This window comes from Streptomyces avidinii (assembly GCF_045161815.1).
GTDB classification, from domain to species: domain Bacteria; phylum Actinomycetota; class Actinomycetes; order Streptomycetales; family Streptomycetaceae; genus Streptomyces; species Streptomyces avidinii.
The window spans coordinates 2,180,109-2,237,779 of record NZ_CP108863.1 but is presented as its reverse complement, the minus strand read 5'-3'; the positions used below and the strand labels follow the sequence as shown (position 1 = coordinate 2,237,779).

41 protein-coding genes and 1 riboswitch (2 of these 42 cut by a window edge) are annotated in these 57,671 nt (G+C 72.8%); of the genes, 26 read left to right on the top strand and 15 right to left on the bottom strand.

The genetic code is table 11. The features are described from left to right. Both OG373_RS09920 and OG373_RS09915 read left to right on the top strand, forming a co-directional pair. Positions 1-5,085, top strand: partial view of a polymorphic toxin-type HINT domain-containing protein gene (locus tag OG373_RS09920; protein ID WP_405437557.1) — the 3' portion only. Its footprint begins 2,115 nt before the window's first position; only the last 5,085 of its 7,200 coding nucleotides appear in the window; its start codon lies off the left edge, out of view; it ends in the stop codon at positions 5,083-5,085. Positions 5,086-5,105: 20 nt separating this feature from the next. Then, entirely contained in the window at positions 5,106-5,537 is a 432-nt protein-coding gene (locus OG373_RS09915; RefSeq protein ID WP_405437555.1) for an SUKH-3 domain-containing protein, read from the top strand. 856 nt (positions 5,538-6,393) lie between these two features. Here the strand turns inward: OG373_RS09915 and OG373_RS09910 are convergent. Continuing rightward, positions 6,394-7,163 (bottom strand): IS5 family transposase gene (locus tag OG373_RS09910; protein ID WP_405444004.1). Its coding sequence is split into 2 segments (ribosomal slippage): positions 6,394-6,869 and positions 6,869-7,163, totalling 771 coding nucleotides; the frame shifts between segments, so codons are not numbered across the junction. A gap of 220 nt (positions 7,164-7,383) precedes the next feature. Between OG373_RS09910 and OG373_RS09905 the strand changes: the two genes are divergently transcribed. From OG373_RS09905 to OG373_RS09895, 3 genes are all read left to right on the top strand, one after another. Continuing rightward, positions 7,384-8,121, top strand: a complete 738-nt coding sequence (locus OG373_RS09905; RefSeq protein WP_405437554.1) for a hypothetical protein — start codon at positions 7,384-7,386, stop codon at positions 8,119-8,121. A 639-nt stretch (positions 8,122-8,760) separates the two neighbouring features. After that, a complete protein-coding gene (locus tag OG373_RS09900) occupies positions 8,761-9,216 on the top strand; it encodes a hypothetical protein (RefSeq protein WP_405437552.1) in 456 nt (151 codons plus the stop codon). 398 nt (positions 9,217-9,614) lie between these two features. Further along, the gene (locus tag OG373_RS09895; protein ID WP_405437550.1) at positions 9,615-9,836 is read left to right on the top strand and encodes a hypothetical protein; all 222 of its coding nucleotides are present in this window, start codon (positions 9,615-9,617) and stop codon (positions 9,834-9,836) included. 115 nt (positions 9,837-9,951) lie between these two features. Here the strand turns inward: OG373_RS09895 and cobN are convergent, their stop codons facing one another. Then, positions 9,952-13,569 carry a cobaltochelatase subunit CobN gene (cobN, locus tag OG373_RS09890; RefSeq protein WP_405437548.1) on the bottom strand — a complete coding sequence of 1,206 codons (3,618 nt, stop codon included), beginning with the start codon at positions 13,567-13,569 and terminating at the stop codon, positions 9,952-9,954. A gap of 55 nt (positions 13,570-13,624) precedes the next feature. Next, positions 13,625-13,708, bottom strand: a riboswitch (cobalamin riboswitch). A 312-nt stretch (positions 13,709-14,020) separates the two neighbouring features. Here cobN and OG373_RS09885 point away from each other — a divergent pair. Genes OG373_RS09885 through OG373_RS09875 form a run of 3 tightly spaced genes read left to right on the top strand, consistent with a single transcriptional unit; the run spans position 14,021 to position 17,507 of the window. Continuing rightward, positions 14,021-15,367 (top strand): cobalamin biosynthesis protein CobG, encoded by a 1,347-nt coding sequence (locus tag OG373_RS09885; RefSeq protein WP_405437547.1) that lies wholly within the window; start codon positions 14,021-14,023, stop codon positions 15,365-15,367. After that, positions 15,364-16,011: a precorrin-8X methylmutase gene (locus OG373_RS09880; RefSeq protein WP_030011057.1), complete on the top strand. Its 648-nt coding sequence runs from the start codon at positions 15,364-15,366 to the stop codon at positions 16,009-16,011. The genes OG373_RS09885 and OG373_RS09880 overlap by 4 nt, the downstream gene beginning before the upstream one ends. Further along, a complete protein-coding gene (locus OG373_RS09875) occupies positions 16,008-17,507 on the top strand; it encodes a precorrin-2 C(20)-methyltransferase (protein WP_405437545.1) in 1,500 nt (499 codons plus the stop codon). Before OG373_RS09880 ends, OG373_RS09875 begins: the two co-directional genes overlap by 4 nt. A gap of 94 nt (positions 17,508-17,601) precedes the next feature. On the opposite strand, the gene OG373_RS09870 is transcribed toward OG373_RS09875, so the two are convergent. From OG373_RS09870 to cbiE, 4 genes are all read right to left on the bottom strand, one after another. Further along, positions 17,602-18,165 carry a GNAT family N-acetyltransferase gene (locus tag OG373_RS09870; protein WP_405437543.1) on the bottom strand — a complete coding sequence of 188 codons (564 nt, stop codon included), beginning with the start codon at positions 18,163-18,165 and terminating at the stop codon, positions 17,602-17,604. Positions 18,166-18,279: 114 nt separating this feature from the next. Further along, on the bottom strand, positions 18,280-19,041 hold the full coding sequence (locus OG373_RS09865; protein ID WP_405437541.1) for a cobalt-precorrin-6A reductase: 762 nt from the start codon (positions 19,039-19,041) through the stop codon (positions 18,280-18,282). Further along, positions 19,031-19,780, bottom strand: coding sequence for a precorrin-4 C(11)-methyltransferase (gene cobM, locus OG373_RS09860; protein WP_405437539.1), 750 nt, complete (start codon positions 19,778-19,780; stop codon positions 19,031-19,033). Before cobM ends, OG373_RS09865 begins: the two co-directional genes overlap by 11 nt. Continuing rightward, entirely contained in the window at positions 19,777-21,033 is a 1,257-nt protein-coding gene (cbiE, locus tag OG373_RS09855) for a precorrin-6y C5,15-methyltransferase (decarboxylating) subunit CbiE (RefSeq protein WP_405444003.1), read from the bottom strand. The genes cobM and cbiE overlap by 4 nt, the downstream gene beginning before the upstream one ends. A gap of 236 nt (positions 21,034-21,269) precedes the next feature. Between cbiE and OG373_RS09850 the strand changes: the two genes are divergently transcribed. Then, positions 21,270-22,217, top strand: a complete 948-nt coding sequence (locus OG373_RS09850; protein ID WP_405437537.1) for an oxidoreductase — start codon at positions 21,270-21,272, stop codon at positions 22,215-22,217. 170 nt (positions 22,218-22,387) lie between these two features. Here OG373_RS09850 and OG373_RS09845 read toward each other — a convergent pair whose 3' ends face one another. Both OG373_RS09845 and OG373_RS09840 read right to left on the bottom strand, forming a co-directional pair. Beyond that, the gene (locus OG373_RS09845) at positions 22,388-22,990 is read right to left on the bottom strand and encodes a TetR/AcrR family transcriptional regulator (RefSeq protein ID WP_405437535.1); all 603 of its coding nucleotides are present in this window, start codon (positions 22,988-22,990) and stop codon (positions 22,388-22,390) included. A 129-nt stretch (positions 22,991-23,119) separates the two neighbouring features. Further along, a complete protein-coding gene (locus tag OG373_RS09840) occupies positions 23,120-24,037 on the bottom strand; it encodes a trypsin-like serine peptidase (RefSeq protein ID WP_405437534.1) in 918 nt (305 codons plus the stop codon). A gap of 283 nt (positions 24,038-24,320) precedes the next feature. Here OG373_RS09840 and OG373_RS09835 point away from each other — a divergent pair, with 283 nt between their 5' ends. From OG373_RS09835 to OG373_RS09815, 5 genes are all read left to right on the top strand, one after another. After that, on the top strand, positions 24,321-25,379 hold the full coding sequence (locus tag OG373_RS09835) for a phosphatidylinositol-specific phospholipase C domain-containing protein (protein ID WP_405444002.1): 1,059 nt from the start codon (positions 24,321-24,323) through the stop codon (positions 25,377-25,379). Positions 25,380-25,659: 280 nt separating this feature from the next. Continuing rightward, positions 25,660-26,907, top strand: coding sequence for a hypothetical protein (locus OG373_RS09830; RefSeq protein WP_405437532.1), 1,248 nt, complete (start codon positions 25,660-25,662; stop codon positions 26,905-26,907). Then, complete coding sequence (locus OG373_RS09825; RefSeq protein ID WP_405437530.1) at positions 26,904-28,967, top strand: hypothetical protein; 2,064 nt, start codon at positions 26,904-26,906, stop codon at positions 28,965-28,967. The genes OG373_RS09830 and OG373_RS09825 overlap by 4 nt, the downstream gene beginning before the upstream one ends. A gap of 38 nt (positions 28,968-29,005) precedes the next feature. Beyond that, positions 29,006-30,112 carry an AAA family ATPase gene (locus tag OG373_RS09820; RefSeq protein ID WP_405437528.1) on the top strand — a complete coding sequence of 369 codons (1,107 nt, stop codon included), beginning with the start codon at positions 29,006-29,008 and terminating at the stop codon, positions 30,110-30,112. After that, on the top strand, positions 30,109-33,675 hold the full coding sequence (locus OG373_RS09815) for an SAV_2336 N-terminal domain-related protein (protein WP_405437526.1): 3,567 nt from the start codon (positions 30,109-30,111) through the stop codon (positions 33,673-33,675). Before OG373_RS09820 ends, OG373_RS09815 begins: the two co-directional genes overlap by 4 nt. A 19-nt stretch (positions 33,676-33,694) precedes the next feature. Here the strand turns inward: OG373_RS09815 and OG373_RS09810 are convergent, their stop codons facing one another. The 4 genes from OG373_RS09810 to OG373_RS09795 all read right to left on the bottom strand — a co-directional run bounded on the left by OG373_RS09810 (position 33,695) and on the right by OG373_RS09795 (position 37,371). Then, the gene (locus tag OG373_RS09810) at positions 33,695-34,549 is read right to left on the bottom strand and encodes an ion transporter (protein WP_405437524.1); all 855 of its coding nucleotides are present in this window, start codon (positions 34,547-34,549) and stop codon (positions 33,695-33,697) included. A gap of 217 nt (positions 34,550-34,766) precedes the next feature. Beyond that, the gene (locus tag OG373_RS09805) at positions 34,767-35,537 is read right to left on the bottom strand and encodes a thioesterase II family protein (protein ID WP_405437522.1); all 771 of its coding nucleotides are present in this window, start codon (positions 35,535-35,537) and stop codon (positions 34,767-34,769) included. Further along, positions 35,534-35,812 (bottom strand): acyl-CoA carboxylase subunit epsilon, encoded by a 279-nt coding sequence (locus OG373_RS09800; protein ID WP_405437520.1) that lies wholly within the window; start codon positions 35,810-35,812, stop codon positions 35,534-35,536. Before OG373_RS09800 ends, OG373_RS09805 begins: the two co-directional genes overlap by 4 nt. Then, complete coding sequence (locus OG373_RS09795) at positions 35,812-37,371, bottom strand: acyl-CoA carboxylase subunit beta (protein ID WP_405437519.1); 1,560 nt, start codon at positions 37,369-37,371, stop codon at positions 35,812-35,814. Before OG373_RS09795 ends, OG373_RS09800 begins: the two co-directional genes overlap by 1 nt. 230 nt (positions 37,372-37,601) lie before the next feature. On the opposite strand from OG373_RS09795, the gene OG373_RS09790 reads away from it, so the two are divergent. The 8 genes from OG373_RS09790 to OG373_RS09755 are packed head-to-tail and all read left to right on the top strand — an operon-like array spanning position 37,602 to position 48,514. Continuing rightward, entirely contained in the window at positions 37,602-39,413 is a 1,812-nt protein-coding gene (locus tag OG373_RS09790) for a fatty acyl-AMP ligase (RefSeq protein WP_405437517.1), read from the top strand. Next, positions 39,407-41,164, top strand: coding sequence for an acyl-CoA dehydrogenase (locus OG373_RS09785; protein ID WP_405437515.1), 1,758 nt, complete (start codon positions 39,407-39,409; stop codon positions 41,162-41,164). The genes OG373_RS09790 and OG373_RS09785 overlap by 7 nt, the downstream gene beginning before the upstream one ends. Positions 41,165-41,218: 54 nt before the next feature. Then, positions 41,219-41,521 carry an acyl carrier protein gene (locus OG373_RS09780; RefSeq protein ID WP_397729825.1) on the top strand — a complete coding sequence of 101 codons (303 nt, stop codon included), beginning with the start codon at positions 41,219-41,221 and terminating at the stop codon, positions 41,519-41,521. After that, positions 41,521-44,466: a beta-ketoacyl synthase N-terminal-like domain-containing protein gene (locus OG373_RS09775; RefSeq protein ID WP_405437513.1), complete on the top strand. Its 2,946-nt coding sequence runs from the start codon at positions 41,521-41,523 to the stop codon at positions 44,464-44,466. Before OG373_RS09780 ends, OG373_RS09775 begins: the two co-directional genes overlap by 1 nt. Continuing rightward, positions 44,463-45,503, top strand: a complete 1,041-nt coding sequence (locus OG373_RS09770) for a 3-oxoacyl-ACP synthase III family protein (RefSeq protein ID WP_397729823.1) — start codon at positions 44,463-44,465, stop codon at positions 45,501-45,503. Before OG373_RS09775 ends, OG373_RS09770 begins: the two co-directional genes overlap by 4 nt. A gap of 8 nt (positions 45,504-45,511) precedes the next feature. Beyond that, the gene (locus tag OG373_RS09765; protein WP_405437510.1) at positions 45,512-47,440 is read left to right on the top strand and encodes an HAD-IIIC family phosphatase; all 1,929 of its coding nucleotides are present in this window, start codon (positions 45,512-45,514) and stop codon (positions 47,438-47,440) included. Further along, a complete protein-coding gene (locus tag OG373_RS09760; protein WP_405437509.1) occupies positions 47,427-47,663 on the top strand; it encodes a phosphopantetheine-binding protein in 237 nt (78 codons plus the stop codon). Before OG373_RS09765 ends, OG373_RS09760 begins: the two co-directional genes overlap by 14 nt. Continuing rightward, positions 47,660-48,514, top strand: coding sequence for a 4'-phosphopantetheinyl transferase superfamily protein (locus tag OG373_RS09755; protein WP_052871917.1), 855 nt, complete (start codon positions 47,660-47,662; stop codon positions 48,512-48,514). Before OG373_RS09760 ends, OG373_RS09755 begins: the two co-directional genes overlap by 4 nt. Positions 48,515-48,529: 15 nt before the next feature. On the opposite strand, the gene OG373_RS09750 is transcribed toward OG373_RS09755, so the two are convergent. Beyond that, a complete protein-coding gene (locus OG373_RS09750) occupies positions 48,530-49,567 on the bottom strand; it encodes a LuxR C-terminal-related transcriptional regulator (RefSeq protein ID WP_030389782.1) in 1,038 nt (345 codons plus the stop codon). Positions 49,568-49,803: 236 nt separating this feature from the next. On the opposite strand from OG373_RS09750, the gene OG373_RS09745 reads away from it, so the two are divergent. Further along, positions 49,804-49,929: a hypothetical protein gene (locus tag OG373_RS09745; protein ID WP_405437506.1), complete on the top strand. Its 126-nt coding sequence runs from the start codon at positions 49,804-49,806 to the stop codon at positions 49,927-49,929. Between the two features lie 24 nt (positions 49,930-49,953). Here OG373_RS09745 and OG373_RS09740 read toward each other — a convergent pair whose 3' ends face one another. After that, positions 49,954-50,682, bottom strand: a complete 729-nt coding sequence (locus OG373_RS09740; protein WP_397729818.1) for a 4'-phosphopantetheinyl transferase — start codon at positions 50,680-50,682, stop codon at positions 49,954-49,956. A 307-nt stretch (positions 50,683-50,989) separates the two neighbouring features. Here OG373_RS09740 and OG373_RS09735 point away from each other — a divergent pair, with 307 nt between their 5' ends. The 3 genes from OG373_RS09735 to OG373_RS09725 all read left to right on the top strand — a co-directional run bounded on the left by OG373_RS09735 (position 50,990) and on the right by OG373_RS09725 (position 55,907). After that, entirely contained in the window at positions 50,990-51,817 is an 828-nt protein-coding gene (locus OG373_RS09735) for a metallophosphoesterase family protein (RefSeq protein WP_405437504.1), read from the top strand. 169 nt (positions 51,818-51,986) lie between these two features. Next, positions 51,987-54,734, top strand: a complete 2,748-nt coding sequence (locus OG373_RS09730; RefSeq protein WP_405437502.1) for a LuxR C-terminal-related transcriptional regulator — start codon at positions 51,987-51,989, stop codon at positions 54,732-54,734. Between the two features lie 222 nt (positions 54,735-54,956). Then, positions 54,957-55,907 (top strand): polyprenyl synthetase family protein, encoded by a 951-nt coding sequence (locus OG373_RS09725; RefSeq protein ID WP_405437500.1) that lies wholly within the window; start codon positions 54,957-54,959, stop codon positions 55,905-55,907. A gap of 137 nt (positions 55,908-56,044) precedes the next feature. On the opposite strand, the gene OG373_RS09720 is transcribed toward OG373_RS09725, so the two are convergent. After that, a protein-coding gene (locus OG373_RS09720) for an AMP-binding protein (RefSeq protein ID WP_405437498.1) crosses the window boundary here: on the bottom strand, positions 56,045-57,671 show its 3' portion. 98 nt of this gene lie beyond the right edge of the window; the window shows 1,627 of its 1,725 coding nt (coding positions 99-1,725); the start codon falls outside the window, past its right edge — the gene reads right to left on this strand; it ends in the stop codon at positions 56,045-56,047.

The window sequence follows — 57,671 nt, the reverse complement described above, 5'->3', positions numbered from 1 at the left end:
GTCAAGTGGTACCTGCCCGGCCAGTCCTACCCGGACCCGGTCAACGACTGGTTCCACAAGGTCGTCGTCGAGTCCGTCACCCAGCAGGACATGGTCGCCGGCCAGGTCAGCACGGTGACCAACTACGAGTACGGCGGAGGTATCGCCTGGCACCGCAACGACTCCGAGTTCGCCGACCCCAAGACCCGTACGTGGGACCAGTTCCGCGGCTACGCCACGGTCACCACCCGTACCGGCGGCAGCAACGCGTCCGAGGCTCCGCGCACCAAGTCGGTGGCCACCTTCCTGCGCGGCATGGACGGCGACGTCCTCGCCAACGGCAGCAAGCGCAGCGTGAACGTCCTCGACGCGCACGGCGGCACCATCAAGGACGAGGACGTACTGTCGGGCTTCGTCCGCCAGACCGAGACCTACGACCGCGACGGCGGCACCGTCGTCGGCGACGAGGTCTCCACCCCCTGGCTCGGCGCCGTCACCGCCACCCGCGCCCAGTCCGGCGGCATGCCCGCCATCACGGCCCGCGCGCTGAACACCGGCAAGGTCGTCGGCCGCGCCAAGCTCGCCAACGGCACATGGCGCACGACCGAGCGCACCTCGACGTACGACGACACCCTCTTCTCGCGACCGCTCCAGGTCGACGACAAGGGCGATGTCTCCCGCACGGACCAGCGCATGTGCACCACCTTCGAGTACGCCACCGGCCCCGGGGGCGCACTCACCCAGCTCGCCTCCCGCACCCTGCTCGTATCGGGTGTGTGCGGTCAGACGCCGAACGCTGCCAACACGGTCGGTGACACGCGCACCTACTACGACGACAAGGCGCACGGCCAGACCGGCGCGACCGCCGACCAGACCGGCACGGAGGTGCTGGAGAAGTACGACGGCGCGGGCAAGCCGGTCTACCGGCTCAACATGACGGCCTCGTACGACCTGTACGGCCGTCTCACCACCAGCACGAACAAGCTGCGCAAGGACGCCGCACACACGGGCGGCGCGGTCACCAAGACCGAATACAGGGCACTGCCCAACGCGCTGCCCTACGAGGTCACCCACACCAACCCGCTGGGCTGGAAGACCACCACCACCCTCGACACCGGCCGCTCGCTGCCGATGAAGACGACCGACGAGAACGGCCACGTGGCCGAGCGCGGCTACGACGCCCTCGGACGCGTCACCACCATCTGGCAGCCCGGCCAGGACCGGACCGTCGACCCACCGGTCCGCAAGTTCTCCTACAGCATGAACGGCGCCAACGCGCCGACCACCGTTCTGAGCCAGGCGCTCATGAACGACGACTCGTACATTTCCAGCTACACGATCTATGACGGTCTCGGCCGTGTCCGCCAGACCCAGGCACACACCCCGTCCGGCGCCAACGGGCGCATGATCACCGACGCCCTGTTCGACTCGCACGGTCGGCAGGTCAAGACCAGCGCGCCGTACTACAACGACGAGAAGGCACCCGGCGGGGCGCTGTTCCTGCCCAACGGCGGAGTCCAACCCGACACCAAGGTTCCCGCCCAGACCATCTCCGTCTTCGACGGACTGGGCCGGATCACTGCCTCCGTCTTCCAGTCCTTCGGCGTTGAACAGTGGCGCTCGAAGACCGAGTACCCGGGTGCTGACGAGGTCCGGAACATCCCGCCGACCGGTGGATACGCCACGGCGTCCATCACCAGCGGCCTGACCTCGGTGGTGCGCCAGTACAAGGGCAACACGCCCGTGGGTGACTACGACGCGACCACGTACGTCAGCAACACCCAGGGCAAGGAGGTGTCCCGCAAGGACTCCGCCGGCAACGAATGGACCTTCGCCTACGACCTCCTGGGCCGCACGGTGAAGACCACCGACCCGGACTCGGGCACGGCGGAGACCGTCTACGACGACAGCAAGAACCTCGTCACGGTCAAGGACGCCCGCGGCAAGCAGGCCACGACCGTCAGCGACCTTCTCGGCCGCACGATCGCGTCCTACGAGGGGCCGGCAGTCGACCCGTCGAAGCAGGTCGGCGCCTTCACCTACGACACCAAAGCGCGTGGCAAGCCGTCGACCAGCACACGATTCGTCGGCGGAGAATCGGGCAGTGCCTACGCCACGGAGGTCACTGGCTACGACAGCGGCTACCGCCCCCTCGGCACCAAGGTCACCATCCCCGCAGTCGAAAAGGAACTGCAGGGCACCTACGAGACGAAGAACACCTACGACAAGTACGGCCAGCTCAAGACCACGGCCCTGCCGGCCATCAGTGCCGCAGGCCTGGAGGTCGAGAAACTGACCTACGGCATCAACACCGTGGGCAGCTTCACCTCGCTCGGCAGCGTGATGGGGCCGCAGGAGACCCGTACGCCGTACGTCGTGGACATGCGCTACCACCCCTCTGGTCGGGCCATCCGCACCACCATCGGCGCCAACGGCGCACAGGTGGTGTCCACGGTTCTGTACGACGAGGCCACGGGGCGGCCGATCCAGTCCACGTTGGACAAGCAGACGGCCGCAACGGCGAATGTCGATGTCATCGACTACACCTACAACCAGGTCGGCCAACTGACGTCGATCAGCAATACGCAGGACGGCTCCGCCCGCGATCTGCAGTGCTTCACCACGGACTACCTCGGCCGACTGACCCAGGCCTGGACCGACACCGGCACCACCACCACGGCTCCTCAGCCGAGCGTGCGCGGCATCGGCGGCTGCTCCAACGCCACGGGGCCGAAGGCCGACGGGACAGGCAAGCCGAGCGTGGGCGGGCCGGCCCCGTACTGGCAGCAGTACGAGTACGACAAGATCGGCAACCGCACCAAGCTGGTGAAGAAGGACGTCACCGGTAACGCGGCCAAGGACACGACGGTCACCCAGACCTTCGGATCCGGCCCCAACACCCCGTCCACCGACCCGAAGACGGGCGGCGGCACGGGCGGCCCGCACGCGCTGATGGCCTCCACGGAGACCAGCAGCACAGGCGCCAAGGTCACCTCGTACACGTACGACGCGACCGGCAACACCGCGTCGATCACCAGCACGCCGGGCACCAAGACCCTGACCTGGAACGACCAGGGCAAGCTCGACAAGATCACCGGAACCGGCGAGAGCGGTGGCACCAGCTACCTCTACGACACCGGCGGCAACCAGCTCATCCGCCGCGACCCGGGCAAGACCACGCTCAACCTCGGCACCGACCAGATCACTCTGGACACCGCCACCAGCAAGGTCTCCAACGTCCGCACCTACGGTGCGCCCGGCGGCCTGTCCATCACCCGCACCACGACGGCCGGCGCCTCCACGCTCGCCTACCAGTCCTCGGACCATCACGGGACGAACGGCGTCCAGTTCAACGCCACCGACCTCGCTCAGGTCCGCCGCCCGGCAGATCCCTTCGGCAACGAGCGTGGTACCCAGCCGACGCCCGGAGCCTGGGCCGGCGACAAGGGCTTCGTCGGCGGCACCAAGGAGAAGGCCACGGGCTTCACTCTCCTGGGCGCCCGCGAGTACGACCCCACTACGGGGCGGTTCATCAGCCCCGACCCGATCATCGACGGCGGCGACCCGCAGCAGTGGAACGCGTACGCGTACTCCAACAACGACCCGTTCAACAAGTCTGACGCGACGGGCCTGAAGGTCTTCTGCGACAACTTCTCCTCCTGCAGCGTCAACACCAACACGGGCAACACCAACAACTCCGGCGCGACCGTGGGCAGCGGAAGCGGCAGCAGCAGCAACCGCGGTTCCAAGGGGGATGTGGACGAGGCCAACCACGAGCTCAACAAGGCCAAGAAGAAGCGCGATGAACTGAAGCACGCTGTAGTCGATCTGGTTCTGGACCTGATCGGTTACAACGACGCCCGTGACTGCTTCACCAAGGGCGACGTCATGGCGTGCATCAACACGGCACTCAACGCGGTCCCCTGGGGCAAGCTGGCCAAGGCCATCAAGATCGGCATCAAGGCCTTCAAGATCTACAAGGAGTTGAACAAGGCCTACGATGCGGTCAATGCCGCCGAACGCAAGGCATCCAAGGCCATGGAGGCCTTCACCAAAGCCAAGAAGGCCGACGACGAAGCATCCGCTGCAGCGGCTCAGGCACGAAAGGCAGGGGACGAAAAGGCAGCGACGGAGACAGCCACCGACAGCGCCGGCACAGAATCCAAGGCCGGCAGGGGCGATGCCGACGCCGAGACGGGCGGAGGAGGAGCGGAAGCCCGGGCAGCCGACTCCGAGGCCGGAGCCGCGTGCCCCATCAAGAGGAACAGTTTCCCCACGGGTGCGCGTGTCCAAATGGCCGATGGCACGAGCAAGGCCATCGAGGACGTACAGGTAGGCGACAAGGTCCTCGCCACGGACCCGCAGACCGGTGAAACCAAGGCCAAGACGGTCACGGCCACCATCACCACTCCCGACGACAAGGAGTTCACGGACCTCACCCTCACCGACGACGCGAACCCCCGCGGCCCGCCGGTCACCCTCACCTCCACCTCCCACCACCCGCACTGGAGCGAAACCCGCCGCCAGTGGCTCGACGCCGGCGACTTCGCCGAGGGCGAGCAGCTCCGCCAGCCCGACGGCTCCACTCTCACCGTCAAGGTCACCCGGAACTACCCGTTCGCGGTCACAACTCACAACCTCACCGTCGATGACTTCCACACGTACTATGTGCTGGCAGGCGCGACGCCGGTCCTCGTCCACAATTGTGAAGTCACTGAGGCTGCCAGAAATTCTGCAGCCGAATACTCTGCTCTTCCGGGGAAGCAAAGGCCGGGTGGGGCCGTGGAGGCCCTCCAGATCAAGGGGTATAAGCCCATAGTTCGCACCAGTGACGGAGGAGTTGGGGGTCGGGCAGTGCATCCGAAGGTCCAGAGTGTTCTTGACTCGATCCCCGGTGTGCAGCGAGGGGATAACCATGGAGGGTGCGGCTTGGTGGCCTGCCTAACGGATGCCCTGAACAGCGGGCTCGACCCAACCGGGGCTTCGGCTGCTGCGTTCATGATTCGATCTCCCAATAATAAGTTCTATCTGAAGGAGATGGATCCCTGCCCTAGCTGCGCAGTGCTCGTCTCCCACTTCAAGATCGACTTTAAGACGAAATGGTAAGGGTGTCGAGATATTCCAGCGTGACGGACGATGCCCTCCGGAGAGCAGGGTGGTTCCCCGGGCGGCAGGTTGATGTCGCGCCATGGCGCAATTCCATGCAGGGTTTCCCGATGCATGTTGCAGCCGAAGAATTTCTACGAGAATTCGGCGGGATTCGCGTTCAGGTCAGCGGGCCTGGGGTGACCTGCATGCGAATCCCGTTCGAAATCGATCCGGAACTGGCTCTCGGTGAGGAGGATAGATTTCTGGAAATATCTCGTCGTTTCGATTGCTCACTCTTTCCGGTCGGCATGAAAGACTCGGGAGATTTCTTCCTCTGTATCGACGAGGATGGGACGGTCTATGGCCTGATGAACTGGCTATTCCTGCTAGGTCGCGGTGACGCTGCTCTTGAGCACCTCGTTACGGGAGTGGCCGGAGAAAGGGTCTGCACCCCGACATCGGAATCGTGATTCAACTCTAAGTCGACCCCGGGAGGTAGGGCTTGCCTCATCTCCCGGGGTTGGGATCCGCCCATTCAGATAAGTCGCAGCGGCCCTATCGGATTTACCTCCGGTAGGGCCGCTAGGACGTTGACGGCAGTAGTTGACGGTAACGTCAGCAAACCCGCGCGTCCACAAGGCGGCGGGTCGTCACAGTCGGCGGGCTGATTGACGGTCGGCGGGGTTGTGGAACGTCCGGCCGAGGAGGTGATGGCGTCATGCTGGAGGAGGAGGCGGCGGGCCTAACGGCGGTAGTCGACGGCAACCTCAGTGGACTGTTATCCCCCGAAGCCATGGAACGATGCCGCCAAAGGGCTTGCTGTCGATGTCAGCCGCATCAGCGAGGCTGCGGAGGCAGGACAGCTATGTCGGGCGCTTATCAGCGGCGGCGTGAGGCCGCGCGTGAGGCGGCGGAGCTGTTCAGAGTTTCTTTACTGGTTCAAGGCGGCCCGCTGACGCGGCCCGCGCGCGCTCCGACCCCTCGGGGCCGCCGCCCGCTCCTGTCTCCGCCCCGCTTGCCTGCTGCCCCGCTGGTCCGGGCGCGCAACACCACCAGCGTGGATTGTTCTGGGGCTCTGCCCCAGGCCCCGGCCCTCTCTCCGAGGGGGAGGAGTCCGAATGCAGCTGCGGGTCCGTCGTGGTGATGGGTGGTCGGGGGCGCGGGAGGGGTCCCTCGCCGCCCGGTCACCGGAGGCGTACCAGGAACCCCCGGGGGCCGCCAAGGCCGAGCGCAAGCGTCACCCGGTGAGCCTTGGCGGCCCCCGGAGAACCCTGGTACGGCGAAGCTGCCCGACCGACGAGGGACCCCTCCCGCTTAGACGGTGTCCTATGTGGTGAGTCGGACGAGCCGTTTGTAGCAACAGAGGGCGGCGGCGAGGCCGAGAAAGGCCAGGTAGTTGCGGGGATGTCGTTCGTAGCGGTGGTTGAGTCGGCGGTAGCCAGTCAGCCAAGACATGGTGCGTTCGATGACCCATCTGCGGCGCCCCAGCCGTTCGCTGGACTCGATGCCTTTGCGGGCGATGCGCACGCCGATGCGTTTGCCGCGTAACCATTTCCGCAGGTGGGGAACGTCGTAGGCCTTGTCTGCGTGTAGGCGTTGGGGCTTGAAGTAGTGTCCGCGGTGAGGGTCGTGTCTCGTTTGGTGACCCGTGATCATGGGCTTCAGGGCTTCGCTGTCGTGGGTGTTGGCTGCCGAGACACCGACGAGGAGGGGCAGTCCGTTCGCGTCCGACAGGACGTGCATCTTGGAACCCGGCTTACCCCGGTCCACAGGGCTCGGACCTGTGAGTTCGCCCCCTTTTTAGCGCGTACGTGGGCGGAGTCGAGGACCGCGCGGGACAGGTCGAGCAGGCCGGCATCATCCAGGCGGTGCAGGATCTCCTCGTGGAGCCGGCCCCACACTCCGGCCCTCGACCAGATCAAGAACCGGCGGTGGGCCGTCGACTTCGATATCCCGAAGCACGGTGGCAACGCTCGCCAGGCACACCCGCTGACGAGGACGTAGATGATCGCGGCGAACAGCGTTTCATCAGGCGTGTCCTGCGTCCCGCCGCCCTGCGGACGCACCTTGGATAACGGGGGTGTAATTTCCAGTATTGGTAATCATTCCGGGCACTATAGGCCGAGAGACACCCCAGGGTTTACTCTGCTGCTGGACGTAATCCGCAGGGCCTTCCGGCAGCATGGTTGGCAATTCGCCGATGATGTCTGGGAGCATGTGGACTAGGTTCGCATCGCCTACTGGGGGCCGCCTTGTGGAGCTGCCCCCAGTAGGCATGGAACATTCGAATGATTACCTCCCGATACGGCGGTAGCGATGGATCTTTCGAAATATCCCGATGTTGACGTGCTCCTGGCGCGTCTTGTTCAGGGTCGGGAATCCGGTATTGGGCAGGCTGTCGGCCTCCCTGCAGGTGGGTCGACTCCGATTGATGTGGGCCGACCCTTTGGTGAAGAAGGCCTGCGAAACCTGGCGGAGCAGCTCGGAATGCAGAGCTGCGACCTATTTCTCGTTGCAGGAATGGTAAATCCGAACGACATATTGCTTTTCGATGAGGAAGCTGGTCGCGAACTGCCTAGACTGGTGCGGCGTGCTCTCTCATTGCCCCCGTCTGACGGACAGCAACTGCGTGACTTGGCCCGGTCTCTGCCTGAGCTGCCACGAGCCGTCTCCCTCAGGAAGCGACGCCCTTATGAACGGTACCCACCCGGTTTCGGTTCCCTCTTTGTGCGGATGCTCGCCCTTCGTAATCTCGGATGGTCCTCGGGCGCCCAGGTGATGTACCTGATGTCCGGCGTATCCGTATCGCCCTCGACCATCGGTGCGGTGGGGCGCGGCGTCAGGAAGCTCGACACTGAACTCCTCAACGGCTTCGCAGTCGTGCTCGGCATTCCGCTCAACGTCCTGGAATCCTTGACCGGTTTGCGCCAAACCGCAAGTCTCATCCGTTCTCCGGAGCATTCCAACACGGCCGCCCTGCTCTGTGATGTACGACATCTGAATGCGGGGCAGGTCCGGGAAGTGTCGCACCTGGCAGATATGTTGAGTCGATGAGTATGTGAATCAGGCGTGGCGGACATTCCTCGTTCAGGATCAGCGGAGGCGCTTCAACGTTTGGGGCTGGCGGGGCAGCCGAATAAAGTTCTGACGAATAGGAAGGCCTGCCCGGCACGTCTCGACCGCCTGACGGAGACCGATACGGGTCTCGTCGTCGGCCCGGTACCAGCCCGCGCATCAGAATCATGCCAGGCGAGCAGTCCCAGTACGCCGACGCAGCCAATCAACAGCGAGCCGGTGCTGGGTGTGTTCGCCGGCATCAGGCGGCCGTCTTCGCGGTGATGGCGTCCGCGCGCAGCGAGATACCAGCCGGTCCTTGCCATTGATCTCGTCCTCGCAGGCCGAGGTGACCAGGCCGGTGGAGGCGACAGACATGCCCACCTCGAGGCCTTGCCGAGGCCGGGCTCCAGTATGTTGACGGTCATCACTTCGGCGCGGCCGTTGAACGCGAACATCACGTCCACCCGGTGCCGCCGGGCACCGGTGCCCCGGTCGATTGCGGCCCCCAGCTTTCCCGGTCCTTGAAGCGTGGGCGGGACTCGGAGGTCAGGATCTCCAGTAAGCGGGACGGGTCGACGGAGGGCTCGGCTCCCTGTCCGGGCTATCGGTGAGAGACCTCATGGGGCGGTGAAAGGAATGGATTCGATGCCGCCTTGGAACTATCACGAGCATCCGGCCCCCGACAAGGCAAGGGTTCTGGGTGACATGCTGGCAAGCGGTCACGCCGACGGGAACGTGGAGTATCAACTCGGACGGCTGCTGGTCGGCTCGAACAACTCACGCCTGAACCAGGCCGGCTCATTCTCCACCGACGGTGAGGAGTTCAGCGAAGACTGGGCCGACGCGACCGAAGGCTGGGATGCGGTCAAGGAAGTTTGCCGCCGGCTGTTGATGGCGGGCGAGGATCTGGACGCGGAGCGCCAGGCGCTCCGCGGACAGCTGATCGCGGCAGGTCGCTCCAAACGGGAGGCGCTCGGAGAACTCCCGGCGGACAGGCCGCGGCGCGATGCCCAAGCGGCGCTGGCTCAGGCGCTGGGCGACCTGGCCGACCTCTACGCCAAGTATCCGGTCACCCCGGATGCACAAGATTGAGAAGCCTTATGGTGTCCGGTCCTGATTGACATCCGGGTTCCGCGGAACCGCGCGGTTGCTGACGTGTGCTGGTGTGTGACGCGCGCCTCGGGTCGCGACCGGTTTGTGCAGGCGCTCGGCCGGAATTTTCCGGCCGAGCGTTTTGCATTCGCCCACCGTGTGGACGGTCGCAAACTGCTCGTTCTGAAGAGCCGGGACCGGACAATCCGGATTCGGGTGGCCTGCTCGACGTGCGGGACCGCGGCGCCCGTCACTCGTGACGCTGCTGGTGTCATCGTGGTCGCGAGGACCCTGACGGTAGATCGGCAACGGGCCCGGGGTGTCGGAGCGTGGGGTGATTGTCGGATTGGGTTAAGTTTGCCCCGATATTTCGGTTCGGGATTCCGAGAGGGACACTCATGGCCATCGATCTGGACAAGGTGCTCGACAAGGCGTGGGCCGACAAGCCGCTCGCCGAGGTGCTCGCGGCCCCCGTTGCCGCGCTCAAGGGCGTCAGTGACGAGGACGGCAAGCTGCTGCACGAGGCGTTCGGGGTCAAGACCGTCGCTGATTTCGGGCAGCTGAAGTACGTCCGCTGGGCCCAGGCGCTCGTCGCGCTGAACCAGACCGTCAAGGTGTAGTACGCAGTGCCGGGTCCGCGCGCTCGGGGGTTCGTGGACCTGAAACGAGGGAAGCCGTCCCCCTCGCCCCGCTGACGGGGTGAGGGGGACGGCCTGTGTGACGGGGGAGGGAGGACTACTCCGACTCGCCCTCCAGGTTGCCCTCCGTGTCCAGGTAGACCTGGCGCAGCGATTCGAGGATCTGCGGGTCCGGCTTCTCCCACATGCCGCGCGACTCCGCCTCCAGCAGGCGCTCCGCGATGCCGTGCAGGGCCCAGGGGTTGGCCTCCTCCAGGAAGGCGCGGTTCGTCGGGTCCAGGACGTAGGTCTCGGTGAGCTTGTCGTACATCCAGTCCGCGACCACGCCCGTCGTGGCGTCGTAGCCGAAGAGGTAGTCCACCGTCGCCGCGAGCTCGAAGGCGCCCTTGTAGCCGTGGCGGCGCATCGCCTCGATCCACTTCGGGTTCACGACGCGGGCGCGGAAGACGCGGCTGGTCTCCTCGACCAGGGTGCGGGTCTTGACCGTTTCCGGGCGGGTGGAGTCGCCGATGTAGGCCTCCGGCGCGGTGCCGCGCAGGGCGCGGACCGTGGCCACCATGCCGCCGTGATACTGGAAGTAGTCGTCGGAGTCCGCGATGTCGTGCTCGCGGGTGTCCGTGTTCTTCGCCGCGACCGTGATGCGCTTGTAGGCCGTCTCCATCTCGTCCCGGGCGGGGCGGCCCTCCAGGCCGCGGCCGTACGCGTAGCCGCCCCACACCGTGTAGACCTCCGCGAGGTCGGCGTCCGTACGCCAGTCGCGGGAGTCGATCAGCTGGAGGATGCCGGCTCCGTAGGTGCCGGGGCGCGAGCCGAAGATACGGGTCGTCGCGCGGCGCTCGTCGCCGTGCTCGGCCAGGTCCGCCTGGGCGTGCGCCCGGATGAAGTTGTCCGAGGCGGGCTCGTCCAGGGACGCGGCCAGGCGCACCGCGTCGTCCAGCAGGCCGATGACGTGCGGGAAGGCGTCGCGGAAGAAGCCCGAGATGCGGAGGGTGACGTCGATGCGGGGGCGGCCCAGCTCGTCGAGCGGGATCGGCTCCAGGCCGGTGACGCGGCGCGAGGCCTCGTCCCAGACCGGGCGGATGCCGAGCAGGGACATGGCCTCGGCGACGTCGTCGCCGGAGGTGCGCATCGCGCTCGTGCCCCACAGGGACAGGCCGACGGAGGCCGGCCATTCGCCGTTGTCCGTGCGGTAGCGGGTCAGCAGGGACTCGGCCAGGGCCTGGCCCGTCTCCCACGCGAGGCGGGAGGGGACGGCCTTCGGGTCGACCGAGTAGAAGTTGCGGCCCGTCGGGAGGACGTTGACCAGGCCGCGCAGCGGAGAGCCCGACGGGCCCGCCGGGATGAAGCGGCCGTCCAGGGCCGCGACCACGTGGGTGATCTCGTCCGTGGTGCCGGCCAGGCGCGGGACCACCTCGCGGGCCGCGAAGGACAGGACCGCCGCGACGTCCGCCGGGTGGTCCGCCGCGACCGTGGACACGGCGTCGAGGGACCAGTTCGCGTCCTCCATCGCCTGGACCAGGGCGCGGGCCTGCTCCTCGACGGTGTCCGCGGACGTACGGGTGGCCTTGGACTCGTCCAGGCCGAGCGCCTCGCGCAGACCCGGAAGGGCCGTCGTGCCGCCCCAGATCTGACGGGCCCGCAGGATCGCGAGGACCAGGTTGACCCGGGCCTCACCGGTCGGCGCGCCGCCCAGCACGTGCAGGCCGTCGCGGATCTGGGCGTCCTTGACCTCGCACAGCCAGCCGTCGACGTGCAGCAGGAAGTCGTCGAAGCCGTCGTCGTCCGGACGCTCCTGCAGACCGAGGTCGTGGTCGAGCTTCGCGGCCTGGATCAGGGTCCAGATCTGGGCGCGGATGGCCGGCAGCTTCGCCGGGTCCATGGCGGAGATCTGGGCGTACTCGTCCAGGTGCTGCTCCAGCCGTGCGATGTCGCCGTACGACTCCGCGCGCGCCATCGGCGGCACCAGGTGGTCGACCAGGGTGGCGTGCACGCGGCGCTTGGCCTGGGTGCCCTCGCCCGGGTCGTTGACCAGGAAGGGGTAGATGAGCGGGAGGTCGCCGAGGGCCGCGTCGGGCGCGCAGGCGGCGGACAGGCCGGCGTTCTTGCCCGGCAGCCACTCCAGGTTGCCGTGCTTGCCCAGGTGGATCATCGCGTCGGCGCCGAAGCCGCCGTCCTCGGCGCGAGCCTGGATCCAGCGGTACGCGGCCAGGTAGTGGTGCGAGGGCGGCAGGTCCGGGTCGTGGTAGATCGCGATCGGGTTCTCGCCGAAGCCGCGCGGCGGCTGGATGAGGATCAGCAGGTTCCCGCGGCGCAGGGCCGCGAGCACGATGTCGCCCTCGGGGTTCGCCGAGCGGTCCACGAACATGTTGCCGGGGGCCTCGCCCCAGTGCTCCTCCACGCTGCTGCGCAGCTCGGCCGGGAGCTCGGCGAACCAGCGCTTGTAGTCGGCAGCCGGGATCCGGACCGGGTTGCGGGCCAGCTGCTCCTCGGTCAGCCAGTCCTGGTCGTGGCCGCCGGCCTCGATCAGGGCGCGGATCAGGTCGTCGCCGTCGCCGGAGACCAGACCGGGGATGTCCTCGGTCGGTCCGAAGTCGTAGCCGCCCGCGATGAGCGTGCGCAGCAGCTCCACGGCGCTGGCCGGGGTGTCCAGGCCGACCGCGTTGCCGATGCGCGAGTGTTTGGTCGGGTACGCGGAGAGGACCAGCGCGACCCTCTTGTCGCGGCGGTCGATGTGCCGCAGGCGGGCGTGGCGTACGGCGATGCCCGCGACCCGGGCGGCCCGCTCGGGGTCGGCCACGTAGGCGGGCAGGCCGTCCTCGTCGAGCTCCTTGAAGGAGAACGGGACGGTGATCAGGCGGCCGTCGAACTCGGGCACCGCGACCTGGGTGGCGGCGTCCAGCGGGGACAGGCCCTCGTCGTTCTCCTCCCAGGCGGCGCGCGAGCCGGTCAGGCACAGGGCCTGCAGGATCGGCACACCGAGACCGGCGAGCGCGCCCGCGTCCCAGGACTCGTCGTCGCCGCCCGCCGAGGCGGTGGCGGGCTTGGTGCCGCCGGCCGCGAGGACGGTGGTGACGACCGCGTCGGCCGACTCCAGCGCGGCGATCAGCTCCGGCTCGGGGGTGCGCAGGGAGGACACGTACAAGGGCAGAGCCCGGGCGTCGTGGGCCTCGATCGCGTCGCACAGGGCGTGCACGAAGGACGTGTTGCCGCTCATCTGGTGGGCGCGGTAGTAGAGCACGGCGATCCGCGGGCCCGTGGTGGTCCCGGGCGTGCGCTCCAGCGGGCCCCAGGTGGGGGAGGCGGCCGGGGGCTCGAAGCCGTGGCCGGTCAGCAGGACGGTGTCGGAGAGGAACCGCGCCAGCTGTTCCAGGTTGGCCGGGCCGCCGTGGGCGAGGTAGCCGTGGGCCTCGGCCGCGATGCCGATGGGGACCGTGGAGGCCTCCATCAGCTGGGCGTCCGGGGCCTGTTCGCCGGTCAGGACGACGACCGGACGGGTCTGGCCGGGGGCGAGAAGCAGGTCGAGGCCGTCCTGCCAGGCGCGGAGGCCGCCGAGGAGGCGTACGACGACCAGGTCGACCCCGTCGAGGAGTCCGGGGAGGTCGTCGAGGGGGAGACGGGAGGGGTTCGCGAACCGGTACGGGACGGGGCCGTCCGCCGTGTTCGCTGCGCGGGCGCTGAGCAGATCGGTGTCGGACGTCGACAGCAGCAGGATCATGCGGCGGCAGGCCTTCCTCGGGGTTTCCGCGCCCCGGGCAGTGTGAGGACAGCGGGAGTTCCTGACTCACCCCGGGCGCGGGATCGCTCCGCGGGGTTCACAGTGGCGGGACCGCGCCGGAATCGCACCGGGCTTCCTCCCATGTCGCCGTCCTCGGCGACGGCGGGCCGTATGGTCCGCCGGAAGGTCATCTTAGGGGCGGGTGGCGGGCGGCTCCCGCCGGGGTGGGCGGGGTGGCGTGCCGAGGTGGGCGGGGTGGCGTGCCGGGTGCGGCGCCGTTGCCGGGGCTCTGCCCCGGACCCCGCGCCTCAAACGCCGGCGAGGCTGAAAGATGCCAGGGGGGCCGGGAGGGCAAGGGGCTGCCCCGGGGTTCGCGCCGCACGTGCCGGCGGGGCCGGAATCGCTGGTCGGGGTGGTGACGGACACAGGTCCGGGGGGCGTAATCGTGGGTATGCTCGCGGCCATGCCCCAGCCCCCTTCCCCCGCATCGCGGGACGAACCCGTCATACGGGAGCGCGGTGACGCCTGCCCCGGCGCGCTGCGGCTGCACGCGGCGGACGACGGGTTCCTGGCGCGGGTCCGGCTGCCGGGCGGGCTGCTCACGGTGCGCCAGGCCTCGGTGCTGGCGCTCGCCGCCGACCGGTTCGGCGACGGGCACCTGGAGCTCACCTCGCGCGGCAACGTGCAACTGCGCGGACTGGCCGACGGGTGCGGCGGCGGGCTCGCGGAGCTGCTGGACGGGGCCGGGCTGCTTCCCGCGCCGAGCCACGAGCGGGTACGGAACATCGTGGCCACGCCGATGTCGGGCCTGGACGGCCTCGACTGCCCGGACGGCGCTGACGGCCCGGGGAGCCCGGACAGCCTCGACGCGCCCGCCCGGGCCATGGAGTTCGACCGGCTGCTGTGCGCGAGCCCCTGGGCGGCCGCGCTGTCCGGGCGGTTCCTGTTCGCCTTCGACGACGGGCGCGGGGACGTGGCCTCGCTCGGCCCGGACGTGACCGTCCTCGGCCGCGCCGGAGGCCGGGTGCTCGTCCGGCTCGGCCGGGCCGCCGACGCCGTGGAGCTGGCCGGGCCGGACGCGCCCCGGGCCGCATTGGCGGCCGCCCGGTACTTCCTCGACGCCGCCGCCGAAGCCGGCACACAGGCCTGGCGGATGTCCGAACTGCCCGCCGAACACGCCCTGATTACGGCCGAGTTCGTCCGGCGCCTGGACGCCGCGGGGATCGCCGCGGCTGCCGTCGGCGCCGTGGACTGGCCGTACGCGGCCCCGCCCCGGCCCGGGCCCCACGGCGCGGGCGTGCACGACCGCGCCACGCTGTGCGTGCTGCCCCCGCTCGGCCGGGTCGGCTCCGCCCAGTGGCGGGTGCTGGCGCAGGTCGCGGAGGAGGGGAACGGCGGGCTGCGCGTCACCCCGTGGCGCAGCGTCATCCTGCCCTCGGTGAAGGCGGACGCCCCCGCCCGCATCGAGGACGCCGGGCTGGTCATCGCTCCCGACAGCCCCTGGGAGACCGTCACCGCCTGTACCGGGCGGCCCGGTTGCGCGAAATCCCTCGCGGACGTACGCGCCGATGCGCGGGCCGTCGCCGACCGGACGCGCGGCCCGCTGCCCGTGCACTGGTCCGGCTGCGAGCGCCGCTGCGGCCATCCGCGCGGCACCGCCTGGGTGGACCTGGTCGCCACCGGCGCCGGATACCGGATCACCGCCCCCGGCCGCCCCGTACGCCACGACGTAGCGCCCCCCGAACTTGCCGCGGCACTCGCGGACGCCCGCACCGACCCCGACGTAGTGAAGAAATGAGCGAGTACACCGTGTTTGAGTACGAGAAGGACGGCGCGGCCATCTACCGCCAGTCCTTTGCCACGATCCGCGCCGAGGCGGACCTCTCCGGGCTGCCCGACACGGTCGCCCAGGTCGCGGTGCGCATGATCCACGCCTGCGGAATGACCGACCTCCCGCAGGACCTCGGGTACACCCCCGAGGTCGTGCTGCGCGCCCGCGCGGCGCTGGAGGCGGGCGCGCCGATCCTGTGCGACGTGCAGATGGTCGCCAGCGGTGTCACCCGTAAGCGGCTGCCCGCCGACAACGACGTGATCTGCACGCTCTCCGACCCGGCCGTACCGGAGCTCGCCGCGAAGATGGGCACCACGCGCAGCGCCGCCGCCCTGGAGGTCTGGCGCGACCGCGGCCTGCTGGAGGGCTCGGTGATCGCCGTCGGCAACGCGCCGACCGCCCTGTTCCGGCTGCTGGAGATGATCGAGGAGGGCGCCCCGCGCCCCGCCGCCGTCATCGGGGTCCCGGTCGGCTTCATCGGTGCCGCCGAGTCCAAGGACGCCCTCGCCGCCCACCCCTCGGGGCTCGACCACCTGATCGTGCGCGGCCGGCGCGGCGGCAGCGCGATGGCCGCCGCCGCCGTCAACGCCATTGCGAGCGTGGCCGAATGAGCGCCGCCGAGGCCAAGGGGCGGCTGTACGGGGTCGGACTCGGCCCCGGCGACCCGTCGCTGATGACGCTGCGCGCCGTCGAGGTGATCGCCGAGGCCGATGTCGTGGCCTACCACAGCGCCCGCCACGGCCGTTCCATCGCCCGCTCCATCGCCGCGAAGCACCTGCGCGCCGACCATGTCGAGGAACCGCTGGTCTACCCGGTCACCACCGAGACCACCGACCACCCCGGCGGATACCAGGGCGCGATGGAGGAGTTCTACGAGGCCGCGGCCGCCCGCCTCGCCGCCCACCTGGACGCCGGCCGGACGGTGGCCGTCCTCGCCGAGGGCGACCCGCTCTTCTACAGCTCGTACATGCACATGCACAAGCGGCTCGCGCACCGGTACGAGACCGAGGTCGTCCCCGGCGTCACCTCGGTGAGCGCCGCCGCCGCCCGGCTCGGCACCCCGCTCGTGGAGGGCGAGGAGGTGCTGACCATCCTCCCCGGCACCCTGTCCGAGGAGGAGCTCACCGCGCGCCTCGCCGCCACCGACTCGGCGGTCGTGATGAAGCTCGGCCGGACCTTCCCCGCCGTGCGCGCCGCGATGGAGAGCAGCGGCCGGCTCGCCGAGGCCCGGTACGTCGAGCGCGCCACCATGGCCGGCGAGCGCACCGGCCGCCTCGCCGACACCGACCCGGAGTCCGTCCCGTACTTCGCCGTCGCCGTGGTCCCCAGCCGCATCGGCAACCCGGGCAGCGTGCCGTCCGGCCCGGGCGAGGTCGTGGTCGTCGGCACCGGCCCGGCGGGCCCGCTGTGGCTCACCCCGCAGACCCGGCGCGCGCTGGCCGACGCGGAGGTACTGGTCGGCTACACCACCTACCTGGACCGGGTACCCGTCAGGCCCGGCCAGATCCGGCACGGCTCCGACAACAAGGTGGAGTCGGAGCGCGCCGAGTTCGCCCTCGACCTCGCCCGGCGCGGGCAGCGGGTGGCCGTGGTCTCCGGCGGCGACCCCGGTGTCTTCGCCATGGCCACGGCGGTCCTGGAGGTGGCCGGGCAGGCGGAGTACAAGGACGTGCCGGTACGGGTCCTGCCGGGGGTGACCGCGGCCAACGCGGCGGCCGCCGCGGCCGGCGCCCCGCTCGGCCACGACTACGCCACGGTCTCCCTCTCGGACCGGCTCAAGCCCTGGGAGGTCATCGCGGAACGGCTGCGCGCGGCCGCCGCGGCCGACCTGGTGCTGGCCCTCTACAACCCCGGCTCGCGCAGCCGGACCTGGCAGGTGGCCCAGGCCCGCGAACTGCTGCTGGAGCTGCGCTCGCCCGGGACCCCGGTGGTCGTCGCGCGCGACGTGGGCGGCCCGGAGCAGTCGGTGCGCGTCGTCACGCTCGCCGAACTGGAGCCGTCCGAGGTGGACATGCGCACGATCCTGCTGATCGGCTCCTCGCAGACCCAGGTCACCGAGCGGGCCGACGGGTCCAGGATCACCTGGACACCGCGCCGCTACCCGTGATGACCGGGTGAGGCCGAGCGGAACGTGAGGCAGGCCCGGTGCGAACACCGCACCGGGCCTGCCCGCGTACGGGGGCCGAACGCCTCGGGGCGCCTCAGCCGGCCGCGGGCGCGCCGACTTCCGCTGCCGCGTCACGGGCCAGCCGGAACAGCACGTTCGGACGCAGCGGTCCTTCTGGCGCGTCGGGGTCGTCGAAGTCGTCGGCCGGGTTCCGGGTCATCCCGATCTTCCGCATCACCGCCTGGGAGCGGAGGTTGCCGGCCGTGGTCACGGCGAGGATCTCGGGGAGCCCGAGCGTGTCGAAGCCGTGGGCCACGACCGCCCGCGCGGCCTCGGTGGCGTAGCCCACTCCCCAGGAGGCCCGGGCGAGCCGCCAGCCGATCTCCACCCCGGTGAACGGCATGCCGTCGTCCACGTCGTCCATACCCGCGAAGCCGATGAACTCACCCGTGGCCCGGACCTCCACGGCCCACCAGCCGTAGCCCCGCCGATCGAACGCGGCCCGGAACCGCACCATGGAGGCCTCGCTCTGCTCACGGGTGAGCGGGTCGCCCAGGTGCTCCCGTACCTCGGGATCGGCGTTCATCTCCGCCCACGGGTCGAGGTCGGAGTCCCGCCATGGGCGCAGGACGAGGCGGTCGGTGTGCAGTACGGTCATGCCTCCCACCCAACGTGAGCCCCGCCCTCCGGGCAATCCGTTTTCCCCCAGGGCGGAACCGCTCCGCGCCCGGCGCGCTCCACAGGCGGAGCTGACGGCCCGCCCCGAACCGGCTTAGGACCGCAGCCAGTCGAGGACGGTTTCGACCGAGTCCGCCTGCGGTACCCCCTCCGGTACCGCCGGGCGGCGCACCACGAGGACCGGGATGCCGGCCTCGCGGGCCGCGGTGAGCTTGGGGGCGGTGGCCGAGCCGCCGCTGTCCTTCGTCACCAGGACGTCGATCCGGTGCCGGGCGATCAGCTCCCGCTCGTCGTCCAGGGTGAACGGGCCCCGGGCGAGCAGGACTTCCAGGTGCGGCGGCGCCGGCGCCGCCGGGGGGTCCACCGAACGCACCAGGAACCAGGTGTCGGTGAGGTGCGCGAAGGTGGGCAGGCCCATCCGGCCGGTGGTCAGGAACGCGCGGGAGCCGAGGCCGGGCAGCCGGTCGGCGGCCTCGTCGAGCGAGTCCACGAAGGTCCAGTCGTCGCCCGGTCGCGGGCTCCAGCCGGGGCGTCGCAGCGCCACCAGCGGGACCCCCGTGAGCGCCTCCGCCTCGGCGGCGTGGAAACTCATCCGCTCCGCGAAGGGGTGGGTGGCGTCGACGACACGGGTGACGTCGTGGGAGACGATCCAGGCCGCGAGGCCCGCGATACCGCCGAAGCCGCCGATCCGGGTGTCGCCCGGCGGGAGCACGGGCGAGGCCACCCGGCCCGCGAGCGAGGTGGTCACGTGGCAGGAGGGGTCGGGTGCCAGCGCCTCCGCGAGGCGGCGGGCCTCCGTGGTGCCGCCCAGGATCAGGACGTGGTGGGCGGGGAGGGGGGCCGGTTCAGCAGACATGCCGGTCGCGCTCGGGCGAGTACAGGTGGCTGTCGCGGAACTGCTCCGCGCCGAGCGTGCGGCCCACCATGATGACGGCGGTGCGCACCAGGCCGTGCGCCTTCACCTGCTCGGCGATGTCGGCCAGGGTGCCGCGCAGGATCAGTTCGTCGGGGCGGCTGGCCATCGCCACGACCGCCACCGGGCACTCGGCCCCGTAGTGCGGGAGCAGCTCGTCGACGACCCGGTCCACGTAGCGGGTGGCCAGGTGCAGCACCAGCAGCGCGCCGCTGCGGCCCAGCGTGGCCAGGTCCTCGCCGGGCGGCATCGGGGTGGCCTGCTGGGCGATCCGGGTGAGGATCACCGTCTGCCCGACGGTGGGGACGGTCAGCTCCCGCTTGAGGGCGGCGGCCGCCGCGGCGAAGGCCGGCACGCCCGGGACTACCTCGTAGGGGATGCCGGCCGCGTCGAGCCGCCGCATCTGCTCCGCGACGGCGCTGAAGATCGACGGGTCGCCGGAGTGCAGCCGCGCCACGTCCTGGCCCGCGCCGTGGGCCCGTACGCACTCGGCGACGATCTCGTCCAGGTTCAGCTGCGAGGTGTCGACCAGCCGCGCGTCCGCGGGGCACTCGGCCAGCAGCTCGCGCGGTACGAGGCTGCCCGCGTACAGGCAGACCGGGGCGGCGGCCAGGGTCCGGGCACCGCGCACCGTGATCAGGTCGGCGGCGCCCGGGCCCGCACCGATGAAGTACACGGTCATGTTCGATCCTTCTCCTCGGTCGACCCGGCGATGGAGCCGTCCGACTTCGTCACTGACCACTGGGTGACCGGCATCGCCTGCCGCCAGCCCGTGAATCCGCCGACCGGCACGGCGTGCGCGACGGCGAGCTTCACCAGTTCGCCGCCGTGGCGCCGGTAGCGCTCGGTGAGCGCCGCCTCCGACTCCAGGGTGACGGTGTTGACCACCAGCCGGCCGCCGGCCGGCAGCGCGGCCCAGGCCGCGTCCAACAGGCCGGGCGCGGTCAGTCCGCCGCCGATGAAGACGGCGTCCGGGGCCGGCAGATCGGCCAGTGCCTCCGGTGCGGCGCCGATGACCACGCGCAGGCCGGGTACGCCGAGCGCCGCCGCGTTACGGGCGATCCGCGCGGCCCGCTCCGGAACGCGCTCCACGGTCACCGCCCGGCACGAGGGGTGCGTACGCATCCACTCGATGCCGATGGAGCCGGAGCCGCCGCCGATGTCCCACAGCAGTTCGCCGGGGGCGGGGGCCAGCGCGCACAGGGTCGCGGCCCGGACGTGGCGCTTGGTGAGCTGCCCGTCGTGTTCGTAGGCGGTGTCCGGCAGGCCGGGGGTCGCGCCGAGGCGCGGTGCGCCGTGGGCCGGGTCGCGCCGGCAGTCGAGCGCCACCACGTTCAGGGGGTCGCCGGGAGCGTGGTCCCAGCCGTCGGCGTGCCCCTCGTACGTGTCCTCGCGCTCCGACCCGAGCTGTTCCAGCACCCGCATCCGGGTCGGGCCGAAGCCCCGCTCGCGCAGCAGGGCGGCGATCTCGTGGGGGGACCCCGCTCCGGCGCTGAGCACCAGCACCCGGCGCCCCTCGTGGAGCGCGGCCGCCAGGCGGGCCACCGGGCGGCCGACCACCGTGACCACCTCGGTGTCCTCCACCGGCCAGCCCAGCCGGGCGCAGGCGTAGGAGACCGAGGAGGGGTGCGGGTGGACCCGCAGGGACCGCGGCCCGAGCTCCTCGGCGAGGGCGCGGCCGATCCCGTAGAACATGGGGTCGCCGCTGGCCAGTACCGCGATGCGGCGGCCGGCGTGCTCGGCCATCAGCTTCGGCACGGAGGGCCGCAGCGGGCTCGGCCAGGCCACGCGCTCGCCGGCGCACTCGACGGCCGGCAGCAGGTCCAGCTGGCGCGGCCCGCCGATCAGTACCTCGGCCGAGGACAGCGCGGAGCGGCCGGCGCCGGAGAGCCCGGCCCAGCCGTCCGCGCCGAGGCCGACGACCGACACGGGCATGGGGGGCGGCGGGGAGCTCACTGCGCGGTTCCTCGGGGACGGGATGGGGAAAGCGGGCGGACCCGCAGCCTACTGGCCTGCGGATCCGGGGTCCGCGCCCACCCTCCGTACCCGGCCGGATCGCCCTCCGAACACCGCCGGAGCACCGTACGGACACTCCGGGAGCACCCTGCGGACACTCGCGGGGGCCGCCTAGGACTACCCTCGGTAACCCACCGCGTCACGAGGGAGTCGCCATGCCCGGCTGGAACGCCACGCACATCCCCGACCAGAGCGGCCGGACGGCCGTGGTGACCGGCGCCAACAGCGGGATCGGCTACATCACCGCCCGCGAGCTGGCCCGGCGCGGCGCCTCGGTCGTGCTGGCCTGCCGCAGCGCGGCCCGCGGCCGGGCCGCCGTGATCCGGCTGCGCGCGGAAGTGCCGGGCGCCGAGGCGGAGTTCATGGCGCTGGACCTCGCGGACCTGGCCTCCGTAAGGGAGTTCGCCGCTGCTTGCGGGCGCCGGCACAGCACCCTGGACCTGCTGATCAACAATGCCGGTGTGATGGCGCTCCCGTACGGGCGGACCGCCGACGGCTTCGAGACGCAGTTCGGGGTCAATCACCTCGGGCACTTCGCCCTGACCGGGCTGCTGCTGCCGCGCCTGCGCGCCGCCGCCCCCGGGGCCCGGATCGTCAACGTCTCCAGCGGCTTCCACGCGCTGGGGCGGATCGACCCCGCCGCAGCGGACCTCGCCGACCCGGGCGGCGCGCACGGCTACCGGCGCTGGATCGCCTACGGACGCTCCAAGACCGCCAACCTGCTCTTCACGCACGAGCTGTCCCGCCGCTTCACGGCCGCCGGCTCCCCGATCACCGCCGCCGCGGCCCACCCCGGCTACGCCTCCAGCAACCTGCACTCCGGGGCGTCGAAGCTGGAGGGCCCCACCCTCAACTCGCGGGTGGCGGCCTTCGGCAACGCGGTCCTCGCCCAGCCCACCTCCTCGGGCGCGCTGCCCACCCTCTACGCGGCCACCGCGCCCGGGGTCCGGCCGGACGCGTTCATCGGACCGCGGTTCGGCTGGCGCGGGGCGCCCGCGCCCTCCTGGCGGGCCGGGTGGACCCTCGACGACCGGTCCGGCGAGCTGCTGTGGGCCGCCTCCGAGAAGCTGACCGGGGTCTCGTACGCCGCCCTGCCGCGCTGATCCGGGCCGAGGGGTCGCTGCGGGGGCGCCCGATGCGATCCCGTCCGCCCCCGCGTTGCCCCCGGGCGCCCCGGCCCGTGCCTGCCCCGTCCGCCCCCGGCGCAGCAGAATCTGCGGCATGAACGACGACGAGCCGGACAACCACCCAGATCGGGTCGGGCGGGATCGGGTCAGGCGGGATCGGGGCGCAGGGAACGCCAGATGTGGTCGGGGAGGTAGCGGGCGGCCTCGGTGAGGTCGATCTCGTAGGTGCTGGACAGCCAGCGCCGGGCCGCTTCGGTGAGCGGGCCCATGACCAGCACCTCGATCACGGGGGCCGGGAGCGGGGCGATCTCGCCGCGCTGCATGCGCACCCCCAGCCACTGCATGATGGCCGCGAACTTGTCCGCCTTGGCCGCGCCGATCTCCTCGGCGTGCGCCACCAGATAGCCGGAGTAGGCGGAGGCGTGCAGGAACAGCGCCACGTCACGGTGCTCCTGAGTGAACGTCAGATAGGCCGTCACCCATGCGCGCACTCCCGTCCGGGCCGTACGGCACCGGGTGAGGGCGGCGACCATGTCGTCGCACAGCTGGTCCATGCACCGGATGTAGAGGGCGGCGGCGAGGCCGTCGAAGCTGCCGAAGTGGTGGTAGAGGCTGCCGAGGCTGACTCCGCTGGCCGAGACGACCGAGTTCACCGTGAAGCCCTGCTGACCGGACTCGGCGAACACCCGCAGCGCGGTGGTCAGGAGCAGGTCGACGGTGGCCTCGCCGCGCTGCTGCTTTGGAGACATGGTGCGGTCCCGTCGGTCTGCGTCCCGTGCTGCCCGGATCGTGATGCCCCGGCACTGCGCCGACGAGCCTAGCAACCCCCCGGAACCGGAAGGCCTTTCCGGAGGTCCCCTCCAGGCAGGGCGGGTCGGTCAGGGCGCGGGGGACGTGGTGGAACGCTCGTACAGGGCGCGCACTCCGTCGTCGAAGCGGACGCAGTACGAGGTCTCCTCGTCGCCGCCCCCGTCCCGGCCGCCGATCACCCCGATGAGGGTGCTGCGGCCCGTCGTCACCGGACCGCCGCTGGTGCCGTTGGGTACGTCCGCACAGTCCAGCCGCACCTGCGTCGGGCCGGCCGGGACGGCGGTGTTCCGGCATTCCAGCGGCTGCTCGGAGAAGTTCGGATAGCCCACGAGCCGTGCCGGAGCGGGCAGTTCGGCGCCGAAGCTCGGGGTCATGGACCCGGTGACGTCCTCCAGCCGCTGGCCGGGATAGCCGGGCCGGCGCAGCCGGAGGAAGGCGATGTCGTGGTCGGGGTCCTGGTCCTCCGTCCAGCGCGGGTCCACGTCGATCCGGGTCGGCACCCAGATGCCGTACGGGGCGACACCGTCCCGGTAGCCGGGGGCGAAGGCGATGTTGGTGCGGAAGCCGCCGCCGTACACGCAGTGCGCGGCGGTGGCGATCAGGTCGCCGCCGGGGGAGTGGACCACGACGGCCGAGCAGTGGTGGTCACCGTCGCCGTCGCCGCCGGGGGAGAAGAGCGCGCCGATGGCGGGTTCGGCCGGGGCGGGCCGGGCCTCCAGGGGGTCGGAGGGCTGCCACCCGGCGTACCGCCAGTCCGGCGCGCCGCTGTCGTCGGCGAAGGCCCTGCCGTCCGTGGGCGGCTCCGGGGCGTCCTGGACGATCCCGTCCAGGACGGCGGCCGCCGTCCTGTCGGCGCGTTCGGGGTCCTGCTGGTAGACCCCCTGCGCCGGATCGCCGTCCGCGCGGTTGGCGGCGATGCCCCGCAGCTCCCAGGCGACGTACCCGACGCCCGCGAGGACCACGGTGCACAGGAGGCCGACGACCATGGATCCCCGTGCGGGGACCCGGCTCCGTCTGCGCTCACGTTCCGGCCCGTCGACCCTGCCGACCATGTGTTTCTCCCGCCCCAGACGCTTCCCGGCTCTTCGTTCGATGGGGGAGCGGCGACTCGGGTTCCGAGAACGGTACGTGTCCGTTCTCACAGCCGGCCGCACCGCCGTGTGCACGTCGTCCTCTCGCCTTCCGTGCGCCATCCAACTCCCCTACGCTCTCCGCGACTTGAGATGTACATGATCGAAGACGCGATCGACGGGAGCCCGAAGGATGACAATGCGCAACCGTACGGCGGGCGCGACGGCCGCCGGACTGGCAGCCCTGGCCCTCGTACTGGGCACGGCACCGGCCGGAGCGGCCGCCGGCGGGTCGCAGGCAGCGGCCCCGGATGCCCTCCCGTACGCGGGATCGACCGGTGTCGGCGTGCACAACGCCTACGAGAAGGCCAAGTACCCCTACTTCGCGGACGCGTTGGACTCCGGCGCCGCCATGCTCGAACTCGACGTGTGGACCAACTTCTTCGGCAGCTCCTGGCGGGTCTCCCACAGCAACCCCCTCGGCAACGACAACAACTGCGAGAACGCCGCCACCCCGGACCAGCTGCGCACCAGGTCCCGCAACCAGAACCTCGCGGGCTGCCCCGCCGACATCCGCAGCTGGCACGACGCGCACCCCGGCCACCGGCCGGTCGTCCTCAAGCTGGAGCTGAAGGACGGCTTCGCCGCCAACCTCGGGCGCGGCCCGGCCGACCTCGACGCACTGCTGACCGGAAAGCTCGGCGACGCCCTCTACCGCCCCGGCCAGTTGGCGGCCGGACACCCCGACCTGGATACCGCCGCCCGCGCCGGGGCCTGGCCCGGCCGCGATGGCCTGGCCGGGAAGTTCATCGTGGAGCTGATTCCCGGCACGCTGGAGGAGGGCAACAGCTCCGACACCCTCTGGACCGACCGGGAGTACGCCCTCCACCTGCGCTCCCTGGCCGCCCAGGGCCGGCTCGACCGGGCCGCCGCCTTCCCGGCCGTGCACCGGGCCGAGGCGGGCGACCCGCGCACCCGCTACGCCGACGCCTCGCTGCGGCCCTGGTTCGTGATCTTCGACGGGGACGCGGGCGTGTACGCCGGGGGCTCCGTCGACACCGGCTGGTACGACCGCAACCACTACCTGCTGATCGCCACCGACGCCCACAACGTCGCCCCCGCCATCGACTCCACCCGCCCGACCGAGGCCCAGGCCCGCGAGCGCCTCGCACTCCTCGCCGGACGCCACGCCACGGTGGTCTCCGCCGACTGGTACCCGCTGCCCCAGGTCCTGGGGACGGTGGTGCCGCGCGGCTAGGCCGTCTCTTCCGGATCCTGCCGGGCCCGCGGCGTCCGGCACCGCCCCCGGCCGCGTTGTCGGTGCGCCCGAGTACGTCCAGTACACGGGCGCACCTCCGCCTTGCCGGGCACGGCACCGGACGCCGCGGACTCGGCCGACAAGATCCGAAAGAGACGGCCTGGGACGTCTCTCGGATCGGACGGCCGATGGGCCGAACTGCGCGTTCCATGGGCCCTGTTGCCCCGTGCCGGGCTATGGTGCCGGGCGGGGGACGACTGTGCGAGGGGGCCGGGCTGCGATGCGTTTTCTCTTTGTTCACGGTACGGGGGTACGGCGCGAGCGGCACGACCGGCTGTTCGCGCAGGTCCACGAACGGCTGACGGCGAGATTCCCCGGGGCGGTCGTCGACTCCTGCTACTGGGGGGACCGGTTCGGCGCGACGCTCGGCGCGGGCGGCCGCTCCGTACCGGGACTGCGCCCCGGCCCGCAGGACGCACCCGACCCCGCGGACGCGGAAACCGCCGCATGGGCGCTGCTGCTCGCCGACCCGCTGTGCGAGCTGCGGGTCCTGGCCGAGGCGGGCCCGCAGGGCACGGACGGGGACAGCGCGGACGACCCCTTCGCGATGCCCGGCGTACAGTCCGCCGGGGCCCGGGTGCTCGGGCTGCTCGAAGGTCTGCCGCCCGAGCCGCCGCGCACCGGCGACGAGCTCGGCGCCCTGCTGAACGGCACCGGCCTCGCCCCCGAGTTCGCCGCAGCCCTGGACTCCACCGCCCGCTCCGCCGAAGCCGCCCGGGCCGGGGCGCGCGCCGAGGGCGAACCGCAGGCCCGCGAGCTGGCCACCGCCCTCGCCCGGGCCGTGACCGCCGCCGCCCTCGCCGCCGCCGGGGAGGAGGCCGACTGCACCGGAGCCGAGCGCGACCGGCTCGTCGAACTGCTCACCACCCGCCTCGGCGGTGACGGCCGCGTTCCCGGCGCCCGCGTGGCCGCCGTCCTCGGCCGGCTCGCCCAGCGGGTCACCACCCAGCCCCTGCTCAACGCCCGGCGCGGCTCACTCACCGTCGGCGCCACCCCCGTGCTCGGCGACATCCTGCGCTACCAGTCCCGCGGCCGCGAGCTGCGGGAGTTCCTGCACGACCGGATCACCGCCGAGCCGGGACCGACCGTACTGATCGGCCACAGCCTCGGCGGGATCGCCCTGGTCGACCTCCTCACCCTCGCCGCCGCCCGTGGCGAGGCCGTCCCCGGAGCGGAACTGCTGGTCACCGTCGGCTCGCAGGCCCCGTTCCTCTACGAGCTCGGCGCGCTCACCGCGCTCGAACCCGGCGCGAAACTCCCGTACGGCTTCCCGCGCTGGCTCAACGTCTACGACCGCCACGACGTGCTCGCCTACCTCGCCGGGCCCGTCTTTCCCGGCGACCCGCGCGTCACCGACCACGAGGTCCGCAGCCGGCAACCCTTCCCGGCCTGCCACAGTGCCTACTGGAAACAGGACTCCCTCTACGAGCGCATCGAACAGGCGGTGGCCGAAGCGGAGATCGGGTGACCCCCGCCGGCCTCCTGCCCCCGGCCCTCGGCCCGCAGCGCACCTTCGCGCTCGTCGCCGGCGTCGAGCGCTACGAGATCAGCCCCCGCTGGAACCTGCGCGGCCCGGCCCGCGACGCCCTGCGCTTCGCCCGGTGGCTGACCGGCCCGGCCGAGGTGCCGCCCGGCAACGTCCGGCTGCTGCTCTCACCGCTCGACGACCCCGACGCCCTCGACTGGCCTGACTCCCCGGGCATGACCGCCCTGCGCACCGCATACCGGCCGGCGACCGAGCAGCACGTGAAGGCGGCGCTGCTCGACGAGCTGCCCAAGTGCGACGGAGACCTGCTGTGGATCTTCTGGGCCGGACACGGCTACCTCGGGCCGCGCCAGGAGCTGATGCTGCCCTGCGCCGACGCCAGCACCGGCCTGATCAGGCACCTCAACCTCGACTCGGCGCTGCGCTGGTGGCGCACCGACCTGGTCCGACAGCGCAGCTTCCCGCTCCAGGCCGCACTCGTCGACTCCTGCCGCGTCGACGCGCCCCGCGACGCCCGGTGGAACTTCGGCAACAACGACTACGGCGGCGGGAGTACGGTGCCCGGCCGCCGGCAGTTCCGGCTCTACGCCTCCCGCGAGGGCGAGGTCGCCCAGAACGATCCCGAGCGCGGAGCCGGCCGGTTCACCGAGGCCCTGCTCGGCGAACTCGGCGGCCGGTCCGTCCGGGAGAGCGTCAGCGGCCTGCCCGGCGCCGCCCTCAGCATCCACCGCTCCTTCCAGGAGCTGCGCGAACGCGGCGAGGGCTGGCAGCTGCCCCAGTTCATCGTGGACCGGAACTGGGACGCCTGCTCCTTCCTCGACGACGAGCTGTCCGGCGCCGGACCGGCCGGGGCGGCCCGACTCGACCAGGAGGCCTGGGACGCGCTCGGCGAGCTCTTCGAGGGCCGCGAACTGCCGCGCTGCGCCTACGAGGCCTACGCCTGGGCGTTCCGAGCGGCCGGCTGCACCACCCCGGCGCGCGGCGGCCTGCCCGCGGACGGCCTGCTGGAGGTGGTCCAGGACCTGGACGAACGCCAGGGCGGGCGCGACGGGATGCCGCTGGCCGTGCCCTTCGTACGGTTCCTCGCGGACCGGGCCGCCGCCGCGGGCGACGTGCGCTGGGCGGACCGGCTCACGGGCTGGGTGCGCGCGACCCGCGAACGCCTCGCCCTGCCGGTGCTGCGGCCGCCCCCGTCCCCGGCCCGCCGGAAGGTCCTGCACGTCCGGCTGGAGACACCGCCCGGCGGGGAGCCCGGGTTCCTGGCCCGGATGTGGCTGCGGGGCGAACGCATGGAGCACATATGGGAGTCGGAAGGGCAGCCGGTGCCCCTGGACGGGGTGCGGGAGGAACTCGTACGGCAACTCGCCCTCGTCGGCGGCGCGTCGGGACCCGGCGCCGCGGCCGGGCGGCAGGCGCACGAGGCGGTGGACCGCGTCGAGTTCCACGTGCCGTACGAACTGCTGGACGCCGACTTCGACCAGTGGCAGGTGCCCCGCGGCCCGGCCGGCCGGCGCCGCGCCCTCGGCCTGCTCCACCAGGTGGTGGTGCGCTGCCCGGACGAGCGGGCCGACACCCGCGCCGAGTGGCACGCCACCTGGCGCTGGCTGCACGACCGGGGCGGCCGGCACCCCGACGCCGTACGGGTCGTGACGGACGCCGAGGTCACGGACACGCTCGGCATGGAACTGGCCGCCGGTCCGGAGCCCGCCTGCGTGCTCGCCCACACCACGGCCGCCCCGCACGCGGGACTGCTGGAGGCCGTACTCGAAGGCGGTCTCCCGGTGGCCGTGTGGCGGCGCGGGGGCGGCGCACCGGCCACCGCCCTCCTCGACCTGCTGGCTCCGGCCGGGCCGGACGGCCGACCCGACCCCGGCGCACTGGACGTACTCGCCCTGCCCGCACGCGTGCGGGAGGTGCGCCGGGCGGCCGCCGGCGCTGCCACGGGAGCCGCGCGCGCCCACCAACCACCCGCAGGGGGAGACCGGTTGGTACTCCTGTGGGACGATCCCGACGACATGCCGGGCCTCCGGTCCCTGGCCTGACCCCGACCACCGACCACCGACGGACGGCGAAACCGAAGATGGAGGCAGAGGCAGTGGCGAAGGACTGGTGGCTGTACCACGGGAACGGCGAGGGCGCGGCCCGGCGCGCCCGCCTGGAGGCCGGAGCCCCGCCACCCTGGCGGGACTTCGGCGGCGCTCCCGATCCGGGATACGCGCCGCCCGGGTGCGCGGGAGAGGCCTGGCAGCGCACCGCCCTGCGCGGCGAGGGATACGTACCCGACGAACCGGAGAAGGACGTCGTCAACACGGCCCTGCACCTGCGCAGGCCACTGCTGGTCACCGGAAAACCGGGCGTCGGCAAGTCCACCCTCGCCCACAGCATCGCCTCCGACCTGAACCTGGGTCCCGTCCTGCACTGGCCGATCACCAGCCGGACCGTACTGCGCGACGGGCTGTACCTGTACGACGCCGTCGGGCGCCTCCAGGAGGCCGGGATGGAACAGCTGCGCGGGCCGGGCGGGATGCCCGCCGCCGCGGCCGCTCCCGCGACAGCGACCGCCGCGGGGGCGCCCGTGGCGGACACCCCCTCCGCGCCCTCGATCTCCCGCTACCTGCGCCTCGGACCGCTCGGTACCGCCCTGCTGCCGCAGGACCGGCCCCGCGTGCTGCTCGTCGACGAGATCGACAAGAGCGACATCGACCTCCCCGGCGACCTGCTCACCGTCTTCGAGGACGGCGGGTTCCTGATCCCCGAACTCGCCCGGCTCGCCCAGGAGGACCCCACCGTCGCCATCGGCACCGACGACGACCCCGAGGCGGTCGTACGGATCACCCAGGGCCGCGTCCAGTGCCGCTACTTCCCCATCGTCGTCCTCACCAGCAACGGCGAACGCGACTTCCCGCCCGCCTTCCTGCGCCGCTGCGTCCGCCTCCACCTGGAGCCGCCCGGACCGGACAAGCTCGCCCGGATCGTGCGCCGCCGGCTCGGGGTCGACGTCGCGTCCGGCGAGGAGTACCAGGACCTCGTCCGGGCCTTCCTCGACCGCGGCGAGGACGGGGACCTGGCCACCGACCAACTCCTCAACGCCATCCAGCTCCGCCTCGCCGGCGCCTGGTCCGCGCCCGCGGACCGCGAACGCTTCCTCGACACCGTCATGCAGCACCTGACCGGGCCCACGGCGTGATCGAGAAGCTGCTCGCGGCCCTCGCCGACGGCGCCGACGGCAGCGTTCCGTACACCGGGCTCGGGTCGGAGGAGATCGCCGACATCCTGTGGCTGGCGGCCCGGGTCGACCCGGCCGGAACCCGCCCGCCCGCGGACCCCGGCGCCGCCGGCCCACCGGGCGAACCGCCACCGCTGCCCGACACCCCGTCACCCGGGGCCGCGGGGCCCCTGCCCGAGCCGGGCACCCCGGCCGGGGCCGAGCCCGTCCAGCTCTTCCCGGCCGCCCGGCGCGACCCCGACGGGAAACCGGCCGAGGACGGCGCCGGGCGCCGGGGCTCACCCCTGCGACTGCCCCGGGCCGCCTCCCTCGACGACCCGCTCGCCCTCATGCGAGCCCTGCGGCCCGTCGGCCGCCGCTCCATCGGCGGGCCCGGGGAGGAGCTGGACGAGCAGCTCACCGTCGAACGCAGCATCGAGCGCATGGTGACCACCCCGGTCCTGCGCCCCGCCGAGAGCCGCTGGCTGGACCTGGCACTCGTCGTCGACACCCACCACTCCATGCTGCTCTGGTCGGACCACGTCGACGAGGTGCGCCGGGTCCTGACCCGCAGCGGGGTCTTCCGCGACGTCCGCACCTGGCAGCTGACCGGCACCGGAACCGGCGCCACCCCGATGGTCACGCGCGGCCACGGCGGTCCGCCCCGCAACCCCCTGGAACTGGCCGACCCCGCGGGCCGCCGACTGATCCTCGTACTCTCCGACACCGTGGCGGGCGGCTGGCGGCAGGCCCCCGTACAGGGCATGCTCCGGCACTGGTGCGCGCACAACGCCGTGGCCGTCCTCAACGTCCTGCCCGAACGCCTCTGGACGCGCGGCGCCGTCCGGCCCGTCCCCTTCGCCGTCCGCGCCGAACGGCCGGCCGCCGCCACCCGCTCCTGGCAGCGGATCCCGGTCGCCCGCCGGGCCGGCCGCCTCCGGGCGGCCGCGGCCGTCGTCCCGGTGGTCGGCGTCGCCTCCGGAAGCCTGGCCCGGCTGGTGCGGGTGGTCGCCGGGGACGGCCGGTGGCGGCGCCTGGCCTGCCTGCGCCTCGACGCGGCGGCGTGCTCCGCGAGCACCCCGGCGGATCCCGGCCCCGGCAGCGGGCGCAGCGCCCTGGAGGTGGTGGAGCACTTCCGGGCGAACGCCTCCCCGACGGCCCAGCAGCTCGCCGCCCACCTGGCCGCCGTACCCCTCACCCTGCCGGTGATGACCCTGGTCCGGCGTTCCCTGCTGCGCGGCTCGGAGCACGGCCACCTGGCGGAGGTCGCCCTCGGCGGGCTCTTCGAGGAGTGGCAGGACGAACAGGACCCGTCGGAGGTGGAGTTCCAGTTCCTGCCCGGCGTACGGGAAGCCCTGCTCGGCTCGCAGCTGCGCGGGGACGTGGCCGCCGTACGGGAGCTGGTGCGGCGCCGCGTCTGGGAGTTCATGTCCCGCAACCGGCGCACCGGCCCGGACTTCTCCGCGACCCGCGTCACCACGGGCCGGGACGGCCGCCGCCGGGTGGCGCAGGACGCCCTGCCGTTCGCGGCGCGGCCTCCGCTGGATCCGGGCCTGGCCGACCGGGTCGTCCGGGTCCGCTACGACGCGCTGCCCGAACCGCAGGAGGTCGGCACCCTGCTGACGCCGCGACTGGTACTCACGGTCGGCGACGCGCAGCTGCCTTTGGGCGCGGTGGCCTGGGTGCGGCCCGGCGACCGGGAGATCCCCTGCCGCACGGTGTGGTCGGACGACGCGGCACCCCGGATGCTGCTGCTCCGGGCCGACGAGGACCTGGTGGACCCTGCCGTGTGCGCCGAGCCGCTGCGCCTGCTGACGGCGGAGGTCCACTACACCCTGGACCGCCTGCGGATCGACGGACGCACCGACCAGGGCGACCCGGTCGCACTGACGGGCGCGGCGGCCCCGCACGACGGCGCCCGCAACGGCGAACTCGTCCGGCTCTCCGCGGAACCGGAGAGCTGGACGCACTTCCGGGGCGGCCCGGTCTCCGTGAACGGCATGCTCGCCGGCGTCGTGCACACGGTCTGGCCCAACCGCATGGTGTTCCTGCTGGCCGACGCCCTGCTGGAGCAACCGGACTTCCGCGCGGCACTGGAGCGTTCCGGGCCGGCTGCCGACACGGCCACCGCGCTGTGCCTGGCGGTGCTGCCCGGCGCCGACGGCGTCGTCCCGATCGGGACGACGCCGATCGCGGAGACGCGGGACATGCTGGCCGAGCTCATGACGCGGACGGATGTCGCCGGGCGACTGACCGGGGGCGAGGCGGACGCGCCGCTTCTCCTCGCACTGGACGCGCCCGGCGCCCACGCCAAGGCGGGCAGGCTGTTGTCCGGGCTGCCCGGGGCCATGCGCGCGTACGGACACCGGCGGATGGACGGCTTGCACCCGTCCCTCGCCGTGGCCGTCGGCATCGGGACCGAGGCGACCATCCGCTTGGTCCGACATCCCGCAGTCCTCGAGCAGTTGCGCCGGAAAGCGTCCTCCGGGGGTCTCGCCCTTGCTGTCTCCTCCCGCCTGCACGAGGATCTCGCAGGTCTGTTCGGCTTTCCCGCCAGGCTCACCCTGGAGCGGGTGGGCGCCGCGGGCGAGGGCTGGGCGTGCGTCGCCCCGGAACCCGCTGCCGAGCCGCTCGGGCAGGTGCTGGCGGAGGCCGACCGGCTCCTGGACGTGGCCGTCGACTGGCCGACCTGTGGATTCGAGGCCTCGGAGGCCGAGCCGTGGGTCTGCATCGGGATCCGGCTGCCCGGGCACGAGCGGTGCCTGGCGCATGTGGGGGACGAGGAGCAGCGCGACCACCTCGCCGCTCTGGTGCCGGGTGCGCAGGTGGACTTCCGGGGCACCACCTTCGACCACGGCCTGCTCCCACGGCTGCTGACGGCGCTGGAGCCCCGCGGTCGCGGCCCGGTCGAGGTGGGACCGGCGGCCTTCGACCGGGCCTACTTCGTGGACGACTGGAGCCGGGCGGGCATCGAGTTCTCGGGCCGGGCCACCTTCGTCCGGGCCGTGTTCGCAGGACGGGCCAGTTTCACGGGAGCCACCTTCGGCGGGCCGGTCTCGCTCGACGGCGCGGTGTTCCAGAACGCCGGTGACTTCGAGATGAGCAGTTTCCACCGCGCGGCAACGTTCCGCCGGACACGCTTTCGCGGATCGGCGGGGTTCAAGGAGGCGGTCTTCCTGGAGGGCGTCTCCTTCGGCCGGGCCGTACTGGAGGCCTCCGCGGATCTGTACGGGGTACAGGTGGCCGGGGCGGCGGACTTCTCCGAGGTCGCCTTCGGCGGCGTGGCCGGGATGAGCGGGGCCGGCTTCGCCGGGCCCGTGTCCTTCGCGTCCACGCGATGGCGCCGCGGCCTGATGTGCAGGGGCGCCGTGTTCGAGGGGCCGCTGGACTTCGAGGGGGCCGGCTTCCACGGGACGGTCCGTTTCGACGGCGTGCGCTTCGAAACGGTCCCCGACTTCGCGATCGACAGGCCGGGCATCTGGAACGTCGAGGAGGGCCCGGACGGCACCTGGAACATCCGGCTGATCAGCACCGGTGCGGGATGACCGGCCGCCCGGGCCGTGCTCAGGCCCCGGTGTGCGAGGCCTCCAGCTGCCGTTCCGGCCGCTCGGCGGCCGCCGGCAGGCTCGCCTCGATCTCGTCCAGGGCCCGGCGGGCCGTGGCGATCCGGGCCCGGACGTCGGGGTCCGTGTCCGATGCCGGGGCGCGGTTCGCCTCGTCCTCCATCTCGCGTGCCTCGTCGAGGGAGTTGAGGACGACCCCGATGAGTACGTTCACCAGCACGAAGGAGGCGAGCAGTGCGTACGAGGCGTAGTAGATGATGCTCAGCCGGGAGATCTGCAGTCCCGCGCGGACCGCGTCGGTCAGTCCGTCGAGCGTGGTCAGCAGGAAGAGCGTGAGCATGGCGCGGCCCACCGAGCCGTAGTGCCCGGGGTCGGACTCCGCGAAGCAGACCCAGCCGACCATGGCGTACACGTACAGCACCAGAGCGCCGACGAACAGGAAGCTGGCGGTGCCCGGCAGGCTGCGGCCGACGGCGACCAGCAGGATGCGCAGGTGCGGCAGGAAGCGGGCGGTGCGCAGGACGCGGGCGAGGCGCAGCAGCCGCAGCAGGGTGGTGTTCTCGCGGACCAGCGGGATGAAGGAGGAGGCCACGACCGCGAGGTCGAAGAGGTTCCACGGGTCGCGGAAGAATGCTTTCGGCCGGTCGGCGCAGGCGCCCAGGCGCAGCAGCATCTCCAGGGTGAACAGGGTCAGGCAGCAGTTCTCCGCGCCCTGCAGCACGAGCCGGTACTCCCCGGCGAGCCCGCTGTACGTCTCCACCCCCATCAGTGCGGCGTTGAACAGGATCGCGCAGAAGACGACCATCCCGAAGGCGGAGGCCTCCGTGGCCACCCGGCATCGGGCTGCCAGCTTCATCCGACCACGTCCGGCCGGCTTCGGGTTTCTCATCGTGCTCCTCGTACTCGCGTCTGAGCCGCGGGCAAAACGGCGGCCCAGCCTTCTAACGCCCCACTGCCGATCGGGTTTCACCACTTTCCGCCGTCAATGCGCCGTACTGCGCGGGGGAACGGCCGGGTCCGGCCACCGCGGTGCGGTGGCCGGACCCAGGTGCACGGTCGTGCGGTGGCACGGTTCAGGCGAGCTGCTGCCGGATCAGGTCGATCACCTCGCCGCTGTGCTGGTTGAGGTAGAAGTGGCCGCCCGCGAAGCGGTGCAGGGCGAACGGCCCGTCGGTGTGGTCGGCCCAGCCCGCGGCCTCCTCGGCCGTCACCGCGGGATCGATGTCTCCGGTGAGCACCGTGATCGGGCAGGTCAGGGCGGGGCCGGGGCGGTAGCGGTAGGTCTCCGCGGCCTTGTAGTCGCCGCGGATCGCCGGGAGGACCGAGCGCAGCAGCTCGTCGTCGGCCAGTACCGCCGGGTCCGTTCCGCTCAACGCCTTGATCTCGGCCAGCAGCCGGTCGTCGGGGGCGAGGTGGACCAGCTGGTTCTCGCGGTGGTGCGAGGGGGCCCGCCGGCCCGAGGCGAACAGCGCCACCGGCGCCGGGTCACCGGCCTCCTGGAGCCGCAGCGCCACCTCGAAGGCCAGCGAGGCGCCCAGACTGTGTCCGAACAGCGCCACCGGCCGGTCGCACCAGGGCCGCAGTTCCGCGACGACCCGGTCGGCGAGCTCCCGCAGGTCGTCGACGCAGCGCTCGTGACGGCGGTCCTGGCGGCCCGGGTACTGCACGGCCAGTACGTCGGCGTCCGGGGACAGGGCCCGGGACATCGGGAAGTAATAGCTGGCCGCGCCACCCGCGTGCGGGAAGCAGAACAGCCGTACGGGGGCGTCCTCGGCGGGGTGGAAGCGGCGCAGCCAGTCGCCGGTCGTCCGCGGGGCGGCAGGGGTCAGGGTCGTACGGGTCATCCTCGGTCGGTGTCCTTTCGGTGGGGGCGGGCGGCCCGGCTCACGAGGCGGGCGGTCCGGCTCACTGGGCGGGCGGTCCAGGCGCCCGGCGGCCGCCAGCCATGCGGCGGGCCCCAGGTGGCTCGGGCCGGCGCCGCGGCCTCCTCCCCGGCCTCCTCCCCGGCCCCGCCGGGTTGCCCGGCGGCGGAGAGCAGCGCGAGGAGCACGGCGGCCAGTTCCGTGCCGTCGGGGGCGCCGCGCACGATCTTCACGGGTGGTTCGGCCGGCTCGCCCATCAGAACGGTGGGTTGCCGTGCTTGCGTTCGGGCAGCGGGACGTGTTTCGCGCGCAGCACATCGAGGGCGTCCGCGAGTACCTGCCGGGTGGCGGCCGGGTCGATGACGTCGTCGACGAGGCCGCGCTCGGCCGCGTAGTAGGGGTGCATGAGTTCCTGCCGGTACTGCTTGACGCGCTGCGCGCGCGCCGCCTCCGGGTCGTCCGAGGCGGCGATCTCCCGGCGGAAGACGACATTGGCCGCGCCCTCGGCCCCCATGACGGCGATCTCGTTGGTGGGCCACGCGAAGGACAGGTCCGCGCCGATCGAACGGGAGTCCATCACGATGTAGGCGCCGCCGTAGGCCTTGCGCAGGATCACCTGCACCCGGGGCACGGTGGCCGCGCAGTACGCGTACAGCAGTTTCGCGCCGTGCCGGATGACACCGCCGTGCTCCTGACCGCTGCCGGGCAGGAAGCCCGGTACGTCCACGAGCGTCACCAGCGGGATGCTGAAGGCGTCGCAGGTCTGCACGAACCGGGCGGCCTTCTCGGAGGCGTTGATGTCCAGCACCCCGGCGAGGGAGGCGGGCTGGTTGGCGACGACGCCCACCACGTGGCCGTCCAGCCGGGCCAGTCCGCAGATGATGTTGGTCGCCCAGTGCGCGTGGACCTCGAACAGGTCACCGTCGTCGATGATCTCCTCGATCACGGCGCGCATGTCGTACGAGCGGGCCGGGTCGGCCGGCACCAGGCGGGACAGCGCCTCGGTCCGCCGGTTGGCCGGGTCCCCGGTGGCCACCGAGGGCGGCATCTCACGGTTGTTGGAGGGCAGCAGCGACAGCAGGTGCCGTACCTCCTCCAGGCACTCCTCCTCGGTGTCGTACAGGAAGGCGCTCGCACCGGAGACCGAGGAGTGGACCTGCGCGCCCCCGAGGTCGTTGTGGCTGATCCGCTCGCCGGTCACGGCCTGCACCACATCGGGGCCGGTGACGTACATCTGCGCGATGTCGCGCACCATGAACACGTAGTCGGTCAGCGCGGGGGAGTACGCCGCCCCGCCCGCGCACGGCCCCAGCATCACGCTGATCTGCGGGATCACCCCGGAGGCGGCCACGTTGCGGCGGAAGATGCCGCCGTATCCGGCGAGCGCGGTGACCCCCTCCTGGATCCGGGCCCCCGCCCCGTCGCTGAGCGACACCAGCGGGGCTCCCGCGGTCAGCGCCAGGTCCATCACCTTGTGGATCTTCTGCGCGTGCGCCTCGCCGAGCGAGCCGCCGAAGATCCGGAAGTCGTGCGCGTAGACGAACACCCGGCGGCCGTCGACCTTGCCCCAGCCGGTCACCACACCGTCGGTGTGCGGCCGGCGGTCCTCCAGGCCGAACCCGGTGGCCCGGTGCCGGCGCAACTGCTCGATCTCACGGAAGGTGCCCGGATCGAAGAGCAGGTCGAGGCGCTCGCGCACGGTCAGCTTGCCGCGCGCGTGCTGTGCCTGGGAGGCGCTCGGCGACGGGCCCAGCCCGGCGGACTCCTTGATCGCTCCTAGTTCGGCCACTCGGACACCGACATCGGCAACTGTCATGCTCCACCCGTCTCTTCGGCCGTCGGGGCGCGCCGACGGCGACCGCCCTGGGCAGTGCCCGCCATTGAAAACGCCCGGCGAGCGCGCGGAGAACAGCGACCACCCCCTGACCGGGGTAGGGGTGCCGGCCCGGCCGATGCACCCAAGCGCCCCTTAAGGAGGCGCACGCATGATCCGGGGAATCGAGGTCCGCCACTCCACGGGCCCGCAGACCCGAGGGGATGCCGCGGATGTCAGAGTCACGCTTCGCCACCTTCACCGAACTCCTCCGGGTTCGGGCGGCTGAACTCGCCGACGAGGACGTGCACATCTTCCTGCGCGAGACGGCCGGGGGCGTGGAGGCCGAGCACCTCACCTACGGAGAACTGGACCGCGAGGCCAGACGCATCGCGTCCTGCCTCCAGGAGTACGCGGTGACCGGGGAGCCGGTGCTCCTCGCCTTCTCCTCCACCGCCGAGTTCCTCAAGGCCTTCGCCGGCTGCCTCTACGCCGGGGCCGTGGCGGTCCCCGTACCGATGCCGGGGGAGGCGGGCCGTGACAAGCGGCTGAACCGCACCACCGCCGTACTGAAGGACACCGGCGCGAAGCTCGTCCTCACCGAGACGGCCGCCGCCCCCGAGGTCGCCCTCTGGCTCGCCCGCAACTCCCGTCCCGACGCGGCCTGCCTGGTCACCGACGCGCCCGGCATCGGCGACGCCGACGCCTGGCGGCCCGTGGCCGCCCGCCCGGACGACTTCGTCTTCCTCCAGTACACCTCCGGCTCCGTCTCCGAACCGCGCGGCGTCACCGTCTCGCACCACAACCTCCTGGCGAACCAGGCCGCCCTGCAGAAGGTGCTGCGCACCACCCGCGAGGACCGCTTCGGAAGCTGGCTGCCCTACTTCCACGACATGGGACTCGTCGCCCACCTGCTGCACCCGGTCTGGCTCGGCAGCCACAGCGTCCAGGTCACCCCGCTGTCCTTCGTCAAACGCCCGCTGCGCTGGCTCCGGGCCATCGACGAGTACGGCGTCACGGTGGGCGGGGGCCCGAACTTCAGCTACGACCTGTGCGTACGCCGGGTCAAGGACGAGCAGATCGCAGCCCTCGACCTGTCCCGCTGGCGCCTCGCCCTCAACGGCGCCGAACCCGTGCGCCCCGAGAGCCTCGACGCGTTCGCCGAGCGGTTCGCCCCGGCGGGCTTCCGCCCCGAGGCCCTCTACCCCTGCTACGGACTGGCCGAGGCGACCCTGGTCGTCTCCGGCGGGGTCCCCGGCACCCCGCACGTCCGCAAGGACTTCGACCGCACCGCCCTGGAACGCGACCAGGTGCTGCGGGCCGGAGCGGGGGAGCGCGTGCAGACCCTGGTCGGCTGCGGCACCCCGGTCGACGTGGACGTGCGCATCGTCGACCCGCTGACCCACGACGAACTCCCGGCCGGCGCCGTCGGCGAGATCTGGCTGCGCGGCTACAGCGTGGCCCGCGGCTACTGGCGGCGGCCCGCCGAGAGCGTCCACACCTTCCTCGCCAGCCTGGGCGGCGAGGAGAGCAACTTCCTGCGCACGGGCGACCTCGGGATGCTGGAGGACGGCGAACTGTTCGTCACCGGGCGGCTCAAGGAAGTCGTCATCATCAACGGCCGCAACGTGTACCCGCAGGACGTCGAATGGGCCGCCCGCACGGTCAGCCCCGCTCTGACCTTCGGCGCGGGCGCCGCCTTCTCCGTGGACGCCGGGGGCGAGCAGCTCGTCCTCGTCCAGGAGGTGCGCGGCGCGGGCAGCGCCGAGCTGCGGACCGTCGCGCAGCGGATGCAGGCGCTGATCGGCAAGGAGTTCGAGATCCCGGCCGGGAACGTCCTGCTGGTACGCCCCGGCACCGTCCGCCGCACCAGCAGCGGCAAGGTGCAGCGCACCCTGATGCGCGGGCTCTTCCTCGACGGGGTGCTGCGCGGCGAGTACGAGGTGCTGACCCCGGACGTTCGGGCACTGGTCCGGGTCGAGGACGCGCTGTTCGGCGACGACCTGCTGAGGCCGGAAGGAGCCGACGGAGGAAGACGGTGGTGACCTCGCTCCTCGGCGAGCAGCCGGCGGCGCAGCAGCGCGAAATCGCCGTCCGGGCCCGGGTCGCCGAGCTGGAGGCGCTGTTCGGCGACCCTGCCGATCCCGCCAACCCGGTCGGCTACACCGCGCTGCTGGAGGCAGACCGGGCCGCTGTGCCCTTCGCCGCCGGTGAGGCGCTGCTCGACGACTTCGGGATCACCGACGAGTACATACCGCGCGCCCTGGGCGGGCGCCTCGACGGGATGGACACCCTGGTCAGGGTCATGCGTCCGGTCTTCCGCCGGGACGTGGGCCTGGCCATGGGCCACGGCATGACCACCTTCATGGCGGCCTCCGACGTCTGGACGGCCGGCAGCTCCCGGCAGCGGCACTGGCTGGCCGGGCTGCTGCGCGACGGCGGCAGGGCGGCCATCGCGCAGCACGAGACCGCCCACAGCAACGACTACGTACGCAGCCAGGTCACCGCCCGCCGCAACGGCGACGGCTATCTGATCAGCGGTGGCAAACCGATGGTCAACAACCTGGAACGGGCCGGGGCACTGGTGCTGTTCTGCCGCACCGACCCCGCCCCCGGCAGCCGTAGCCACTCGGTGCTGCTGCTGGAACCCGGGCAGCTGAGCGACGTACGGGCGGCCGTGACGGCGCGCCGGACCCCGGTCGGGCTGCGCGGCTGCCGGTTCGCCGGGGTGCAGTTCGACGACTGCCCGGTGCCCGCCTCCGCCCTGCTGGGCCCGGAGGGCAGCGGCATCGAGACGGCCCTGCGGTCGTTCCAGATCAGCCGGACCGTGATCGCGGCGACCGCCGTCGCCGCGCTCGACACCAGCCTGCGCACGGCCGTCCGCTTCGACCGGGAGCGCTCCGGCGGGTGGCAGGCGGGCGGTGGCCGGGACGGCGGCCGTACCGGGGCGGCCCTCACCAACGCCTTCGTCAACCTGCTGCTGTACGACGCCCTGGCCGTGGTCGCCACCAGGGCGCTGCACCTGCTGCCCGCCGAGACCAGCGTCTATTCGGCGGCCCTCAAGTACCTGCTGCCCCGGGTGCTCACCGAGACCATGTACGACCTGTCCATCGTGCTGGGCTCCGGCTTCTACACCCGCGAGGGCACCCTCGGCATCTTCCAGAAGCACGTCCGGGACGTGCCGGTGCTCAGCCTCGGCCACGCCGGTACCGTCGCCTGCCAGGCCACGGTCATCCCGCAGATGCCGCGCCTGGCCCGGGGCTCCTGGTTCGTCGAGGACGAGGCGCCCGCCGGGCTGTTCCGGCTGCACGGAGACCTGCCGCCGCTGCGGACCGACCGGCTCAGTCTCGCCTGCGGAAGGGACTCCCTCAGCGCGACCATGCTCGCCGTCGGCGCGAGCATCGACGGCACCGGCCCGGTCGAGAGCGCCCTGCGCAGGCTCGCCGGACAGCTCGTCGAGGAGTTCCGCGACGTGCGCGCCCGGGTGCTTGCACTGGACGCGGCCGGTGCGGCGGCCACCGCCCGGCCCGCGAGGTTCGCCCTCATGGACCGGTACGCGCTGCTGCTGGCCGCGGCCGCCGTCCTCGGTCTGTGGGACCAGGGGCGCTACGGCCCCGACCCGTTCCTCGCCGACCCGTCCTGGGCCGCCGCCGCCCTGCACCGCATCGCCCGGCGGCTGGGCACGCGCGTCGCCGATCTGCCGGCGGAGTGCGAGACCCGTATCCGGCACGAGGTCCAGCTCCGCTTCAGCACCCAGATCAGCTACGACCTCTACTCCAGTCCCATCCCCGGCTGACCGGTGTCCCCGGCCGCCCGGCGGATGCGCCGTACGCATCGAAGGAGTCCCACGATGACCGTGCCCACGGATCGGCCGACCGAGGCCGCCGGCGGCGTACTGCCGCACGAGTGGCTGTACGCCCGGCTCTCGCTCTACCTGCGGCGTGCGCCCGAGACCATCGACCCGACCGTGCCGTTCGCCGAGTACGGCATGGACTCGGTGGCCGCGCTGAGCCTGTGCGGCGACCTGGAGGACGAGTTCGGCCTGGAGGTGGAACCGACCCTGCTCTGGGACCACCCGACCGTGGCGAGCCTCGTCGGTCACCTGTCGTCGGTGTTGCCGGCCGGCTCACCGGACGAGCAGGGCCGGCCCTGATGGGGGACATTGCCGTCGTCGGGATCGACTGCACGTTCCCCGGTGCGGCGGGCGTGCAGGCGTACTGGGACCTGCTGATGCGCGGTGGGGCCGGGACCGGCCCCGTCCCCGGGCAGCGCTGGGAGGCCCGGGACTTCCCCGCCGTCAGCGGCAGCGGCGGGTTCATCGACGACGCCGATGTCTTCGACAGCGACTTCTTCTCCGTCACCCCGCGCGAGGCCGCCGCGATGGACCCGCACCACCGGCTGCTGCTGCCCTGCGCCTGGCGGGCCCTGGAGGACTCGGGCCTGGCCCCCGGCGACCTCGCGGGAACCGAGACCGGGGTGTTCGTCGGCGTGATGGGGGGCGAGTGGGGGCGCCTGACCATGAGCGACCTCACCCGCGTCACCCCGCTGCTCGGCGCCGGCAGCAGTGCCGGCATGGCCGCCAACCGGATCTCCTACCACTTCAACCTCACCGGACCGAGCCTGGCGGTCGACACGGCCTGCTCCTCCTCGCTCGTCGCCGTCCACCTCGCCGCCAATTCCCTGCTGGCCGGGGAGTGCGACACGGCCCTGGCCGGCGGGGTCAACATCGTGCTGTCGCCCTTACTGGGCATGGTCTACGGACAGCTCGGCCTGGCCGCCGCCGACGGCCGCTGCAAGCCCTTCAGCGCGGACGCCGACGGAATCGGCCGCAGCGACGGCGTGGGCCTCGTGGTGCTGCGCCGGCTGGAGGACGCCCTCGCCGACGGCCGGCGGATCTACGCCGTACTGCGCGGCAGCGCCGTCAACCAGGACGGCCGCAGCAACGGGGTCATCGCCCCCAACCGCTGGTCGCAGCAGCGGGTACTGAACTCCGCGTACCGGCGCGCCGGGGTCACCCCGGACCGGGTCGCCTTCGTCGAGGCGCACGGCACCGGGACCGTACTCGGCGACGCCATCGAGTGCGCGGCGCTCGGCGCGGTGCACGGCATCCCGCGCGACACCCCGTGCGCGATCGGCTCCGTCAAGGGCAACCTGGGCCACACCGAGGGCGCGGCGGGCATCGCCGGCCTCATCAAGACCGTCCTGGCACTGCACCACCGCATCGTCCCCGCCGGCCTCTTCACCGACCGCGAGAACCCGCAACTGCGGCTCGGCGAGCGGGGCCTGCGGCTGCTGAAGTCCCCGATGCGGCTGCCGCGCGGGGAGAGCCTCGCCGGGGTGAGCAGCTTCGGCATGGGCGGTACGAACGCCCACGCCGTCCTCGCCTCCGCACCGCGGATCCCGCGGCCCGCGGCCGGCGCGCGAGCGCGCGGCGGCGCTGCCGGCGTGTTCACCGTCAGCGGCGACACCCCCGAGGCGCTGCGCCGCAATCTGGCCGCGCAGGCCGAGGCGGTGGCCGGACGGCCGCGCGGCGGCGCGGCCGCCCTGTGCTGGAGCAGCAACCGCGTCAAGACCGGCCTGCCGTACCGCTTCGCGGCCCCGGTCCGCGACACCGACGAGCTGGTGGCCGCGCTGCGCCGGGCGGCGGCCCCGCAGGGGGAGCCCGGGAGTGCCGGGCGCCCGTGGGGCCGGCCCGTCGTGGCCTTCCTGTTCACCGGCCAGGGAAACGAGTTCCCCGGGATGACGGCGGGGCTCCACCGGGAGTCCCCCGCCTACCGCCGCCACCTGGCCGAGGCCGACGCAGCGATCACCGCGCACCTCGGCGAGTCGGTGAGCGGGCTGATCCTGTCCGGCGACGAGCGGGTGCACCGGCCCGAGTTCGCGCAGCCCGCCCTGTTCGCCGTCGGATACGCCCTGGCCCGCACGCTCGGCTCGCTCGGCATCACCCCGGCCGCGGTCCTCGGCCACAGCCTCGGCGAGTACGCCGCCGCCGTCACCGCGGGCGCGCTCGATCTGGCGGAGGCCGCCCGTCTGGTGGTCCGGCGCGGCGCCCTCACCGCCGAACTGCCCGAGGGCGGCGCCATGATCGCCGCCGCCGCCGGTCCCGAGGAGCTCGCCGCGCTGCTGGCGGACGAGCCGGGCACGGTCGTGGCCGCGCTCAACGGCCCCGCGGACACCGTGCTCTCCGGACCGCGCGCCGCGCTGGAGCGGATCGGCCGGGAGCTCGCCGGGCGCGGCGTACGGGTCGCCCCGCTGCCGGTCCCGTACGCCTTCCACTCGCCCCAGATGGCCCCGGCCGCGGCGGCCCTGCGCGCCGGGACGGTGTCGTGCGCGCCGCCCACCGTCCCCGTGGCCTCGACCCGGTACGGCCGGATGCTGCGCCACGAAGCCATGGACGCCGATTACTGGGCCGGCCAGATCGAGGAGCCCGTGCTCATGGACGCGGCCCTGGTGGCGCTCGTCCAGGACGTCGCCCCCACCCATCTCGTCGAGATAGGCCCGCGCAGCCGGCTGCTGCAGATCGCCGCCCGGGGCGGCCGGGCGCCGGGGGTGGAGTACCTGCACCCCACCCCCGGCGCCGGGGCCACCGGGCACGAGCTGGCCGAGACCGTGGCCGCCCTGTACCGCGGCGGGCTCGAACCGCGCTGGGAGGAGCTGTACGCGCCCGAGCAGCGGGTCCTCCAGCCGCTGGCCCCGTACGTCTTCTCGCCGGAGCGGCGGCACTGGGACCGGCAGTCGTTCGTGCCCACGGCCCCACCGGTCGCCGCGCCGCCCGTGGCCCCGCCCGCCGGGCCCGGGCCGGTCGCGGCTGCGGCGGCGGCCGTCCCGGCCGTCCGCGCCGCCGACCCGGTGCTGGACGCCGTAGTCCAGGCCGTCACCGAGGTCGGCGGCTATCCGCCGGAGCGCGTCGTGCGCGAGGCCCGCTTCTACGAGGACCTCGGCTTCGACTCGGTGATGATCATGCAGCTCAAGAACCAGGTGGAGGCCAGGCTGCCCCGGGTCGGCGAGGTGTCCGTGCAGCAGATGCTGCCCGCGCTGCGGTCGGTCGGCTCACTGGCCGAGTTCCTCGACGAGATGCTCCTGGCGAGGACGGCGTGACGCGCCGAGCGGACGCCGCGGACCGCGGCACGGTGTACCTCGCCGCCACCGGTACGGCGCTGCCCGGCGACCCGGTGGACAACGCCGCGCTCGGCCGCATGCTGGGCGTCGGAGAGGAGTGGATCGACCTCTTCGTCGGCACCAGGACCCGGCACTTCGGCTGGGACCCGGTCACCGGCGAGGTCCGCGGTTCGCTCGCCGACCTGTGCGCCGAGGCGGGCGCCCAGGCCATGGACGCCGCCGGCCTCGGCCCCGCCGACATAGAGTTCGTCGTACTCGCGACCGCGACCCCCGACCTGCTCCTGCCGAGCACGGCGAGCGAGGTCGCCGACCGGCTGGGCCTGGACCACCTGCCCGTCTACCAGCTCCAGGCGGGCTGCTCCGGCGCCGTCCAGGCGCTGGACCTCGGCCGCACACTGATCCTCGGCGGCCGCCGGGCCGGACTGATCCTCGGCGGGGACGTCACGCACCGCTTCCTGTCGCCCCGGCGGGACACCGCCCGGATGCCCACGGAGGAACTGGTCAACTACGTCCTGTTCGGGGACGGGGCCGGCGCGGCCGTCCTCACGGACGAGCCCGAGGGCGAGCGGATCGCCGTACGGTCCGTGCTGAACTCCTGGACCGGGCGCGGCCGTCCGCCCGGCCAGCTCCTCGACTGGTACGGGACCACCGACCGTGACTCGGAGCGGCGGATGCTGGCCGAGGACTACAAGGCGATCGAGGAGCACGTGCCCGCGATCTCCGTGGAGATCCTCTGGGAACTGCTCGACGGGCTCGGCTGGAGTCTCGACGACATCGGCTTCCTGCTGCCGCCCCAGCTGTCCGGGCGGATGACCGCCCGCATCGTCGAACGGCTCCCGGCCGGGCCGGCCCGGGAGATCTCCTGCGTCTGCGACACCGGCAACACCGGGAACGCGCTGCCCTTCCTGCAAGTCGACCGGCTGCTCCCCGAGTTCGCCGCCGGGGACCGTGCGCTGGCCCTGTGCGTGGAGTCCAGCCGGTGGATCAGGGCCGGGTTCGCCCTGGAGAAGATGTGAGGGCGGCCATGGCGACGGCACTGGAGCAGCTGCGCGACCTGCGCGCGCAGGGCCTGCTGGAGAAGGCGTACGACCGGGTGCCGGCGCTGCTCGCGCAGGAGGACGCGGCCGGGGCCGCCGTGGCGACTGCGGGGCGGCTGCTCGCCGGGGCCGACCCCGAAGCCGTGCTGGAGCACCATCCGGGGACGCCCGTCGTGACCGTGGCCGTCACCGGCCAGTCCACGGTGGGCCACGTCGTCGATCCGCTCCGGGGCGAACTGGCCCGCCACGGAATGTTGTTGCGTGCCGTGCTCGGGGAGCACGGTACCTACCTGCGCGACCTGACCGACCCCGGCAGCGAGTTGTGGCGGGCCGCACCGGAGCTCACCCTGTGCCTGCTCGACGCCGAGACGGTGTTCTCGCAGGTCCCCCCGGTGTGGCGGGTCGAGGACGTGGAGCGCGCGGGTCAGGAGGTGCTCGACCGGTGCGCCGCGCTGGTGGCCGGGGCCCCCGGCATGCTGGTGCTCAACACCGTCCCGCTGCCGCGCAGCTACAGCCACCAGCTCGTCGACCACCGCTCCCGGGCCCTTCTCGGGGCCGTGTGGCGGGAGTTCAACGCGCGGCTGCTGCGCCTCGCCGGGTCCGCGACCCGGCTCGTGGTGATCGACCTCGAACCACTGGCCGGGGAGGGCGGGCCGGTCACCGACCCGCGCCTGGCCCGCCACGCCGGGGTCCAGCTCGGCGCCGGACTCCTCGCGGCGTACGCCCGCGAGATCGGCCACCTGGCCCGTGCGGTACGCGGCCGGGTCCGCAAGTGCCTGGTGCTCGACCTCGACAACACCCTGTGGGACGGGGTGCTCGGCGACGACGGACCCGACGGGATCGCGGCGGCCGGCACCCTGCGGGGGGAGGCGTTCGGCGCCTTCCAGAAGTGCGTCAAGCAGCTCGCCTCCCAGGGCGTGCTGCTGGCGGTGAGCAGCAAGAACGACGAGGGTCCGGTCCTGGAGGCACTGAACAACCACCCGGATCTCGTGCTGCGCGAGAGGGACTTCGCAGCCGTCAATGCGAACTGGGAGCCCAAGGACGGCAATCTGGCCGACATCGCCCGGGCGCTGGACCTCGGCACGGACGCCCTGGTCTTCGCCGACGACTCGCCGGCCGAACGCGCCCGGGTGCGGCTCGGCGCGCCGGAAGTGGCGGTCGTGGCGCTCGACGAGGAACCCGCGTTGCACGTCACCCGGCTGCTGGCCGACGGCTGGTTCGACACCCTGGCCCTGACCGACGAGGACCGGGCGAGGGGAGGCGAGTACCGCAGGCAGCGCGAGCGCCGGGCGCTGCACGCCGGTTCGGGCTCGCACGAGGAGTTCCTCCGGGCCCTGGGGGTCGCCGTCGCCCTTGCGCCGCCCCGGCGCCACGAATTCGCCCGCGTGTCCCAATTGACCTTGCGTACCCATCAGTTCAACCTGACCGGAGGGGGCCATTCGGAATCCGACCTGGCCGCCCTGGCGGCCGACCCGCAGCGGCTGCTGCTCGCCGCCCGCAGTGCGGACCGGTTCGGTGACAACGGTCTGGTCGGAGCGGTGCTCGGGACCGTCGCCGAGGGGGTGCTGCATCTGGACAACATGTGGCTCAGCTGCCGGGTGCTCGGGCGCGGGGTCGAGCAGGCCTGCCTCGCGGTGCTGCTGGCCCGGGCCCGCGCACTCGGACTCTCCGCGGTGACCGCCGCCTACGTGCCCACCGTCCGCAACCACCGGGCCCGCGAGGTCTATCCGTCCTGCGGGTTCACGCAGGCGGCTTCCCCCGACGGCTCCGCCGGATCCGGCGGAACCAACGGGTCCGCCGGATCCGTTGACAGGAAGCTGGAGTTCCACCACGACCTGACGCGGCTGCCGGACGTCCCCGTGCACGTGCGCATCACCGAAACCCCTGGCGGAGGGAGGGCCGATGGGCCTCGATAGCCTCGATGTGTTCCTGCGGACGGTCCGCGACGACCTCGGCCTCGACATCGCCGTTCCCGGGGGCGCGGACACCCGACTGGTGGACCTGCCCGGCTGGGACTCGCTGAACCTGCTCCGCCTGGTGGCGCTCCTGGAGGAGTCCGGCCACCGGGTCCCGGTACATCGTCTGCTGGAGGCGTACACCCTCCGGGACATCCACACCCTCGTGAAGGAGTACGCATGACCGCCCCGGGCAGCCCCTCGCTCGGCCCGCCGCTGGGTGAGCCCGTCGCCGTGGTACCGGGAGGCGACTCGTGGGACCGGGTCAGAGAGGACCTCGCCACCCACGGCACGGCGCTGGTCTACGCCTGGCTGAAGGACCTGGAGCCACAGGTGCCGTCCGGCGAAGGACTGCGCGAGCTGCTCGGCCGTGACTGGACGCGCTACCTCGACCTGACGCACGCCGATGTGCGCGGCCGCTACATCGCCTCCCGGATGCTCCTGAAACACGCGGCGAGCGCGGTGCTCGACAGCGATCCCGCGGACCTGGAGCTCGCCTACGGCCCGACCGGCCGCCCGTACCTGCGCGGCTGCGACCAGATCGACATCAGCCTGAGCCACACCGAGGACCTGCTGCTGGTGGGCCTGACGACCTGCGGGCTGATCGGGGTGGACGCCGAGCGCGCCGACCGCGAGATGCACGGCAGCGGACTGGGCCGGCACATCTGCACCCCTTACGAATCCGTGCTGCTGTCCGGGATGCCGCAGGCCGAGCGCAACGACGCCCTCGTACGGCTGTGGACCCTCAAGGAGGCCTACAGCAAGGCGATCGGGCAGGGCATGCAGTTCCGCTTCACGGAGTTCGGCTTCGGCCCGGACGGCAGGGCCGTGCGGGTCCAGCGGCCGGACGGGACCGCCGGGACCGGGGACGAGTGGATCTTCCGCACGTTCCAGGTCGCCGACGGCTACGTCGTCAGTGCGGCGGTCTACGACGCGGGCTTCGGCCGGCTCCAGGACGCCCACGTCACGACGATGCTCGACCAGGACTGCGTGGACGCCATCACCGAGGCGCTCGACGAGGCGTCCGGCCCCTGAGCCGCATCGCCGGGATCACGACATGGAGGGCGTCGGCCCCCCGGAGAGCATCTCCTGCCGGGCGGCGTTGTAGCCCGCCTGGAAGCGGCTGGTCGCCTCCAGCTCCTCGGTGATCTCGGCGATGTGGCGCCGGCAGGTGCGCACGGACATGCCGAGCCGGCGGGCGACCATCTCGTCCTTGTAGCCCTTGGTCATCAACCGGATGATCGACCACTTGAGTTCGTCGGAGGAGGCGGGGGAGCGCTGGGACTCGACGACGTACGGAGAGGCGCCGTCCCACAGGTACTCGAAGACGGAACACAGGAACGCCACGAGCGTGGGCTCGCGGACGATCGCCGCCCCGGGGATGCGTTCACCGGCGGAGCGTTCCGGCAGGAAGGCCACCTCCCGGTCGTAGATGATCAGCCGGTCGATGACTTCGTCGGCGGTACGGATCTCCGCACCCTGCTCGGTGACCTCGCGGACGTAGCTCCGGGTGGGCAGGTCGTTGCGCGCGGTGTGCTGGTAGATGGTCCGGATCGCCACGCCCCGCGAGAGGGTCGTCAGCGCCGACTCGCGGGCCGAGGCGAGCGCGTACGCCGGCCGCGCGCCGCCGGGCTGGACCGTCAGCAGCTCGGTCTTGCAGTTCTGGGTCAGGTGGTTGAGCATCGACTGGATCCGCGAGACGTCGGTGATGACGTCGAAGGCCTCCAGACGATTGCGCACCCGGCGGCCCTCGAAGTACAGGGGCGTCAGGGACAGCAGCTTCGCCCGGACGTCGGTGACCGCCTGCTGGAGGTCGCGTATGTGCCGCTCGGCGGGCGCGACCAGCGACGCGGCGGCCACGTCGGGGGTGACCGGGGTCAGCGCGGACGGGTTCCCCGGCATGGACTGCAGCAGGCGGACCCCGGTCAGCACCTGCTCCACCCGGGCGATCTCCTGGGGTGTCAGCGACAGCTGCTCGGCGATCTGGTCGCGTAAGAAACGGCCGCACTCGACCGCGAGACCGTACGCCGCCGCACTGACATCGTCCAGCTCGGCGAACCCGGAATCCGGCCCTTCCCCAGTAACCATCTCAGCCCCCGCTGGTTGGTGTATTAGCTGCCACGTAACTTTACGCCAACGTACCGCCCTTGGCGTGATTGATCGAGATCGAGCACTCTGTTCGCATCACCTGGAGCCGCCGAGCGGGAAGTGTCGGACGGGGCGGGTGAGCGGTTCTCGATCTTCGACTGGGGGAAGTCGTGCGGATAATTTCCGTTAAGGTATCTTCGATTTACTTGACTGCCGTGGCGAGTGTGGTATTGGCGATGGGAGTTCAGGCTGTGTCGGGGCCGGTGGCTGCGAACGCGTCCGTTCAGTCCGTGACCGCCGTCGTCCCCGAGGGGGAGGAGCCGGTTCCGGTCGCCACCCCCGAGGACGACCAGTGGACGTGACCCGGCGCCCCTGACGAGCCCGGTTCAAAAAGCGCTCCCCGCACGGCAGATGCGGGGAGCGCTTCTCCGTACCGGAGCACCCGCGGCGGCCAGCCGGACGGCCGGCACCGCGATCGCACTCAGCAGTACGCCGTTCTCCGCCGACCAGCGGCCGCTGAACACGGTCGGTCCGGCCGGGGAGAGCGTCTCGGGATCCGGCAGCAGCCGGGCACGGAAGGTCTGTTCGTCGGGGTCGACGCTCACCAGGGCGTCGGTGAAGTCGAGTTCCTGGCCCGTGAGCGGGAACCAGGTCTTGTAGACGGCCTCCTTGATGCTGAACAGCAGCCGGTCCCACGCGACCCCGGGCGCCTCCTCCCCCAGCTCCCGCACGTGCCGGAGCTCCTGGGGCAGCGCTATCGAGTCGAGCACCCCCTCCGGCATCGGGGCGTTGGGCTCCGCGTCGACACCGACCGAGGCGAACTCGGCGCTGTGCGCCAGAGCCACGCCCCGGAACCCGGCGCAGTGGGTCATCGACCCCACGACCGAAGGCGCCCACTGCGGGGCGCCCCGCCGTCCCGGCACCACGGGAGCCGGGGGCAGCCCCAGCATTCCCATGGCGCGACGGGCGCACCACCGGACCGTGCCGAACTCCAGACGCCGCTTGGGTACGGCGTTCCGGATCAGGAACTCCTCCTCGGGGTAGAGGAAGACGTCGGCGGGATCGGTGGTGGATTCGGCGGTCGCGACGTTCGCGGGCAGGAGCTTTGTGAGCACGGCGTTCCCTCGGGTCGCTGGTTCGGTCCGACAGCTCCCACGCTCGCCCGGCCGCCCCGCCGCGACCAGGAACGAAGGGCCAGGTCAGCCCGATCGGCGCCCGGGACGCCCGATCCCTCCCAGGCTGCTGCCATCCACCGGCCCGCGCGCCCCCTCCCTGCCGGGAGGCCGGGAGCCGACCCGCCGGCATTGCCATCCCCCTGTCATGTGCCCGGCGTCGGGTCGCAAACGGCAATTGAGGGGTGGGGAAGGGGTGTTCAACGGCCGCCGGGCCGTCCACACTCACGGAATGCCGCACGGAAACCTCATGGGTATCAGTGACCTCCATGTCGGATTCCCGGAGAACCGCCGGATCGTCCAGGAGCTCTATCCCGACAGCCCCGCCGACTGGCTCGTCGTGGCCGGCGACGTGAGCGAGTCGCTCGACGATCTCCGGTGGGTGCTCGACCTCCTCACGCGGCGCTACGCCACCGTGGTCTGGGCGCCGGGAAACCACGAACTGTGGACCATGCGTGACGATCCGCATCCACTGCGCGGAGAGGCCCGCTACCGAAGGCTCGTCGAGATCTGCCGCTCCTTCGGCGTGCACACTCCGGAAGACCCTTACCCCGTCTGGTCGGGACCGGGCGGACCCCTCGTGGTGGCCCCCCTCTTCCTGCTGTACGACTACACCTTCCGTACGCCCACGGCCGCCACCAAGGAGCAGGCGCTGGAGCAGGCGTACGAGGCCGGGGTGGTGTGCAGCGACGAGTTCATGCTGCACCCCGACCCCTACGCCTCGCGCGAGGCCTGGTGCCGGGCCCGGGTCGCCGCGACCGAGGAACGGCTCGCGGCATGCGACCCCGACCTGCGCACGGTGCTCGTCAACCACTTCCCGCTGGTCCGTGACCCCACCGACATCCTGCGCCACCCCGAGTTCGCCCAGTGGTGCGGAACCGAGCTCACCGCCGACTGGCACACCCGCTTCCGCGCCGCCGCCGTCGTCTACGGCCACCTGCACATCCCGCGCACCACCTGGTACGACGGCGTGCGCTTCGAGGAGGTCTCCGTCGGCTATCCCCGCGAGTGGCAGACCCCCGGCCACCCGCGCGATATCCCGCGCCGTATCTTTCCCGCCGGCCGCCGCGGTGATTGATGCCTGGCAGCTTCCGGCCACCGTGGGGCGCCCTCGCCCGAGAACTCCGGGCCTAGACTGATCCGGAATTCTCGCTCGATCACTGCTCGAACACCCCTGTTCCGTATACGCAATTCTCCTTTCGAATGCGCGGAATGCGGAAGAGGGACACTGGGGGACTCTTATGGTGTTGTTCCGCCGTGCCGAGGAACATTCTCTGCTGTCCGCACTGCTCGACCGCTGCTGCGCGGAAGGAAATTCCGCGCTCGTTCTCGTCGAGGGCGCGGTCGGCTGCGGAAAGAGCGAATTCCTGGAAATGGCCGCCGGAGAGGCCGAGACGCGGGGCGCCCTCGTGCTGCGCGCCGTCGGAACCCCGGACGAGCGCGGTCACCCGCTGGGTGTCCTGGGCCAGCTGACCGCCGACGCCCCGGCCGGAGCACTGCCCCCGGTGTCCGCACCGGAGACGGCCGAACGGGTCGGCGCCATGCGGGCCTTCGCCGCCGCCGTTCGCGAACTGAGCACTTCCGTGCCGGTGGTGATCTGCGTCGACGACCTGCACCACGTCGACGGGCTCTCCAGCCGCTACCTGCTCCACCTCGCGCGCGGAACCCGCCGGTCCAGGGTCCTGCTGCTGCTCGCCGGATCCGCGCACGAACGCGGCGAGGACCCGCTGCTGCGCACCGAACTGCTGCGCCTGCCCCACTTCGTGCCGCTGCGCCTGGCGCCGCTCGCACCCGGGGCGATCCGAGCGATGCTGCCCGACCGCACCGGGCCCGGTGCGGTCGGGACCGGGGCCGCGGGCGAGGGCAGTACCGACAGCGAGGCAGCGGTCGAGATCGAGGCCGAGGCCGACCGGCTGTACGAGGTCAGTGGTGGTAACCCGCTGCTCCTGCGGGCCCTGCTCCAGGACCCGCAGGCCCGCCCCGGCGAGGCCTACGCCCAGGCCGTCCTCGCCTGCCTGCACCGCTGCGGCCCCGCCACCGCCGAACTGGCCGCCGCGATCGCCGTACTGGACGACCTGGCGACGCCCGCGCACCTCGCACGGCTGAGCGGCGCCACCGAAGCCGCCGCCGACCGGGCCCTCGCGGCGCTCGGAGCCGCCGGACTGCTCGCCCCCGCGAGCCGGCCGGGCCTGCGCCACCCGGCCGCGCGGGCCGCCGTACTCGACCGGCTGGACCCGGCCGGCCGAGCGGCCCTGCACCGGGAGGCCGCCCAGCTGGCCCGCGCGTCCGGGGCGCCCGACACCGCGGTCGCCGGACAGCTCCTCGCCGCACGGCACACCGGCGAGGAATGGGCCCTGCCGGTCCTGCGCTCCGCCGCCGACCAGCACCTCGCCCAGGGCTCCGCCGAGCGGGCCGAGGCCCTCCTGCGGCTCGCCCACGAGGCATGCCCGGACGACGCGCTGCGCGCCGAGGTGGGCATCGAACTCGCCGCCGTCGCGGGGCGCACCGACCCGGCCGCGGCCGAGCAGCACCTCGTGGCCCCGCTGGCCGCCGCGGGCGCCGGCCGGCTCGGCCCCGCCGCCCTCGGCCCGCTGGCCCGGATCCTGGCCGCCCAGGGCCGTATCGACGAGTCGGTCGAGGTACTGGAGCGGCTGGCGGCCGGGGAGGGGCGCCCCGGCGGCGGTCGCGGGGCGGACCCGCTGGACGGCCTCTCGGCGTTCCCCCGGTGGGCGGCCTCCGCCCGCGCCGGCGCACCGGCCGACGCCCGGGCCGCCCGGCTGCCCAGGACCGCCGTCCACCCGGCGGCCCTGTGGACCCTCCCGGTGGAGCCGGAGGAGAGCACGGCCGCCCGGTCCGCCGAGCTGTTCCTCCGGGGCGCGACCCTCGCCGAGGGCACGGTGGAACCGGTGGCCCAGGCACTGCGCACCCTGCTGCACCTGGACGGCGCGGGCCGGGCGGTGCCCTGGTGCGAGGAGTTCGCCCACCGGGCGGCGCGGCGCGGAACCACCGGCTGGCAGGCCGTGTTCGGCGGTCTGCTCGCCGAGGCGCGGATGCGGCTGGGCGACCTGACCGGAGCGGCGGAAACCGCCGAGGAGGTACTGCTGGCGGCGCCGCCGAGCGGCGCCAGCGTCCTGCTGAGCGCCGTCGCGGGCACCCGGGTCCGGGCCCTGGTGGCCATGGGCCGGCTGGAGGAGGCCGGGGCCGTGCTGGCCCGGCCCGTCCCCGCGGGGCCGGCCGCCGGCGTCCACGGGCTGGCCCACCTGCGTGCGCGGGGTCACTACGCGCTGGCGACCAGCCGGTTCCACGCGGCCCTGGGCGACTTCCTGGACATCGGCCGCCACATGAAGCGCTGGGGCCTGGACCGGCCACGGGTCCTGCCCTGGCGCACGGACGCGGCCGAGGCCCTCCTCCGGCTCGGCGAGGCACACCAGGCGGAGCGGTTCCTCGCGGACCAGCTCACCACGCGCGACGCCGCCGACCCCTGGGTGCGCGGCATGACGCTGCGCCTGCGGGCCTCGCTGCGCGAGCCGAAGGAGCGGCAGGCGATGCTGTCCAGGGCCGTCGAGGAACTGCAGCGCTCGGGGGACCGCTACGAACTGGCCCGCACGATGGCCGACTTCGGTCAGGTGCTGCGCGAGGTCGGCGAGCCCGCACGGGCGGCCATGGTCGAGCGCCGGGCCTGGCATCTGGCCGGGGAGTGCGGGGCGGCGGCCCTCTGCGAGCGGATCCTGCCCGGCCACACCGGCGAGGGCGCCGCCGCGGCCGACGCGGCAGACGCGCCGGACGCCGGACTGGTGGCGAGCCTCAGCGAGTCGGAGCGGCGGGTGGCGCTGCTCGCGGTGCACGGCCACACCAACCGTGAGATCGCCAAGAAGCTCTACATCACCGTGAGCACGGTGGAGCAGCACCTGACACGTGTCTACCGCAAGCTGGACATCCCCGGCCGGCAGGCCCTCCCGGTCGACCTCCACCCGGGGGTGCCCGAGTCGGCCTGAGTCCGCGGGAGGCGCGGGGGGTGCGGCGGAGCGCGGCGCCGTGGCGGCAGGGGCATGGCAAGGTCATGGCAAGCCGGGTTCGCCGCCCGTCCGACTGGCAGACATCTGGCGTTCGGGGCACGGCTTTCCGCCGGATTCGGCCTGCGAACGCCATCCGGGTGGCTTCCGCGCGCCGCGTCCGGGAAAGTCGGTCATGAGGACGTAGCCCGCAGGGAGGGCACCATGACCACACCGACACACGACCAACCGTGGCGCACCGCGACGCCCGGACAGGTGCGCGACGCCATGCTCGACCGGGTCGAGGAACGACTCGCCCGGCTGTTCGCGCAGGAGCACCGCAACCGGCGTACGTCCGACCCCCGCAGCGCCGTCCTGGTGATGGGCCTGGCCGAGCTCGTCCAGGCCGGCGGCGAGCGGGCCCGGCCGGCGATCTGCGTCACCGGGTACCTCGCCGCGGGTGGCGACCCGGCCGGCGAGGACGCCGTGGCCGCGGCCGCCGCGCTCGAACTCCTGGACACCTGCCTGGTGATCCGCGCGGACGTACGGGACAACGCGCCGCTGCGCCGCGGCATCCCGACCCTCCACATCAGCCACGCCGCCGAGCACGAGCGCAACGGCTGGCGGGGCGAACCGCGCCGGTTCGGGGAGGGCACCGCCGTACTCGCGGGGGATCTCGCCCTGGCCTACGGGGACCGGCTGGCCTTCCGGCTGCCGCACGAAGCCCGGCAGTTGTGGGACGACCTGCGCGCGGAGCGGGCGATCGGCTCGCACCTGGAGGCCGCCGCCGCCACCGAGTACCTCGACGACGCCTGGCCGGGGCAGTGCCTGGAGGGGTGCGGCAGCGGCTGCGGCGCGGGCTGGTACGGGCTGCGCCACTCGCTGCTGATCGGTGCCGCGCTCGCGGGGCGCGAGGACCTGGCCGAGGCCTACGAGGAGTACGCCCGGGCCGTGCACGCCGCCTGGCGCATCCGCGGCTTCCTCAGCGGCGGCCCGGGCTTCGACGGCGACGCGCAGTTCCTGCGCGACGTGTTCTTCGACGGGCAGGCGCGCGAGCGCGCCGAGGAGACGATCGCGAAGCTCGTGGTCCGCGCGGACGAGGTCGTGGCGGCGGCCCCGATCGCCCCCGGCTGGCGTACCGAACTCGGCGCGCTCGCCCGCGAGATCGCGGGTTAGAACCTCGGGTTGCCGGGGCGGCCGGGTACGTCGGGTGCGCGAGCGCCCCTCCGCCCCGTGCGACGGCGCACCGGCCGGCCGGGGCCGCCCCGGAGGCTCGCGGGTCCTGTCCGCCCGGACAAACGAGGGCGCCGCGGTCAGCCCGGGGCGGGCCGCGGGACCCCCGGGCGCAGGCGGGCCAGCCAGCTGCGCAGCGCGCCGCGGCGGATCCGGCCGCCGTCGTCGCGCGGCAGTGCGCCCACGATCTCCAGCCGCGTGGGCAGGAAGGCCTCCGCGATCCCCAGCGAGCTCAGGTGCTCGCGCAGCTCGGCCGGCCCCGGCGGGCGGTCCTGGGCGGTCGGCACCACGACGGCGCAGGGCAGCTCCCCGTGCTCGGGGTCGGTGTAGGCGACGACCGCGGCCTCCCGCACCCGGGGATGGGCCAGCAGCCGGTCCTCCACCTCGGACACGGGCACCATGAAGATGGCGCCCGTGCGGGTCCCCGCCCTGGCCAGGACCCGGATCCCCCCGTGCAGATCGGCCGCCGCCACGTCCCCCGTGTCGAGCCAGCCGTCCCCGTGCTCCCAGGTGGCCACCGGCGCCGGAGCCCCGTGCTGCCAGGTGGCCAGGCAGACCGACGGGCCGCGCACCTTGAGCGCCGACGTCGCGTTCGCCGCCGACACCTCCAGCCCGCGCAGCGGGCGGACGCCGTCACCGCCCTGCGGGGTGTCCCCGGAGAGCGCGCCCATGCCCACCTCGGGCGCCCCCCAGACGGAGAGCACGGGCACGCCGAACACTTCGCGGAGTTCGGCGGCCAGCGGCGCCGGCGTGCTGGTGCGGCCCCCCGACAGCACCAGCCGCAGCCGCTCGGCGTCCCGGGGGCGGCGCCGCTGCGCCGTGACCAGTTCTGCGAGGTAGGCGGGCTCCGCGTACACCTGGTCGACCCCGGTCTCCGCCATCAGGTCCAGGCACCGGCCGGGATCCCACACGTCCTGGTGGACCCCGGTCCCGCCGACCGCCAGCGGCCAGCAGACGGTGTAGATCAGCGAGGCCAGCGAGGTGAGCGGCAGGGTGCTGAGGAAGACCTCGCCCTCCCGCCGCCCCGGGCCGTCGGGGCCGCTCTGGGCGGAGACGTTGGCGTACAGCGTGTTGGGGGAGTGCAGCACCGAGGTGTAGGCGTCCCGCAGCCCCATGACGCTGATCAGCAGGGCGGGCCGGTCGGCCTGCCCGCCGCGCGGCCTGCTCCGCAGCCCCGCCTCGGTGCGCTCGTGCGCCGTGTGCTGGAAGTGGGCGGCGAAGTCCACCGCCCCGGTCGCCGCCGCGTCCCCGAGGACGACCCGGTGGCGCAGCCACGGCAGCCGCTCGGCGAGTTCCGCGAGGGCCTCGGCGTGGGCGAAGCCCTCCCAGACGTCGGGCACCACGCAGATCCGGGCCCGGGTGCCGTCGAGGATCCGGTGCAGCCCGTGGGACCGCACGGTCGGCAGCACCGGAACAGCGACCGCGCCCACCCGCAGGCAGGCGAGGGTGAGCGCCACGGTCTCCCACCAGTTGGGCAGCTGGTACGCGACCGGATCGCCCGGCGCGACCCCGAGCGCGCGCAGCGCCCCGGCGAACCGGTCGACGTAGGTGGCGAGCTGGGCGTAGCCGACCGTGATCCGGCGCCGGTCGGCGGGCAGGTGGGCCCGTTCCGCGACGATGGCCGGACGCTCGGGCACGCGGGCGGCCGTACGGTACAGGTCGTCCAGGAAGGTCTCCGGGCGCCACCAGCCGGCCGCCCGGAACCGG

Coding starts and splice junctions, on each gene's coding strand:
- OG373_RS09905 (WP_405437554.1), top strand. CDS start 7,384: ATGGATCTTTCGAAATATCCCGATGTTGACGTGCTCCTGGCGCGTCTT.
- OG373_RS09900 (WP_405437552.1), top strand. CDS start 8,761: ATGGATTCGATGCCGCCTTGGAACTATCACGAGCATCCGGCCCCCGAC.
- OG373_RS09895 (WP_405437550.1), top strand. CDS start 9,615: ATGGCCATCGATCTGGACAAGGTGCTCGACAAGGCGTGGGCCGACAAG.
- cobN (WP_405437548.1), bottom strand. CDS start 13,569: ATGATCCTGCTGCTGTCGACGTCCGACACCGATCTGCTCAGCGCCCGC.
- OG373_RS09885 (WP_405437547.1), top strand. CDS start 14,021: ATGCTCGCGGCCATGCCCCAGCCCCCTTCCCCCGCATCGCGGGACGAA.
- OG373_RS09880 (WP_030011057.1), top strand. CDS start 15,364: ATGAGCGAGTACACCGTGTTTGAGTACGAGAAGGACGGCGCGGCCATC.
- OG373_RS09875 (WP_405437545.1), top strand. CDS start 16,008: ATGAGCGCCGCCGAGGCCAAGGGGCGGCTGTACGGGGTCGGACTCGGC.
- OG373_RS09870 (WP_405437543.1), bottom strand. CDS start 18,165: ATGACCGTACTGCACACCGACCGCCTCGTCCTGCGCCCATGGCGGGAC.
- OG373_RS09865 (WP_405437541.1), bottom strand. CDS start 19,041: ATGTCTGCTGAACCGGCCCCCCTCCCCGCCCACCACGTCCTGATCCTG.
- cobM (WP_405437539.1), bottom strand. CDS start 19,780: ATGACCGTGTACTTCATCGGTGCGGGCCCGGGCGCCGCCGACCTGATC.
- cbiE (WP_405444003.1), bottom strand. CDS start 21,033: ATGCCCGTGTCGGTCGTCGGCCTCGGCGCGGACGGCTGGGCCGGGCTC.
- OG373_RS09850 (WP_405437537.1), top strand. CDS start 21,270: ATGCCCGGCTGGAACGCCACGCACATCCCCGACCAGAGCGGCCGGACG.
- OG373_RS09845 (WP_405437535.1), bottom strand. CDS start 22,990: ATGTCTCCAAAGCAGCAGCGCGGCGAGGCCACCGTCGACCTGCTCCTG.
- OG373_RS09840 (WP_405437534.1), bottom strand. CDS start 24,037: ATGGTCGTCGGCCTCCTGTGCACCGTGGTCCTCGCGGGCGTCGGGTAC.
- OG373_RS09835 (WP_405444002.1), top strand. CDS start 24,321: ATGCGCAACCGTACGGCGGGCGCGACGGCCGCCGGACTGGCAGCCCTG.
- OG373_RS09830 (WP_405437532.1), top strand. CDS start 25,660: ATGCGTTTTCTCTTTGTTCACGGTACGGGGGTACGGCGCGAGCGGCAC.
- OG373_RS09820 (WP_405437528.1), top strand. CDS start 29,006: ATGGAGGCAGAGGCAGTGGCGAAGGACTGGTGGCTGTACCACGGGAAC.
- OG373_RS09810 (WP_405437524.1), bottom strand. CDS start 34,549: ATGAAGCTGGCAGCCCGATGCCGGGTGGCCACGGAGGCCTCCGCCTTC.
- OG373_RS09805 (WP_405437522.1), bottom strand. CDS start 35,537: ATGACCCGTACGACCCTGACCCCTGCCGCCCCGCGGACGACCGGCGAC.
- OG373_RS09800 (WP_405437520.1), bottom strand. CDS start 35,812: ATGGGCGAGCCGGCCGAACCACCCGTGAAGATCGTGCGCGGCGCCCCC.
- OG373_RS09795 (WP_405437519.1), bottom strand. CDS start 37,371: ATGACAGTTGCCGATGTCGGTGTCCGAGTGGCCGAACTAGGAGCGATC.
- OG373_RS09790 (WP_405437517.1), top strand. CDS start 37,602: ATGTCAGAGTCACGCTTCGCCACCTTCACCGAACTCCTCCGGGTTCGG.
- OG373_RS09780 (WP_397729825.1), top strand. CDS start 41,219: ATGACCGTGCCCACGGATCGGCCGACCGAGGCCGCCGGCGGCGTACTG.
- OG373_RS09775 (WP_405437513.1), top strand. CDS start 41,521: ATGGGGGACATTGCCGTCGTCGGGATCGACTGCACGTTCCCCGGTGCG.
- OG373_RS09765 (WP_405437510.1), top strand. CDS start 45,512: ATGGCGACGGCACTGGAGCAGCTGCGCGACCTGCGCGCGCAGGGCCTG.
- OG373_RS09760 (WP_405437509.1), top strand. CDS start 47,427: ATGGGCCTCGATAGCCTCGATGTGTTCCTGCGGACGGTCCGCGACGAC.
- OG373_RS09755 (WP_052871917.1), top strand. CDS start 47,660: ATGACCGCCCCGGGCAGCCCCTCGCTCGGCCCGCCGCTGGGTGAGCCC.
- OG373_RS09750 (WP_030389782.1), bottom strand. CDS start 49,567: ATGGTTACTGGGGAAGGGCCGGATTCCGGGTTCGCCGAGCTGGACGAT.
- OG373_RS09745 (WP_405437506.1), top strand. CDS start 49,804: ATGGGAGTTCAGGCTGTGTCGGGGCCGGTGGCTGCGAACGCGTCCGTT.
- OG373_RS09735 (WP_405437504.1), top strand. CDS start 50,990: ATGGGTATCAGTGACCTCCATGTCGGATTCCCGGAGAACCGCCGGATC.
- OG373_RS09725 (WP_405437500.1), top strand. CDS start 54,957: ATGACCACACCGACACACGACCAACCGTGGCGCACCGCGACGCCCGGA.